Source organism: Pseudoalteromonas sp. SR45-4 (assembly GCF_014163535.1).
Lineage (GTDB): Bacteria > Pseudomonadota > Gammaproteobacteria > Enterobacterales > Alteromonadaceae > Pseudoalteromonas > Pseudoalteromonas nigrifaciens.
This window is the reverse complement of sequence record NZ_JACJDO010000025.1, coordinates 14,513-57,871: the sequence shown is the minus strand read 5'-3', so window position 1 is coordinate 57,871 and position 43,359 is coordinate 14,513. Positions and strand designations below refer to the sequence as shown.

31 protein-coding genes, 3 tRNA genes and 1 pseudogene are annotated in these 43,359 nt (G+C 40.9%); 21 read left to right on the top strand and 14 right to left on the bottom strand.

The features are described from left to right. Nucleotides 1–122: 122 nt before the first annotated feature. From H5058_RS11665 to H5058_RS11630, 8 genes and pseudogenes are all read left to right on the top strand, one after another. Nucleotides 123–362, top strand: a pseudogene (locus H5058_RS11665) (AhpC/TSA family protein); the annotation flags it as partial. Beyond that, on the top strand, nucleotides 362–1,123 hold the full coding sequence (locus H5058_RS11660) for a haloacid dehalogenase type II (RefSeq protein ID WP_041454475.1): 762 nt from the start codon (nucleotides 362–364) through the stop codon (nucleotides 1,121–1,123). The pseudogene H5058_RS11665 and the gene H5058_RS11660, both read left to right, overlap by 1 nt. Before the next feature lie 223 nt (nucleotides 1,124–1,346). Continuing rightward, on the top strand, nucleotides 1,347–1,955 hold the full coding sequence (locus H5058_RS11655) for a PilZ domain-containing protein (RefSeq protein WP_182678324.1): 609 nt from the start codon (nucleotides 1,347–1,349) through the stop codon (nucleotides 1,953–1,955). 57 nt (nucleotides 1,956–2,012) lie between these two features. Further along, on the top strand, nucleotides 2,013–3,068 hold the full coding sequence (locus H5058_RS11650; protein WP_182678322.1) for an agmatine/peptidylarginine deiminase: 1,056 nt from the start codon (nucleotides 2,013–2,015) through the stop codon (nucleotides 3,066–3,068). Further along, on the top strand, nucleotides 3,065–3,958 hold the full coding sequence (locus tag H5058_RS11645) for a carbon-nitrogen hydrolase (RefSeq protein WP_011328510.1): 894 nt from the start codon (nucleotides 3,065–3,067) through the stop codon (nucleotides 3,956–3,958). The genes H5058_RS11650 and H5058_RS11645 overlap by 4 nt, the downstream gene beginning before the upstream one ends. Nucleotides 3,959–4,019: 61 nt before the next feature. After that, nucleotides 4,020–7,493, top strand: a complete 3,474-nt coding sequence (gene mfd / locus H5058_RS11640) for a transcription-repair coupling factor (protein WP_011328511.1) — start codon at nucleotides 4,020–4,022, stop codon at nucleotides 7,491–7,493. Beyond that, nucleotides 7,493–8,329 (top strand): peptidoglycan binding protein CsiV, encoded by an 837-nt coding sequence (locus H5058_RS11635; RefSeq protein WP_182678321.1) that lies wholly within the window; start codon nucleotides 7,493–7,495, stop codon nucleotides 8,327–8,329. Before mfd ends, H5058_RS11635 begins: the two co-directional genes overlap by 1 nt. Before the next feature lie 31 nt (nucleotides 8,330–8,360). Continuing rightward, nucleotides 8,361–8,615: a DUF3862 domain-containing protein gene (locus H5058_RS11630; RefSeq protein ID WP_086994927.1), complete on the top strand. Its 255-nt coding sequence runs from the start codon at nucleotides 8,361–8,363 to the stop codon at nucleotides 8,613–8,615. A gap of 50 nt (nucleotides 8,616–8,665) precedes the next feature. Here H5058_RS11630 and H5058_RS11625 read toward each other — a convergent pair whose 3' ends face one another. From H5058_RS11625 to H5058_RS11615, 3 genes are all read right to left on the bottom strand, one after another. Continuing rightward, the gene (locus H5058_RS11625) at nucleotides 8,666–10,033 is read right to left on the bottom strand and encodes a hypothetical protein (protein ID WP_182678319.1); all 1,368 of its coding nucleotides are present in this window, start codon (nucleotides 10,031–10,033) and stop codon (nucleotides 8,666–8,668) included. A 117-nt stretch (nucleotides 10,034–10,150) separates the two neighbouring features. Beyond that, on the bottom strand, nucleotides 10,151–12,844 hold the full coding sequence (locus tag H5058_RS11620; protein WP_182678317.1) for a TonB-dependent receptor: 2,694 nt from the start codon (nucleotides 12,842–12,844) through the stop codon (nucleotides 10,151–10,153). An 822-nt stretch (nucleotides 12,845–13,666) separates the two neighbouring features. Then, nucleotides 13,667–14,089 (bottom strand): hypothetical protein, encoded by a 423-nt coding sequence (locus H5058_RS11615; RefSeq protein WP_179807971.1) that lies wholly within the window; start codon nucleotides 14,087–14,089, stop codon nucleotides 13,667–13,669. Nucleotides 14,090–14,433: 344 nt separating this feature from the next. Between H5058_RS11615 and ccoN the strand changes: the two genes are divergently transcribed. The 11 genes from ccoN (at nucleotide 14,434) to ttcA (ending at nucleotide 24,483) form a co-directional block, all read left to right on the top strand. Next, nucleotides 14,434–15,867, top strand: coding sequence for a cytochrome-c oxidase, cbb3-type subunit I (gene ccoN, locus H5058_RS11610; protein ID WP_179807968.1), 1,434 nt, complete (start codon nucleotides 14,434–14,436; stop codon nucleotides 15,865–15,867). A gap of 12 nt (nucleotides 15,868–15,879) precedes the next feature. After that, nucleotides 15,880–16,554: a cytochrome-c oxidase, cbb3-type subunit II gene (ccoO, locus tag H5058_RS11605; RefSeq protein ID WP_011328518.1), complete on the top strand. Its 675-nt coding sequence runs from the start codon at nucleotides 15,880–15,882 to the stop codon at nucleotides 16,552–16,554. A gap of 6 nt (nucleotides 16,555–16,560) precedes the next feature. After that, a complete protein-coding gene (locus H5058_RS11600) occupies nucleotides 16,561–16,746 on the top strand; it encodes a cbb3-type cytochrome c oxidase subunit 3 (RefSeq protein ID WP_089368456.1) in 186 nt (61 codons plus the stop codon). Then, complete coding sequence (locus H5058_RS11595) at nucleotides 16,743–17,777, top strand: c-type cytochrome (protein ID WP_179807967.1); 1,035 nt, start codon at nucleotides 16,743–16,745, stop codon at nucleotides 17,775–17,777. The genes H5058_RS11600 and H5058_RS11595 overlap by 4 nt, the downstream gene beginning before the upstream one ends. Nucleotides 17,778–17,919: 142 nt before the next feature. Beyond that, nucleotides 17,920–18,411: a FixH family protein gene (locus H5058_RS11590; protein ID WP_011328521.1), complete on the top strand. Its 492-nt coding sequence runs from the start codon at nucleotides 17,920–17,922 to the stop codon at nucleotides 18,409–18,411. 8 nt (nucleotides 18,412–18,419) lie between these two features. After that, nucleotides 18,420–20,795, top strand: a complete 2,376-nt coding sequence (locus tag H5058_RS11585) for a heavy metal translocating P-type ATPase (protein ID WP_182678315.1) — start codon at nucleotides 18,420–18,422, stop codon at nucleotides 20,793–20,795. Next, nucleotides 20,792–20,959, top strand: coding sequence for a cbb3-type cytochrome oxidase assembly protein CcoS (gene ccoS, locus H5058_RS11580; RefSeq protein WP_008109812.1), 168 nt, complete (start codon nucleotides 20,792–20,794; stop codon nucleotides 20,957–20,959). Before H5058_RS11585 ends, ccoS begins: the two co-directional genes overlap by 4 nt. Continuing rightward, nucleotides 20,952–21,623 carry a sulfite exporter TauE/SafE family protein gene (locus H5058_RS11575; RefSeq protein ID WP_041454477.1) on the top strand — a complete coding sequence of 224 codons (672 nt, stop codon included), beginning with the start codon at nucleotides 20,952–20,954 and terminating at the stop codon, nucleotides 21,621–21,623. The genes ccoS and H5058_RS11575 overlap by 8 nt, the downstream gene beginning before the upstream one ends. A 41-nt stretch (nucleotides 21,624–21,664) precedes the next feature. Continuing rightward, entirely contained in the window at nucleotides 21,665–22,402 is a 738-nt protein-coding gene (locus tag H5058_RS11570) for an FNR family transcription factor (protein ID WP_182678313.1), read from the top strand. A gap of 152 nt (nucleotides 22,403–22,554) precedes the next feature. Next, nucleotides 22,555–23,481, top strand: coding sequence for a universal stress protein UspE (uspE, locus tag H5058_RS11565; RefSeq protein WP_011328525.1), 927 nt, complete (start codon nucleotides 22,555–22,557; stop codon nucleotides 23,479–23,481). Nucleotides 23,482–23,568: 87 nt separating this feature from the next. Further along, complete coding sequence (ttcA, locus tag H5058_RS11560; RefSeq protein WP_182678311.1) at nucleotides 23,569–24,483, top strand: tRNA 2-thiocytidine(32) synthetase TtcA; 915 nt, start codon at nucleotides 23,569–23,571, stop codon at nucleotides 24,481–24,483. Nucleotides 24,484–24,552: 69 nt separating this feature from the next. On the opposite strand, the gene recD is transcribed toward ttcA, so the two are convergent. From recD to H5058_RS11525, 7 genes are all read right to left on the bottom strand, one after another. Beyond that, entirely contained in the window at nucleotides 24,553–26,571 is a 2,019-nt protein-coding gene (recD, locus tag H5058_RS11555; RefSeq protein WP_182678309.1) for an exodeoxyribonuclease V subunit alpha, read from the bottom strand. Then, entirely contained in the window at nucleotides 26,568–30,209 is a 3,642-nt protein-coding gene (recB, locus tag H5058_RS11550) for an exodeoxyribonuclease V subunit beta (RefSeq protein ID WP_179807961.1), read from the bottom strand. Before recB ends, recD begins: the two co-directional genes overlap by 4 nt. Continuing rightward, nucleotides 30,196–33,495, bottom strand: coding sequence for an exodeoxyribonuclease V subunit gamma (recC, locus tag H5058_RS11545; RefSeq protein WP_179807960.1), 3,300 nt, complete (start codon nucleotides 33,493–33,495; stop codon nucleotides 30,196–30,198). Before recC ends, recB begins: the two co-directional genes overlap by 14 nt. A 156-nt stretch (nucleotides 33,496–33,651) precedes the next feature. After that, nucleotides 33,652–34,695: an alkaline phosphatase D family protein gene (locus H5058_RS11540; RefSeq protein ID WP_179807959.1), complete on the bottom strand. Its 1,044-nt coding sequence runs from the start codon at nucleotides 34,693–34,695 to the stop codon at nucleotides 33,652–33,654. Continuing rightward, nucleotides 34,692–35,831 carry an alkaline phosphatase family protein gene (locus tag H5058_RS11535; protein WP_179807958.1) on the bottom strand — a complete coding sequence of 380 codons (1,140 nt, stop codon included), beginning with the start codon at nucleotides 35,829–35,831 and terminating at the stop codon, nucleotides 34,692–34,694. The genes H5058_RS11540 and H5058_RS11535 overlap by 4 nt, the downstream gene beginning before the upstream one ends. A gap of 69 nt (nucleotides 35,832–35,900) precedes the next feature. Continuing rightward, a complete protein-coding gene (locus H5058_RS11530; protein WP_179807957.1) occupies nucleotides 35,901–38,270 on the bottom strand; it encodes a TonB-dependent receptor domain-containing protein in 2,370 nt (789 codons plus the stop codon). A 214-nt stretch (nucleotides 38,271–38,484) separates the two neighbouring features. After that, on the bottom strand, nucleotides 38,485–39,528 hold the full coding sequence (locus tag H5058_RS11525) for an alkene reductase (RefSeq protein ID WP_011328537.1): 1,044 nt from the start codon (nucleotides 39,526–39,528) through the stop codon (nucleotides 38,485–38,487). 257 nt (nucleotides 39,529–39,785) lie between these two features. Here H5058_RS11525 and H5058_RS11520 point away from each other — a divergent pair, with 257 nt between their 5' ends. Further along, nucleotides 39,786–40,175 carry a DUF2750 domain-containing protein gene (locus H5058_RS11520; protein ID WP_011328538.1) on the top strand — a complete coding sequence of 130 codons (390 nt, stop codon included), beginning with the start codon at nucleotides 39,786–39,788 and terminating at the stop codon, nucleotides 40,173–40,175. Nucleotides 40,176–40,537: 362 nt separating this feature from the next. Then, on the top strand, nucleotides 40,538–41,512 hold the full coding sequence (locus tag H5058_RS11515) for a c-type cytochrome (RefSeq protein WP_218911015.1): 975 nt from the start codon (nucleotides 40,538–40,540) through the stop codon (nucleotides 41,510–41,512). A 129-nt stretch (nucleotides 41,513–41,641) separates the two neighbouring features. On the opposite strand, the gene H5058_RS11510 is transcribed toward H5058_RS11515, so the two are convergent. The 4 genes from H5058_RS11510 to H5058_RS11495 form a co-directional block, all read right to left on the bottom strand. Beyond that, nucleotides 41,642–41,731, bottom strand: a tRNA-Ser gene (locus tag H5058_RS11510). A 203-nt stretch (nucleotides 41,732–41,934) separates the two neighbouring features. Then, nucleotides 41,935–42,975, bottom strand: a complete 1,041-nt coding sequence (nadA, locus tag H5058_RS11505) for a quinolinate synthase NadA (protein WP_182678307.1) — start codon at nucleotides 42,973–42,975, stop codon at nucleotides 41,935–41,937. A gap of 145 nt (nucleotides 42,976–43,120) precedes the next feature. Beyond that, a tRNA-Lys gene (locus H5058_RS11500) sits at nucleotides 43,121–43,196 on the bottom strand. 84 nt (nucleotides 43,197–43,280) lie between these two features. Then, nucleotides 43,281–43,356 (bottom strand) — tRNA-Lys (locus H5058_RS11495). Nucleotides 43,357–43,359 lie beyond the last annotated feature (3 nt).

Below are 43,359 nucleotides of genomic sequence, written 5' to 3'. Positions count from 1 at the left end.
AGTTGGAAATGCTTCTGCTGATACAATTCGAAAATACATTCAAAAATCAGGGCTAGTTATTCCGATTCATCCCATCGACGCCGCTTCGCGTCGATCAATGGGTTTTCTCGGAAGGATTCGATAAAATAGCCAAGCAGTTCGGTTTATTGTTTACACTCGATGAGCGTATTCAAGCGTTATATACCGAATTTGGTATTGATTTTGAGCACTACTACGGCGATAAAAGCTTTCAACTACCACTACCGGCCACTTATGTTATTAATCAACAAGGTGTGATCACTTACGCATTTGTAACTGAAGACTACACCCTACGCGCTGAACCTTTTGATGTATTAAACGCTTTAAAATCTGAGAGTAAATAATGTCTGTATTAACATCCCTAAAAACCCTAACCCTTTCATTAATTTTAGGCGCAAGCCTATTATCTGGAGATACTATGGCCGAACAAACCTCAAATAAACCTAAAGTGTTAATTTTTGACGTTAACGAAACACTCCTTGATCTAGATTCAATGCGCGCTTCTATAGGCGAAGCACTTGGTGGGCGAGAGGATTTATTACCATTGTGGTTTTCTACTATGCTACACCACTCGTTGGTATCAACTGTAATTGGCGATTACCAAGACTTTGGCCAAATTGGCGTGGCGTCATTATTAATGGTGGCACAAAACAACAATATTAATATTACCAGCGAGCAAGCAAAAACCGCGATTGTTACACCATTATTAACACTGCCTCCACACGCAGACGTAAAAGCAGGTTTAGCTGCATTAAGAGCACAAGGTTATAAGCTGGTTAGCCTAACAAACTCTTCAAATAAAGGCGTACAAGCACAATTTGAAAGCGCTGGTTTAACCCATTATTTTGACGAGCGCTACAGCATTGAAGATATTAAAGTGTACAAGCCTGATTTACGTGCGTACCAATGGGTACTTAAAAAACTTAATGTAAAACCAAATGAAGCCATGATGGTTGCAGCACATGGTTGGGACGTAGCCGGCGCAAAAGCAGCCGGTTTACAAACCACTTTTATTGCACGCCCAGGTAAAGCACTTTACCCACTGGCTAAAAAACCAGATCATGTTGTAAAAAACTTACATGAGTTAACCGAGCTGCTTAAATAACCTGATGTAATGGTCTCCTCCCCATACGGCATCTATGTGCCATGATTAAAGTGGTAAAAATTAATCAATACCCCAGCGGCCAATGTTAGGATAACGTTGGCCGTTTTTTATATTTATAAAATGAATATAAATAAAGTATTCAAGCAGTTATTCAAAAAACATATATTCTAGTAATTTAGCACTAAGGGCGCTATTATTACTTAAATGTGTTGCGGAGAGTGCTATGAACAGTCAAAGATTAAGTGAGTTTGAACAATATTTTCAAATTGATGAAAGTAACCGTGTAAACCTATACATAGTTGATGATAACGCCGTTCCAAAAAACCTTACTCAGTTAGACGCAGACATTCCCCCTTTATTTAAACTCGCTAATGAAGTAAGTAGCTTAGAGCAAAGCGCGCTTGGACCACTGCGTAATTTAGGTGATGTTGCCCAAGAGCTAGCAGCTTTTTTACAAGCGCAATCACGTAAAATAGACTTAATAATGAGCCATGTTCTCGCCTCAGAGCAAAGCGAAGATAACGCTATTTATTGCGATAGTTATGGCGGCGGTGGCGTAAAATTTACAACAGAGGATGTTTATTCTTTAGGGCAAAAGTTTCGGACTAAACTTTTTTTACACCATGAAGCGTCAGCTGTTTATTGCTATACCGAAGTCGTTGCAATTAAAAAAATCGATACCGAGCATTACCAATACACTTTACTCTTTATAGCCATAAGAGACAGCGACCAAGAACTAGTCGTTAGAGCCAGTTTGCATGCGCAAACCCGACAACTAAAAAAACGCCAGCAATTAGAGCAATCACAAAACATGCAAGCAGATGATAAATAGCTGACATGTACACTCAAACTGCTAAACTAGCGCTACCTTAATTTGTATCAATTACTCATGAATTTTAGACTTTTACCAGAATGGGCCGAGCAAGACGCTGTTATGCTAACTTGGCCGCATAAAAACACCGATTGGGCTGAAAACTTAGCACGCGTTGAGCCTGTGTATGTAGCGCTTGCAAAACATATTACCGCAGTACAACAATTAGTTATTGTAGCGCACAGCGAGCCTGTAAAAGAGCATGTTATTGCGCTATTGCACGCCGCCAACGTCCCCTTAAACTGTGTTCACTTTGTAGTTACACCAACAAATGATACATGGGCACGCGATCACGGCCCCCTTACTTGCGCCGCTATAAATAACCCTAATCAGCTTAAAGTGTATGATTTTACCTTTAACGGTTGGGGCAATAAATTTGCAAGTAATTTAGATAATCAAATAAACCGTGTTTTAGTCAATGAGCTTAGCGATACAGATAATGACTACCAAGCAGTAGATATGGTGCTTGAAGGCGGTGGCATTGAAATAAACGAACACGGCGTATTACTTACTACCAGTGAATGTTTGCTCAATAAAAACCGCAACCCAAATTTAACCCCAAGTGACATTGCAACACTGTTAAAACAGCACTTAGGAGCAACTGACTTTTTATGGGTTGACCATGGTTATTTAGCGGGCGACGACACCGACAGTCACATAGACACGCTAGTTCGCTTTGCACCAAACAATACTCTTGTTTATGTACAGTGCGACGATAAAACCGATGAGCATTACAACGCGCTGCATGCGATGGAAAAACAGCTTCAAGGCTTTAAAACTACCGATAACACCCCATATAATTTAATTGCCTTACCTTGGCCCAAAGCAGTGTATGACGATGAGCAAACACGTTTGCCTGCCACCTATGCTAACTACTTAATTATTAATAATACGGTATTAGTACCAACGTACGATGATGTAAGCGATAAGCTCGCCTTAACGCAAATTCAACAAGCGTACCCAGAGCACACAATTGTGGGCATTAATTGCCTACCTATTATTGAACAATTTGGCAGTTTGCACTGTATAACAATGCAACTCCCACGTAGATTTTTAACTGGAGCAGCTCAATGACCAGCCCTGCAAAATTAACCGTTGCACTCGTACAACAAAGCAATAGCGATAATGCTGAGCAAAATATGGCAAAGTCGATTGCCGCAATTCGTGAAGCAGCCAACAAAGGCGCTAAATTAGTTGTGCTGCAAGAGCTACACCGTAGCCTGTACTTTTGCCAAACCGAAGATGTAGACGTGTTTGATTTAGCCGAAACCATTCCAGGCCCAAGCACGCATACTTTAGGTGAGCTGGCAAAAGAGTTAAGCATTGTAATTGTGGCGTCGTTATTTGAAAAACGTGCTACCGGCCTTTATCACAATACCGCTGTAGTACTTGAAAATGACGGCAGTATTGCCGGTAAATACCGTAAAATGCATATTCCCGATGACCCTGGTTTTTACGAAAAATTTTACTTTACTCCAGGCGATTTAGGCTTTGAGCCAATTCAAACCTCAGTAGGTAAATTGGGCGTATTAGTATGTTGGGATCAGTGGTTTCCTGAAGCTGCACGCTTAATGGCAATGGCCGGTGCTGAGCTACTTATTTATCCAACTGCAATAGGCTGGGATCCGCGTGATGATAGCGATGAACAAACCCGCCAAAAAGATGCGTGGGTTATTAGCCAGCGCGCCCATGCGATTGCCAATGGTGTACCGGTAATTAGTTGTAACCGCGTTGGAGTCGAGCAAGACCCAAGTGAGCAAAGCGAAGGGATTCAATTTTGGGGGAACTCTTTTATTGCAGGGCCACAAGGTGAATTACTTGCTGAGGCTAATAATACTGACGAGCAAATTTTAGTAATTGAGCTTGATCAACAGCGCAGCGAAAACGTAAGACGTATTTGGCCGTATTTACGCGACCGCAGAATTGATCACTACCAAGACTTAACAAAAATTTACCGCGATTAAATAAAATTACTTGGCCCTTATTACATAATAAATTAGGGCCAATTTATAAATGGAGTAATAAATGGCGTTTGAGCAATGGGCAGCCTTGCCTTGGGTGAAATCTCAAAAAGATAAAATTCAATGGGGGCAACTTAGCGGCAGCGGTTTAAGCATTGCTATTGCTGAGGGTGTAAAACAACAAGACAATTTAGTATTAATTGTAACCCCAGACACGCCAAGCGCCCTGCGCCTTGAAACCGAGCTAGAATATTTATTGCCCGACAACCCGGTAATGATATTTCCTGACTGGGAAACCCTACCTTACGACCATTTTTCTCCTCATCAAGATATTATTTCTGCCCGTTTAGCCACTTTAAATACGCTCAAAAACGAGCAACAAAGTGTTTTAATTGTCCCTGTTTCTACCTTAATGCTGCGCACCGCCCCGGCTTCGTTTATTTATGGGTCCACAATTAACTTTAAGGTGGGTGATAAGCTCGATACTCATAATTTCAGAAATAATTTAGAACAAGCGGGTTATTTAAACGTACAGCAAGTAATGGAGCACGGCGAGTACGCCATTCGCGGCTCTATTGTCGACTTATATCCTATGGGCAGCCCGCATCCTTTTAGACTCGACTTTTTTGACGACGAGCTCGACAGCATTCGTTTATTTGATGTTGAAACCCAGCGCTCAGATGAAAAAGTAGATAAAATTGAACTGCTCCCGGCACACGAATTTCCCACTAACGAAGCCGACATTGAACGCTTTAGAATAGCGTACCGTGAGAAGTTTGGTGCCAGCGCGCAGCAAGACTCTGTTTACATGCAAGTGAGTAAAGGTAATTGGCCTGCCGGTATAGAATATTATATGCCACTGTTTTTCGAGCAACTGGCCACTATTTTTGATTACCTACCTGAAACCACAACGGTAATGCAGCTCGGTGATTTAGAACATGCCGCCGATAATTTTTGGCATGACGTAAACGTGCGCTATGAAAACCGCCGCGTAGACCCACTGCGTCCATTATTAGAGCCAAGCGCGCTGTATCAACCCATTAATGAATTGTTTGCTAATTTAGGGAATTATGCGCGTATTCGCTTATCTCAAGCAAAACTAGGTACAAAAGCAGGCAATAAAAATTTAACTGTTAGTGAATTACCTGTTATTCGCATTGATCATAAACAAAGCGAACCTTACGGTGCGTTTATAAACTATGTAGCGGCGCAAAAAAAGCACAAAGGCCGTATTTTACTAAGCGTAGAGTCGGATGGCCGGCGCGAGTCATTACTGGGAGTATTAAAACCTAGCGGCTTAAAGTTTAAAGAATTTACTAGTTTTGAGCAGTTTACAAAAAGCCAAAGCGATGTTGGCCTAATTGTTAGCCCACTGGAGCAAAGTGTTGTATTAGGTACTAAACCTAGTTTATCTATTATCACCGAACAAGAACTGCTTGGCATAAAAGTATCGCAGCGCCGTCGCCGTAAGCATAAATACCAAGCCAGCCAAGATGCACTAATTCGTAACTTAGCCGAACTTAAAGAAGGCCAACCTATTGTACATCTTGATCACGGCGTTGGTCGCTATCAAGGTTTGCAAACCATAGATGCCGCAGGCATTATCACTGAATTTGTTACCATTACTTACGCCAGTGAAGCAAAATTGTATGTACCGGTTTCGGCGCTGCATATGCTAAGTCGTTATTCGGGCGGCGAAGAAGCCAGTGCACCACTGCATAAACTTGGCTCAGATGCATGGGACAAAGCTAAAAAACGTGCTGCTGAAAAAGTGCGCGATGTAGCCGCTGAGTTACTTGATATTTACGCTCAGCGCCAAGCAAAACCAGGGAATAAATTTACCCTCGATGCCCCAGCTTATCGCCAATTTAGCGACAGCTTCCCGTTTGAAGAAACCGACGATCAACGCAATGCCATTGAAGCCGTATTAGGCGATATGCAATCAAAACAAGCCATGGACCGTTTAGTGTGTGGCGATGTAGGCTTTGGTAAAACCGAAGTCGCCATGCGCGCCGCATTTGTAGCTGTTAACGATAACAAACAAGTAGCTATTTTGGTGCCTACAACATTACTTGCCCAACAACACTTTGAAAACTTTAAAGACCGTTTTGCCGACTTTCCTATTGAGGTAGGTGTATTGTCGCGTTTTAACTCACCTAAAGAGCAAAAAGACACGCTTGAAAAAATGGCCAACGGCAAGCTCGATATTGTCATTGGTACTCATAAGCTGATCCAGGCTGATATTATATTTAACGATTTAGGCTTATTAATTGTTGATGAAGAACATCGCTTTGGGGTGCGCCAAAAGGAGAAGATTAAAGCGCTACGCGCCGATGTCGACATACTCACTTTAACTGCAACGCCTATCCCGCGTACCTTAAATATGGCCATGAGCGGTATGCGCGACTTATCTATTATTGCCACTCCACCTGCAAAGCGTTTAGCAGTAAAAACCTTTGTGCGCCAACGCGATGTAGAATTAATACGTGAAGCAGTACTTCGAGAAATTAAACGCGGTGGCCAAGTTTACTTTTTACATAATAACGTAGAGACAATTGAGCGCGTAGCACAAGAAATAAGTGAATGGGTGCCCGAGGCAAGCGTAACCAGTGCACATGGGCAAATGCGCGAGCAAGAGCTTGAGCAAATAATGGCTGACTTTTACCACCAAAAATACAACGTATTAGTGTGTACCACTATAATAGAAACCGGTATTGACATACCAACTGCTAACACCATAATTATGGATAGAGCCGACAAACTAGGTTTAGCGCAGTTACACCAATTACGTGGACGTGTTGGTCGCAGCCATCATCAAGCTTATGCCTACTTATTAACAGGCGATCCTAAAGCTCTTTCTAAAGATGCAAGCAAACGCTTACAAGCAATAGAGTCATTAGAAGACTTAGGCGCAGGTTTTGCACTAGCAACCCACGATTTAGAAATTCGTGGTGCGGGTGAACTTTTAGGTGATGATCAATCAGGACAAATGCAAACCATTGGCTTTAGCTTATACATGGAAATGCTTGAACAAGCAGTAAAAGCATTGCGAGAAGGCAAAGAGCCCACCCTTGAAAACCTCTTGCAAAAACAAACTGAGGTAGACTTAAAGCTACCGGCTTTATTACCCGATGATTATATTTACGATGTGAACGCACGTTTAGGTATGTACAAGCGCGTTGCTAGTTGTGCTAATGTTGCCGATATGGACGAATTGCAGGTAGAATTAATCGACCGCTTTGGCTTATTACCCGACGCGGCTAAAAACCTCTTTAGCCTGCAGCAATTAAAAATGCGAGCAAGTGATTTAGGTATAACAAAAATTGAGGCAAACCCGAAAGGTGGTTACTTTGAATTTAGCCAAAACACTAAGGTTAATCCTAGCTTCATCATAGGCTTGATACAAAGTGCACCGCGCGTGTACAAAATGGATGGCGCAAATAAACTGCGCTTTGTTATTAGCGAGGCAAATGCCCGCGAACGCTTGAAAATGGTCACTGCAATGCTTGCAGATTTCGAAAAAAAGGTTAGCCATTAATGTTGCTAAAAAAATCGCTTATTATTTTATGCTGCTTATTTAGCAGCACCGCAATTGCTGAGCGCTGGTTTGAAGTAGAAGTGCTGGTATTTAAACAACGCCCTGCTCCGTACTTACAAGAAGACTTTAGCCTTAAAAAACCAGCTATTGAAGATAAAAACACACTTGATTTACTCACCCCACTTTACACTGAGCAAGCTATGCAAGCGTGTATTGATGGCGATACACGCTTTGAAAAACGCTCTTTTGCAGATTCTTTAGTTAACTCAAAACAGCAATCTGGGGTGTGTGATAACAGTATTGATTATTTAAAAAGTTATGAACACCTACCGGTAACACCGCTTGTAGCTGCACAAGATACAATGCAGCAAACATACCTTTTAGCACCAACACAACTGCAATTTAACAGCCAACGCCAAGCTCTAGAGCGCAAAGGGTTAACGCCACTATTACATACTGGCTGGCGTTTTGAAGGGGCAAGTAAGTCGCGTGCACCTAGCATGCATTTAATCGCTGGTGAGCATATTAAAAGTACAGAGCCTAGCGCCCCAAGTTATGCAAACCCAGACTTTGTTAGTTTGGTTAACTCGCAAGATTCCTTTTTTAATGCACCTAAAGAACCCACTATGAAGTGGGAACTCGACGGTTTATTTAAAATACATTTACGCCATTATTTATACATAACCGCTAATTTCGATATTAGCCAAAAGCACGATAGTGGTGAAATAGAAGCCGCTCGTTTTTCACAATTTAGACGAGTAATAAGTGAAGAAATACACTATTTTGATCACCCTAGAATGGGGATGATCGTCCAAATTAGAAAATTCAAACATTAGTATGATGTTATTTAACACATAGGAAATAACAATGAAAAAACTCCTGATTATTGCAGCAACGCTAAGCCTAGCAGCGTGTTCTAAAGTAAATGTTGAGAACTACGAAAAAATAAAAATTGGTATGGATAAATCAGAAGTCGAAGTTTTTTTAGGAAGCGCTGATAACTGCGTAGAAAAAACACTGCATACCAACTGCGTTTGGGGTGACGATGCGAAAAATATCGAAATTATACTCGTATCAAACAAGGTAACTTTATTTACCAAAAAAGGGTTAGCAAACAACTAACGCTAACCCTTTAGAGGAATAACATGGGATGTAACCGGTTACAGCCTTTGTTATTCCTGCTTAGTACCGTCATCAGAGTAAATAAGTTCAATATTAACTATTTTACTGCGGTTCATGGTTATTTTATAACGCTGATACAGCTTTTTATCTCGCTCGGTTAGCACTAATACCATATTTAATTGATAACGCCGCTCTACAGCCTGCTTAGAAACCTTATTACTCTCAAGATGATATAACTTACCCTCACCTTTTTTAAGATAGCGAGAAAACGGCGCAAGGCTAAACTGCAGTGTTTGATGCAAACTATCGTAACCTGGTAAAAACTCTCGGGCATTTACACGTGTTTCGCTTGCAAAGTGTAACCACTGCGCAGCGAGCTTATTTTGTTGCCGGCGTTTGGAGAAAATAGCACGGACTTCTTTTGGAATATTTTTAAAGCGCGTATATTCCAACCAAATAAGCTGGCTCGCAACTTTGTCTTTGGTCACGCTATTTTTAAAAACAAACCGCCACTTAGGCCGCCCCCGTACAATAGCGCGCCAAATAATTCGGGTTATATCTTCTTTAAATATTTCGCGAAGGCCATAAATAAGCCCCAATATTAAGATTAATGTTGCTGTAACTTCTGTAAAAGTTGCGCGTGCGTTGAGTATAACTATCATCACTAACGCCATAATTACAGCGGTTACCGAGCCCTTAACTAAACGTTTTAAATAACTATTAAGGTAGCGAGTTTGGCGGTTTAAAATTACACCATGTTCAATTAAACGCTGCAATAACCGCATTTTATTAGTAATGCGGTTTGCATCTTTAAGGGTTGATTCTGAATTATATTGTTGCTCTTCGCGATAACTGTTTTCTGACTTACAAAAATTAACTAAGTCGTTGCGCTCTTTTGCATAGTCACTACTGCGTGGCCCTTCATCTAGCAGTTTTAAAAACGACTGCTCTATTTGCCAGCTAAGGTAGTTATCGGCATTGGTGTAAAACGAAATAAGCTTTTCATCTTCAGGGGTATAACGCCTTAGTTTTCTTAATAAGCTTTGGCTTTGCTCGCACAGCTCATTCGCCCGTTGATAAAATTCATCAGGGTCTTCTATTTTGAGTGTTTCTTTAATATCTGCATCAATAGCCAAGCGCACCTGATAACAATACAAATTGAGGTTTTGTCGGTAATCTCGCTGCTCACCTTTGTTTTTACTTACAAAACGGCTTCGCACTAGCGGTAGGTGAATATTATTGGCGTTATAAGCTAAATAAGATTTAAATTGATTATTAAAATAGGATTCTTCATTAAGGGTTTGTGCATTCACGCCCATTTCGTTGGGGATCGAAAAGTATAAATCAAGGCGTTGCTCTGAGCGTTGGCCCAGCTGCGGTTCAATAATAAAAGATAAATTCTCATCTTGCTTTAACAATTAAATCTCCTTGTAATATAGCTCCTTAGTGTACTTGCCTGAAGTATTTTGTTCAATAAAAAAGGCCTAGTAAAAACTAGGCCTTAATTGAAATACTACGACTTAGTTAATTGCAAATTAGAACTTAATGTTCATACCTGCAAATAAGCGACGGCCTAATGTATCAAATGTATACGGGTCAGTGTTTGAATCGTTGTTACCTGTGTAATAAGGAGGCTCTTTATCAAATAAGTTATTTACACCAGCTGAGAGTGTAATCGTGTCATTTACTAAATAATAGCCACTAATATCATGGTAAACAATTGACGGTGTTTCTGGCGCGAAACATACTTCGCTATCTATACAAGCAAAACTATCCATACCTGCAATGTAACGAGCTTCGTAGGTTGCACCCCAGTTGTCGCCTTTAGCCGTTAAATTAAAATTCGATTTAATATCGGCATAACTACCTGCACTGCCAGTAACAAAACCTGAGTAATCAACAACAGCACCGGTATCTACAACATACTCATCTAAATAAGTTGTATCTAAACCTGCTTTCCAGCTTAAGCCTAGGGCATCAAACGTATACCTTAAGTTTAAATCAACGCCCGATGTTTTCTCAGAGCCAATATTTCTTAATTGGTTATTAAAAACAATACGAGTCCCATCTAAATAGGCGTTTGTCTCGTTAGCATTACATAAAGTTGTATTGCCGCTATTAGCATTTCCGATACACTGATCAACTACAAACTGGTTATTGTAGGTAGAAATTGCGTTTTCAATTTCAATATCGTAGTAATCTACAGTCATTGAGAAACCTTCGAACCACTGTGGCTCGTACACAATACCAAAGGTAAGTGTGTCAGCTTCTTCCGGTGTTAAGTTTTTATTACCACCTACCGTTACTTCTGCTTGACTATCCGCACCTGGGAATTTCACTTGCTCGTATGATGGTGCATTACCAGAGTAAAGCTCATCTACTGTCGGTGCACGAAATGCAGTTGAACGTACACCACGGAACATTAGTTCATCATTAGCTTTCCAAGTAAAGCCAAGCTTCCAAGTTTCATCTGAACCAAAAGTACTGTAATCAAAAGCACGAATTGCTGCGCTTATTTCAACATATTCAGCAAATGGTGCATCTGCCAAAACCGGAATAGCGAACTCAACAAAGGCTTCATTTACATCAAAACCACCGCTAGTAGGATCAACTCGCGGATCATTACCTAAGCCTTGAGCTGAAATTGAATCTGGATTTGACCATGCTTTTTCTTGACGACGCTCAATACCTGCAGCAAATGCAGTATAGCCCGCTGGTAACTCAAACATCTCACCTGAAAGTGACGCTGCTAAAATAAATAACTGGCTACCACCACTATCTTGTTCTGTGTAGATATGTTTTTGTATTTGCGATACACCCCAAGCAGACTCATTTAATGGATTTAAACTTCCAGCTGCAACTTCAGCTTTAATTGCAGAAACATTATGAAGGTTACTCATTTTGCTTACTGAATCATTACGCCCAAAGTTTGCTGAAACATCCCATGAGTAATCATTTATAACACCTTCTGCGCCAACAACTACACGAACTGTATCAACTGTTTGTGACAAATCACGCGTACCGCTTTCACTCATACGACGACGATAATTAATCTCATCACCGTAGGCATAATTAGTTTTAGCTGTAACATAATTATCATTAGCATCTTTTACAAATGTATCATTTGCAACTTGGCGTTTATCATAGGTTTGACTTAATAAGCTATCGCCCATACTTTTTTCATAAGTAAAGCCAAAATCAATTGGTTGTGGGGCTAGTTGTTGCTGTGACCAACGTTTAGTATAAGTAAACTCACTAAAAAAGCTTGTATCGTCACTCAACTCGTATGTACCTAGACCAGTAATATTTAATCGTTCCATAGGAGTATATAAATAACTTGTCTTTGCATAGTTATAAGCATCAGCTGCATCTGTAAAAGGGTGTAACTTCCCACCTAAACCACTTAGCCCATTATCGTTTGCAAAATTTTGCGGCTCAAGTTTGCCTTTATCATTAAGAATATCAACTTTATTCACATTATAAATGTGGCCACCTTCACTAAATGAAGATCCACCACAAAAAGGAACACCTTGTTTAGTTTCTAGTATTGGACAGTCAGAAAAGCCACGGTCACCTTGGCTTGCTTCACCGCGATCAGTATACTGAACACCGAAGACAATATTACCTTTATCAAAAGAAGTACCTAACGTGAAGTCAATAGAGTTCTCTGTTGCATCATGTTTAGATGTCATCGCAGAGTTAATATTGATATCCAGACCCTCAAAGTCATTTTTCAGGATGATGTTTACTACACCAGCAACCGCATCTGTACCATAAACAGCTGATGCACCATCTTTTAGTACCTCAATTTGTTTTATCATAGATACAGGAATGGTGTTTAAATCAACCGTAGAGGCAGCACCTGTACCTGAATTGATCATTCTACGACCGTTTACAAGCACCAAAGTACGTGGCGAACCTAAACCGCGTAAATCGATAGAAGCGCCACCACCAGAACCGTTATTAACGCCAGGGTTGGTCATTGCGCCGCCAGTAGCCGTCATTTGCTGAAGAACACTATCAACTGACGTAGCGCCAGATGCTCTGATTTCATCTGCACCTATAAGTGTTACTGGGCTAGCGGTTTCCATGTCAGATCGCTTAATACGAGAACCTGTTACTTGAATTTTTTCAATTGACTTTGCCGCTTCGTCAGCCGCTAAAACTTGCACACTTGAGAACATTGGAATAGCAGCGATAACCGCTAAGCCAAGAGTTGATTTTTTCATGGATGAACCCTACTTGTTGAAAATTTACCTAAATGGTAATGCTCACTTTTATAAGAATTGTGAGTCAGAAAACAGCAACTTAGGCGTGATTAACTGAACAAAAACTTAACGAATGGCTAATTAAAAACCAACCGAAAAACGCAACACCCAAAAAAGGTACAAACGTTACACTATGTTTCCTTGTTAATTAATAAATACACTTCAAAATCAATACACTAAATGCATTGCGCTACATTAAAAGCACAGGTGAAATCAAACTAATGGACTTTGTAATTAAATGTAATTAACTCAACAATGTACCTTTAACCGGTAATTTAACAAGTTAATCACAGTAGGTTATTAAAACCGTAAAACTAGATGTTAATTGATAACTATATTTATGCGCTTTGAGTAATTAATTAGTCTGATTTAACGCATATATAGCTTTTAAAGGAGAGATTTTTTATTCAGCCAAGATTAAACAAGTAAACTATTCACCAATTTAATGAAGCAATGATTGCCTCAAACCTAGTAGTACACTTAATTAACCAAATACCATTGATGCATTTTTCGAAATTAAAAAGAGAAAGTAAAAATTACAAAAGGCAGGAGTGCTAAGTGCTAGCTAAAATGATGTGAGTGTACGAAGTACTCTTATTGTAGGCTTAATCTTCTTGCGCTAAAGCTAACCCTCTGTGGATTTAGCTTTTCTGCGCCAAGAAATAAAAAGTAACGCTTAACTTAAAGAGAGTAAGCACAACTAAACTGATCTCAACCAGAATGCTTATCTCCCTGCTGCAAATTAAGCGAGCTACTTAATAAGCAATATAAGCAATGGCATGTTTAGTAAGTAACGTAAAAATAATAATATACCGAGTTGCTTTGCTGCGATGCTTCATCTGTTACGTTAAGGATTAATTTCCACAGCATATTTTTTTCAGCGCAAATACCTACCATAGTTTCACTTTGCCAAGTGTTGCCATGGCGCTTAAATTGCTGAGGAATATACCCCATATACATAGTTACGCCTTCAAGTTTTGCATTCGTAATAACATGCCCTTTAGGTAACTCGGCAAATATAGAGAATGGTGTTTCGGGGGATAAATCACCATCGCTCAGCCATACTTTAACGCCGTTAGGAAAAGTACAGGGTAAACCGGCTTCGCAAGCAAGGTTTTTTAATTGTTGCGTATCGCTGCTCTTTGAATAATCACACGCAACTAAAAAAATTAGTAAAAAAAACAAATATACTCTATATATATACATATGGCGGGTACTCAAAATCCAAAAAATAATGGCTGGCACTAATTTAATAGTCACAAGGTCAAATCACACTTTTATTACAAATAACGTACAATTCACCTCAAAAAGTAAACAGCAAGCTAGTAAAGTTTGATTGATGTCATAATATTATGCAATTGACCTATCTTTTTTAAGCCAAAAATTTTATCATTTCAACCGCAAAAAAATAAGGGTTTCTCGAGTCTGTTTTCTAAAATAATCTCATTTTTAATGTTTTAGATGGCAAGCTTGTGAAGTAATAGTAGGCCCCACTTTTTTTAGGTGGGTAATTCATTTCTAAACGCATTTATTGCAGCGGAAGCCAGAAAATGAGCCAGACAGTAGCATCACACACTGAGTACAACTATAAAGTTGTACGCCAATTCGCTATTATGACAGTGATTTGGGGCATCGTTGGCATGAGTATCGGGGTTCTGATTGCTGCCCAACTAGCTTGGCCAGCACTTAACTTTGATACACCATGGTTAACATACTCTCGACTTCGTCCGTTACACACGAACGCAGTTATTTTCGCATTTGGTACAAGTGCACTTTTTGCGACGTCTTATTACGTCGTTCAACGTACCTGTCAAACGCGCCTTCTTTCAGATAAATTAGCAGCCTTTACATTTTGGGGTTGGCAGCTTGTTATTGTGCTTGCTGTTATTACACTACCTTTGGGTATTACAAGTTCTAAAGAATATGCAGAACTTGAGTGGCCAATTGATATTTTAATAGCCGTTGTATGGGTAACTTATGCCGTAGTATTTATGGGCACAATCGCAAAGCGTAAAGTGTCTCATATTTATGTAGCTAACTGGTTCTATGCTGGCTTTATCATTACGGTTGCTGTACTTCATATTGTAAACAGTATGGCTGTACCTGTGTCGTTAACTAAATCGTATTCCATTTATGCTGGTGCAGTTGATGCAATGGTACAGTGGTGGTACGGACACAATGCTGTTGGCTTTTTATTAACAGCTGGCTTTTTAGGTATGATGTATTACTTTGTACCAAAACAAGCAGGCCGTCCGGTTTACTCTTACCGCTTATCAGTGGTTCACTTTTGGGCGCTTATTTCGCTTTATATTTGGGCAGGCCCTCACCACCTTCACTACACTGCGCTTCCTGATTGGACGCAAAGTTTAGGTATGGTTATGTCTATTATCTTATTCGTTCCATCTTGGGGTGGCATGATTAACGGTATTATGACGTTGTCTGGTGCATGGCATAAGCTTCGTACTGACCCTATTTTACGTTTCTTAGTTGTTTCATTATCTTTTTACGGTATGTCTACGTTTGAAGGCCCAATGATGGCAATTAAATCAGTAAACGCGCTTTCTCATTACACCGACTGGACTGTAGGACACGTTCACTCAGGTGCATTAGGTTGGGTTGCAATGATATCTATCGGCGCTATTTACCACCTAATCCCTGCGTTATTCTCGCAAGGTCGTATGTACAGCATTAAATTAATTAACACACATTTTTGGTTACACACTGTTGGTGTTGTTTTATACATAGTAGCAATGTGGATCTCAGGTGTAATGCAAGGTCTAATGTGGCGCGCAGTTAACTCTGATGGCACATTAATGTATAGCTTTGTACAGTCTTTAGAGGCGTCTCATCCTTTCTATGTTATACGCTTTTTAGGTGGTGTGTTCATCGTAGTAGGTATGCTAGTTATGGCTTATAACGTTTATCGTACAGTAGCAGCGAAGAACGATTCGCTGCAATTAGACGAACAAGCACAATTAGCATAACGGAGTGAGATAATGAGCAATAAAAATTCACAAAACAAACACGAAATAGTCGAAAAAAACATTGGCCTTATGGCTATCTTGACCGTTTTCGCAATTAGCTTTGGTGCATTAGTTGAAATTACTCCGCTAATGTTTCAAGACGATACAACTAAGCCAGTTGACGGACTACGTCCGTTAACGGCACTTGAAATGGAAGGCAGAGATCTATATGTACGTGAGGGTTGTTCAAACTGTCACTCACAAATGATCCGCCCTTTTCGTGACGAAGTTGAGCGTTATGGCCACTATTCGGTTGCCGGTGAATCTGTTTGGGATCACCCTTTCCTTTGGGGATCTAAGCGTACTGGCCCTGACCTAGCGCGTGTAGGCAAGCGTTATTCTGATGACTGGCATTATGCTCACTTAGTTGACCCACGTGCTGTGGTTCCTGAGTCGAACATGCCAGGCTTTCCTTGGTTAGCAGAGAATACGCTTGATACAAGCCTGACTCTGAATAAACTTAAAATTTTCCGTGATACATTTGGAATCGATAGCCGTACTGACCGTTACGATGGTTTAGGTTACGGTAGTGATGAAGAATTAATCGCCGATGTTGCTAAAGTTGATGCAATGAATGACGGTAAAGGTGCAACAGAAATGCAAGCCCTTATCGCTTATTTGCAACAACTTGGCACCCACTTGAAGTAACTAATTATGGATTATGGGACATACAGAGGCATTTTAACTCTGGTAATTTTAGTACTATTTATTGTGATTGTTGCTTGGGCATATAGCAAGCGTAGTAAAACACGTTTTAAAGACGCTGCTAATGTTATTTTCGAAGATGAAATAAAACACAACAATACGCTCTCTAACGAGGAAAAGGGGTCTGAGAAATGACTAGCTTTTGGAGTATTTGGGTTATTGTATTAACCCTATCATGTTTGTTCATTTTATTTGGTTTACTCGTGTGGAATTTAAAAAACTACACTGGTGTACCTGAAGGTGAAAGCTGCGGACATGAATATGATGGAATTGAAGAGCTAAATAACCCACTACCAAAGTGGTGGACTTACATGTTCTTTGCAACATTTATTTGGTCTGTTTATTACTTAGCAGCTTACCCAGGTTTAGGTAACTGGGAAGGATTAGGTAAGTGGACTAGTTCTAACCAAGGTATTACTTCTTTGGCTGAGTCTAAAGAAGCAGTAAAACTTGCTAAAGAAGAAGGTCGCTTTGTAAAACTTGATAAAGAGTACGAAGTTGCAGATGCACGTTTTGGCCCTATTTTTAATGAGTTGGCACAAATACCTGTAATAAAATTGGTTGAGTCTAAGTTTGAAGGTGACGCAGCACAGCAAGTTGCACTTGAAAATGGTGAAAAACATGCCGAAACACAAGGTCAGCTAGCAATTGAGATTGGCCAACGTCTTTTTGCACAAAACTGTTCTCAGTGTCATGGTTCTGATGCGCGTGGTGGTACTGGCTTTCCTAACCTAACTGATAATGATTGGTTATATGGCGGCACACCCGATAAAATTAAAGAAACATTACTTTACGGACGTATAGCTGCAATGCCACCTTGGGGTGCTGCATTAGGTGAGCAAGGCGTTAAAGAAATGACCGCTCATGTACTTAGCCTTTCAGGTCGTACTGTAAACCAAAAAGACGCTGCTGCCGGCGAAGCTAAGTGGGCTATGTGTGCTGCATGTCATGGTGCTGACGGTAAAGGCTCTGTTGCACACAACTTACCCTTTGGTGCACCTAACCTAACCGACAACGTTTGGTTATATGGTGGTTCTCAACGTGCTGTTGAAGAAACACTTAACCATGGTCGTGCCGGTGTAATGCCAGCGTGGAAAGATATTTTAGGTGAAGATAAAATACACCTACTAACGGCTTACGTTTACAGCTTATCTCAAGCTAAATAGTTACACCGTTAACGAATATTTAATCTTTTAAATTCAATAGATTAATCCAGATCAAAAAAGCCTCCACTCGGAGGCTTTTTTTTAGTCTTTTACAAATATTTATTATAGTATAGCCGCATCTTCATTTTATTTTAGAGTAACTATGCAACCTACTCCGTGGTATAAAAATTTTTGGCCTTGGTTTTTAATCTTTTTTCCCTCTGCTGCAATTATTGGCTGCATTAGCTTATTCTTTACCGCCATAGGCAATGGCCCTGATATGGTGGTAGATGACTACTATAAAAAAGGCAAAGCAATTAACTTAGAGCTTACTAAGTTTGATAAGGCAAAAGCTTTATACTTACATGGCGAGCTGAATGTTACCAGTGAGCGCGTTGGTTTTAAATTTACCAAAGGCGATACGAGCAACATACATGCATTAAAACTGTCGTTTTATCATCGTACAATTAAAGCGCATGACTTTGAAGCCACGCTAACGCCTAATGCTAATCAAGAATTTACCGCATTACTTGACGGGTTTACCGACGGTGCTTATTCGGTATTTATTGAGCCTATTGATGGTAGCTGGAAGCTAAAAGAAAACATTACCTTACCAACCACCCTTGCTGTTTTAGTTACGCCTAATTATAAGTAGTATTTAGTATGTCTATAAATTGCTTTCATTGCCTTGAAAGTGTACCTAACGGGTTTAGCGCACACGTAGTAATTGATAATAAATCTCAGCCAATGTGTTGCATTGGCTGCCAAGCCGTTGCGCAAAACATTATTGATCAAGGTATGACCGACTATTATAAATATCGTACCGTTCAAGCTGGTAAAGTAGAGCAGTTAGTACCAGAGCAACTCGCCTTTATTAAAAGCTACGACAATGAAGATATTCAAGACGAATTTATAACGACCAATGACAACTTCTCAGAAGTATTGCTCAGCGTAGAAGGTATAACCTGCGCAGCTTGTGCATGGCTTATAGAAAAGCAATTACTCAGTTTAAAAACAGTAAAGCGTGTTGATGTTAATACCTCAACTAACCGCGCTATGGTGCAATGGGATAAAACCGCCACCCCATTGAGCGAAATTATTACTAGCCTTGCTAAAATTGGCTATAAAGCCTATCCGTTTCAGTCCGACTTAGAAGCACAGCAAAAACAGCAAACCGCAAAAGCCTATATTCGCCGCTTAGGTGTAGCCGGTTTAATGACCATGCAAGTGATGATGTTTGCCTTTGCTATGTACTTTGGCATGTTCTCCGGTATGGACAGTAATTTTGAGGAATACTTTAGGTGGATCAGCCTCGTTTTAGCTTCTCCGGTTATTTTATATAGCGCACTGCCCTTTTTAAGTAATGCCATTAATGGTTTAAAAGCAAAACAGCTTAATATGGACTTACCCGTCTCGCTGGCTATTTTTGGTGCTTACGGCGCAAGTTCTTACGCCACAATTATGAATGTTGGCGAGGTGTACTTTGAATCGGTATGTATGTTCACCTTTTTATTATTATTAGGTAAATATCTAGAATTTAGAGCACGATTAAAAGCCAGTGAATTTACAGCTAACTTACAAAAGTTATTGCCACTAACCGCCCGTACTCTCGATGCAAATGGGCAAGAACATATTATTGCCGCTAAAAAGCTTAAATTAAACGATATTATTCTAATTAAAGCCGGCGAAACCATTCCTGCCGATGGAATTTTAATTAAAGGTAAAACCAGCGTTGATGAATCAATGATGACCGGAGAGCACCTGCCGGTTAATAAGTTTATTAATCACAGTGTTTACGCCGGCACAGTCAATCATGACGGTATTATTGAAATAAAAATCAATAAAATAGGTCAAAGCACGCTGCTAAATCAAATAATTCGCCTACAACACAATGCACTTAGCAAACGCCCTAAACTAGTAGAAATTACAGATAAAGTTGCCCAATGGTTTGTAGCCGTGTTACTTATATTTGCATCGATAACGGCATTTGGCTGGTATCAAATTGCCCCTGAGCAAGCATTTTGGATCACTATTTCTGTACTCGTGGCTACTTGTCCTTGCGCGCTAAGTTTAGCTATTCCAACCGCATTAACCTGTTCGGTAGCCAACCTTACTCGTAAAGGTATTTTAATAAAACAAGCGCATGTGCTCGAAACTTTATCTAAAATCACTTTATTCGCATTTGATAAAACCGGCACGCTAACCCAAGGACGCTTTAGCTTAGATGCGGTCGATATACTCAGTGAAGAGTACACTAAAAACCAAGTGCTTGAGATTGCAGCCCAACTAGAGAGCTATTCAGAGCACCCAATTGCCCGTGCGTTTAGCCAATATAAAGTACCAGGGCATAAACTTAACGACATTCAATTACATCCGGGCAAAGGGATCAGTGCACAGCATAACGACACCCATTATGCTATTGGTAAAAGTGGCTGGTTTAATAGTAAAAAAACTAACGCGCAAGCAACTTTGTATATTAATCAGCAACCTATTGCGCGCTTTTACTTTGTCGATAAAATAAAAAATGATGCGAGTACGTTAATTAACGCCCTACACACGCATAAGTTAACGTGTCATATGCTTACTGGCGATGCGTCTGATGCGGGGCAACGTATAGCTAAAAAACTTAAATTACACAGCGTGCAATCGGGCTGTAGCCCTAAAGACAAACAAACAGCGGTTGAGCAATGGTCAACACAAGGTGAAGTGGTTGCCATGGTAGGTGATGGGGTAAACGACAGCCCAGTATTTGCCAGCGCGCACTTATCAATCGCCATGGAAACTGGGGCCGATATTTCAAAAAATAGCGCCGATGTGGTTTTGCTCAATAGCGATTTAGCCTCAATCGAGCACCTATTAATAGTTGCCAAAAAAACTAGGCGTATTATTAAACAAAACTTAACTTTGTCTTTATTGTATAATGGCTCAATATTACCGTTAGCTGCAATGGGGCTGGTAGCGCCTTGGATGGCTGTTATTGGTATGTCGACCAGCTCAATTATTGTGATATGCAACTCATTAAGGCTGTTAAAGTTATGAGCATAATTTACATTTTAGTTCCTATCGCTATTTTATTTGTACTAATAGCTATAGGAGTATTTTTTTGGGCAGTAAAAGGCGAGCAATTTTCTGATTTAAATAAACAAGGCCATAGTATCTTGTTTGAAGATGACAAAGAGCAGCATAACAAAAGTAATGATTGACCCTATTTTTGTCAGTGCTTTTTTTATGGGCCTAATTGGCAGCGGCCATTGCATTGCAATGTGTGGTGGCATAGCCAGCTCATTGCAATTAGCCAGTAATAAACGCCAAACCCTCATTTACTCTTTTGCTTATAATATAGGCCGAGCGCTAAGTTACATGCTTGCAGGCGCATTAGTGGCAGGCATTAGCAGTAAATTTGCCACGCAAAACTCTGTTTTTGCATTATCACTGTCTTTTATAGCAGGCATTTTTATGTTGTTGGTAGGGGTATATATAATGCGCTTAGCAGCTACCTTACAATGGCTCGAAAAAGTAGGTAAAACTTTAGTTTGGCAACACCTAGTTAAATTTAATAAATATTTAATGCCGATTAACTCGCCATTTAAAGCACTTGGATACGGCGCTTTATGGGGCTGGTTACCCTGTGGTTTAGTTTATTCAGCACTTACTTGGGCCATGACCAGCGCAAATGCGCTTGATGGTGCATTAGTAATGCTGTGTTTTGCACTAGGTACATTTCCCGCGATGATCACAATAGGCGTTAGTGCAAAAAAACTGAGCACCCTATTTAATCACCCTTGGACGCGAATAATATTAGGCAGCGTAATAATTTGGTATGGTATTTATTTACTGATCATTGCAACAGATAAGCTTGTGCATTAACATTGATCATATTGTGGCTTGAATTTTAACGGATTGAATTTATGGATTTTTCTCAAGGTCGTGCTAAAAGTAATTGTGCTATTAGCTGTAATAACTGCAGTATCAGCCAGTTATGTTTACCCTTCTCTCTTAATGGTCAAGAAATGGATAAGCTTGACGAAATAATCGAGCGCAAAAAACCATTACACAAAGGCGACTTTTTGTTTGAGTCGGGCGCGCCATTAAACGCTATTTATGCTGTGCGTTCGGGTTCGTTTAAATCTTATACTTTATCTGAGCAAGGCGATGAGCAAATTACAGGGTTTCATTTAGCCGGTGACTTAGTTGGTTTTGATGCAATAAGTAAAATGATGCACCAAAGTTTTTCACAAGCGTTAGAAACATCTATGGTATGCGAAATTCCGTTTGATACCCTTGACGAGTTAGCAGGCAGACTCCCGAAGTTACGCCAACAAATAATGCGCTTAATGAGTAGCGAAATTACCTATGATCAAGAAATGCTGTTACTGCTTAACAAAAAATCTGCCGAGCAGCGCTTAGCCAGCTTTATTTTTAACTTATCGGAACGCTTTGGTGAACGTGGTTTTTCTCGTAAAGAATTTCGCTTTACCATGACCCGCGGCGAAATAGGCAATTACCTGGGTTTAACCGTTGAAACGATTAGTCGTTTATTGAGTCGCTTTCAAAAAGCCGATTTAATAAAAGTTGAAGGTAAATTTATTACTATTTTAAATAACGATGCACTAGCCAAAGCAGCGGCAATAGTAAAACCTCGCTAATTAGCGTACTTACATTGTAATATTTAAACTATTTAAACTAATTCCTTAGATTAAATAGTTTGATTTAGAACAATAATATTTGTGCTATCCCTTTCACTGTGCTCTATTTACGTTACACTCAAAGTACACCCGTAAAGTGAATGGAGTTGCACATGAACACGATTAAACGCATTCTTGCGGTTATTGACCCCACCAAAGACGACCAGCACGGTTTAGCTCGTTCGATTGATTTAGCTAAAAAATCTGGTGCGAGTATTACCGCCTTTATGACGGTTTACGACTTTTCTTATGAAATGACTACAATGCTCTCTGGCGAAGAGCGCGAAGCTATGCGTAAAGCCGTGTTAAACGACCGCGAGCTTTGGTTAAAAGATTTAGTATCGCCTTATCAAAATGTTAATATTGATACACAAGTTGTTTGGCACAATCGCCCTTACGAAGCCATTATTAATACCGTTATTGAGCAAAAATTTGACCTTGTTATTAAAGGCACTCATCAGCACAGTACACTTAAAGCCGTTATTTTCACCCCAACCGACTGGCATTTAGTACGAAAATGTCCATCTCCGGTTTTATTTGTAAAACAAATGGCATGGCCTGCAAATGGCAACATTTTAGCGGCTGTTAATGCAGTGAGCGAAAACGAGCAACACTTAGCCCTTAATAAACGTATTATTAAAGACGCACAATTTTTAGCTGAACTGGCCAACGCCCAACTAAACTTGGTGAACGCCTACCCTGCGACACCAATTAATATTGCCATAGAAATACCTGAATTTAACCCTGGCATTTATAACGAGTCGGTTAAAAAACATCATCATCAATCTACTAATGCACTGGCTGATGAGTTTAATTTACCCCCAGAGCAGTGCTTTATTGAAGAGGGTTTGCCTGAGGACGTTATTCCCGATGTAGCAAAACGTTTAAACAGCGAGTTGGTGGTTATTGGCACTGTAGGGCGTACTGGTTTAAGCGCGGCCTTAGTAGGCAATACTGCAGAGCATGTAATTGATAGCCTAGATTGCGATGTATTGGCACTCAAACCCGATGGTTATATAAGCCCACTCGCAAAAGATTAAATTTTGTTACCGGGCATTTTAAGTATATAATGCGCCCCTTTATTTTTAGCAAATAACTTTGCCGTATTGTTTAATAAGGGGGCGTAATTGTCTCATTCAGATCAAGCTAAAGCTCAATTTAACTTAACCAAGCTTCAAAAGCGTTTACGCCGCCAAACAGGTCAAGCCGTCATGGACTTTAACATGATTGAAGAAGGCGACCGCATTATGGTGTGCTTATCTGGTGGCAAAGATAGCTACACTATGCTCGACATGCTGCAACACTTAAAACGTGTAGCACCGATTAAGTTTGAGCTATTTGTTGTTAACTTAGATCAAAAGCAACCTGGCTTTCCTGAGCACGTTTTACCCCAGTATCTAGATAAACTAAATGTTGAATACAAAATTGTAGAAGAAGACACCTACAGCATAGTGACCGATATTATTCCTGAAGGTAAAACGACTTGTTCACTTTGTTCGCGCCTGCGCCGGGGTATTTTATACCATACTGCTAAAGAGTTAGGTGCAACTAAAATTGCGCTTGGCCATCATCGCGATGACATGATCGAAACCCTATTTTTAAATATGTTTTACGGCGGCAAACTTAAAAGTATGCCAGCTAAGCTAATGAGCGATAACGGTGAACATATGGTTATTCGCCCACTTGCATACTGTAAAGAAAGCGATATTAGCCAATATGCGTTTGTACAGGGCTACCCTATTATTCCGTGTAACTTATGTGGCTCGCAAGAAAACCTACAGCGTAAACACACAAAAGCTATGTTAGCTAAGTGGGACGCAGAGCACCCAGGGCGTATAGAAAGTATTTTTACCGCCATGCAAAACGTTGTACCTTCACACTTAGCAGATAACCAGTTATTTGATTTTACTAATTTGCAAACTGGCGAAGTAATTGATGGTGGCGATATTGCCCTAGATAAACCAGACATTCCTAAAGTGCCAATTAATAGTTTACAAGATGAAGATGCCAGCGCAGAAGTTGTTACTATTAATCTGAGCTAACTTAAAGGTTATATATAAAAAGGGTTTGCCATGGCAAACCCTTTTTATTGCACCCACCTAAAAGCTTAATCATTCAAGCTTTAAACGCTCATATAAACCAGATGCCCTAGACACACTTTTATTCATTGCCAGTAACAATACTTTTTTATCTGCCACCAGCTCAAAGGTATTTTTAGCACGCGTTATGCCGGTATACACTAACTGCCTATTTATCCCCATGCGGGCTTGTTTTAGCGGCGGCAATACCATGGCGGTGTAGCTAAACTCTGATCCTTGTGATTTATGTATAGTCATTACATATACTTTGTCGTGCGCAGGTAAGCGTGCTGCCGAAAACGCCCGTTGATTCCCCTGCTCGTCTATAAATAGTGCTTTAAGCTGGCCGCTTTCATCGGGCATTAAAATACCAATGTCGCCATTAAACAACTTAAGCTGATAATCGTTTTGGCTTACCATTATTGGCATACCGGTATAATGGCGCTGATTCGGGCTTAGGGTAATAAGTCCTTGTTGTTGTAAAACGCGCTCAATACGCTGATTTAAACTATTAACTCCGTAATCACCTTCACGCACCGCGGCCAGTAACTGATAACTTGCAAAGGCTTTATGCACCTCTGCAACGCTTGCACCTTGAGCAATTAAACTAAGGTAATGTGTGTATTTACTTGCAGCGCTTTTAACCAATTTTTCGATAGGTTTAGCTATAAAGTCGTAATCTAAAATCACATCCTTAAAACGCCCCTCAACACTTTCTTGCTCAACGTAATTTAAAACACCTGTGTTATTGGTATTTACCGCTAACGCAAGTTGACCAATACCACTTTGTGCATCAAAGCGGTAACTGTGTTGTAAAAATGCAATGCAATCGGCAAGTTTAAACGCGCTATTACTTTGCGCTATTAATTTAGCTTCGCCGTTAAAGCATAAGTTATTTAGCTCATCACATCGTGCAGGTGAATAACCAGGTGTTTGCCCCAGTACTAACCCTTGGCATAAGTCGCTCATTACGCTGCCGGTGTCTACCGAGGCCAGCTGATCTTTATCACCTAAGAGTATTAACCGTGCATGTGCAGGTAATGCCTCAATTAGTTTTGCCATCAGCGATAAGTCGACCATTGAGGCTTCATCTATAATCAACACATCTAAATGCAGTGGATTCGCTTTATTGTGCCTAAATTTATTGGTAAAGGGTTTTACCCCTAATAATCGGTGAATAGTTTGTGCACTTTCGGGGATTAACGTTTTAATATCAGCGGGTATATTAGTGAGCTTATCTTTAGCGCCTAAAATTGATTCGCTTAAACGCGCTGCAGCTTTACCTGTAGGTGCCACCAGCTTAATACTCAGCGGTGCGGTTTTGTAAAGCGACTGTAAAATGGCGAGTAATTTAGTCACAGTGGTCGTTTTACCAGTACCTGGGCCGCCAGTAATAACGCTAAAACCTTTGGTGGCTGCAATAGCACAGGCTACTTTTTGCCAATCGGTGGTAATGTTTACATCGGGTGTAAAATACTCATTAAGTAGCGCAGCTAATAACTCATTATTTATATTAAGTTTACGCTCGCTCATTGTTAGTAAACGGCTCGCTAATGTTTGCTCGTATCCGGCAAGGCGCGCAAAATAAAGGCGTTGATTAAACAGTTGCAGTGGTTTGTTGTCTCCAACGCTTGTATGGTTTTGTAAATAGCTAAGCACCTGCTCATAATTAAACCCTTCACTAAACGGGCTTAGCTTATCTGGCACGCTCCCCTGTGTTTTACTAAAATCGCTGCGGCGTAAATTAAAGGGGTTACTCCAATCAACCTCGCTTAAGGTTAAACAACTATGCTGGCTTTGCTGCGATAAACACAGTAATAGCACCAGATAAAACATCTCATTGTGCGTATTTTCGCTATCGCTGTTACTTTTACTGAGCATTTCAGCTAACTTTACATCCACAATGCGAATGCGGTTTTCGCTAAGTAAATAGGTAAGTAAAGGCACTGCTGTACTTAAAGTAGGGTTTTGCTCATTTAGCTCAAGTTCCTGATCTAACTCTTGATCAAACTCTTGATCAAAAAGGCCCGGTTGATTATTTAGTTCACTCATAACATGGCTCCTTGGCTAAACAAACCATCTAAAATAGTCACTTGCTCAGTGGTGAGCTTTTTAAAGTACACACCTTGCCCAGCTGGCATGCCGCGTAAAAAGGTGTAATACACGCCGCCTAAATGAGTTTCAACTGAGTAATCAGCTATACGCTGTTTTAGCAAACGATGCAGCGCTACGGTGTAAATTAAATACTGTAAATGGTACTGGTGGCTACTCATGGCTTGCTCAAGCATATCGTGCTCGTAATCAGCAGCGTTACTACCTAAGTAATTAGATTTATAATCTAAAATATAATATTTACCTTGGTGGCAAAATATTAAATCGATAAAACCTTTTAACAGCCCTTTTACATGGCTAAATTCGAGCTTACTGTGCTCAAAACCAAAATGTTTTATAAGAATTTCATTAAGCTGCGGCGCACTTAAACTTTTAAGCGGTAAGTTAAACTCCATTTCTACTAGGCAATCACTTGGCGCTAGTTGGCTTAAACTCAGGCCATTACTGTTAACTAAAGAGCTATTAGCTGAGGTATCATTACCTGAGGTATTAATATTTGCATTACTATCGTCATTCAGTGGGCAAGCAAGAACGTCTAATACCCACTGCTCAGTAATATCTTGCCAGTGTTCACTAATATGGTACTTTTCTAGGCTGCGTTTAATAACGTCTGCTAAGTTGTGCTCTTTATTAACTGGGTGCTCTATTGGGCTAGTAAAATCTATTTGCTCAAAAATTTCGTGTAAACAACTCCCCGGTTTTGCCCCCTTAGGAAAGCTATATACAGAAGGTGCTTCGTCTTCTTGTACGGCAAATTCATCTTTTTCATGATCTTCATCACTGCGACCAGGCGCTAGGTGGTCGATATGCTTTTTAAAGCTCAGCGCACTAAAGCTGGTTGCTCGCCAATTACGCTCAATATTGGCTGTTACATTATTTATACTCAATGTTTGCTGAGCATCAGCGCTATTATTAAAGCTTAAAGTACCTTGGGCTAATAAATCCTCTGAGGTGAATTGCTGATAATCCATACCTGTATGCTCGCTGCAAAAATCGGCTAAATGGTTACGCCAAATTTGACTACTTGTAATTTCAAGCCCTGCAAATAACACATGCCCCAGCGCACTGCTTTGTATTGCCAAACGGCTACTTTGCCCTTGGCCAATGTTATACATACCAATAGCACAAAAGTGTACCGCGCGAGTGAGTGCTACATACAGTAAGCGTAAATCTTCGGCAAGGCGCTCTTGCTCTGCTTTTTGCAGTGCGTCATCCCCTTTACTTAAATCGTAAATTAGTGCGCCATTATTATGATACAGCGCTTCTTTCGTTTCGCGGTAGCCACTAGCAAAGGGCATAAATACCAGCGGATACTCAAGCCCTTTTGAGGCGTGCATAGTCACTATTTTAACTAAATTAGCGTCGCTCTCTAGGCGTACTTGCACTGTTTCGCCATCTTGCTGGCTTACCTTTTGTGCAAACCAGCGCAGTAAACGCAGTGTGCCCTCAAGCTCAATTTGTTTTTGCTGTAGTATTTCGCCAAGGTGCCTAAAGTCGGTAAGCCAACGCTCAACGTTGTAGCCTAGGCCTTGCCATTTAGCACTAAGTTGATTGTGGCTCATTAAGCGCTCAAGCATTGCCATAGCGCCTTGCTTGTTCCAAATATGGCTAAGCTGCGCAAAAAAGTTTAAATGCTCTTGCCATTGTGCCTCGTCATCTGCCAGTGCATATATTTCGTTATAGCTTAAACAAAATAACGGCCCTGCTAACACCCCACGTAATAGCGACTCATCATACTGGCCATGTAACGCAGTTAAAAAATTAAGTAAGTGATGGCTAAGCTCTTGGCTAAACACACTCTCGCGCGATAAATACACGCTGGCAATTTTAGCGGTGCTTAAGGCCTTTTTCATTATTTGCGCCTCAACACGGTCACGCACTAATATACAAATATCTGCAGCGCTTACTGGCTTTTCTCCAATACAGGCACGCCCTTGCTCGGCCTGCGTTAGTAAGGTGACTATTTTATTGGCAAAAAAGGTGGCTAAATGCTGCTGCCCAATGGCTTTGCCAGTCGGCTTGTTTTTTTCATCTGCGGCGGTGTCGCTAAATACACAAAATTCAAACGCAGTGGCTGGTTGTCCGTCAATCAAAAACGATTCGTCTGCTTTTTTACCTTTAGCGGCTACTGCATTAAACGGTATGGCATCGTTATAAATAAAGCTGTTAGCGTGCTTACCAAATAAGCTGTTTACGCTGCTTACTACATCGCTGCTAGAGCGAAAGTTAGTACCTAGCGTAAATTGCTGCTGTTTTTGCACCGCTTCTTTGGCACCAATATAGGTAAAAATGTCTGCGCCCCTAAAACCATAAATAGCCTGTTTAGGATCGCCAATCATCGCCAGTGTAGTGTGCTCTTGCTGGTAAATTTTACTAAAAATACCGTACTGAATCGGATCGGTATCTTGAAACTCATCTATCATAGCCACCGGAAACAACTGGGCAATTTTTTGCGCCAGTACATTGCCTTGCTCGTTATTTAATGCACTGTGTAAATTGCTAAGTAAATCATCTGGGGTGATCACGCTTTGCTCTTGCTTGCGCTTTATTACGGCTGCTTTTACCCACTTTGCCGCATGCTGCACTACAGCAATTGCTAGCCCTTGGTTTATGGTGTTATTAAGTGCTGCCAGTTGGTCAAATTCAGTTAATAGCGGATGTGTAAATAGCGGCTGATTTTTTTTATAGTTACTTATATCGCTTAAGTTTTCACTACTCCATACCTCAAACGAATACTTGCTAGTACCAAATTCAAAAAACAAATCGCCGCCTAAACAAAAGGCTTCAAGTGCTGCAAGGCTGCCTTTGCGCCCTGGCGTTTTAGAACCACTTAAGCCCGAGCCTTTAATCGCAGCTATAAACTCTTGCTCTAATACCGCTTTTTTAAATGCAGGTACACGGATTATGTACTCGTCACGCGCTTGCCATACATCATCTAAGTTTACTTGCGGGGTTATTTGCGCATTCGCTTTATTTAAAATACTCGACACTTTGCCAAACAAAGCGTCTGGCGCGGCAAACACGCCTAAAATAGCATCGGTTTTTTCTTTATTGAGTGGATATACAAAGGCGCGCCAAAAATCTTTAATGGTTTCGAGCAATATGTCGCGCTCATCCAAAATAAACTCTAAGTTAAACGCCACACCCGACTCAAACGCGTGTTGTTTTAGCATGCGCTGACAAAAGCCATGAATGGTAAAAATAGCAGCTTCGTCCATCGATTTAGCCGCTGCATCGAGTAAATCAAAGGCGCGGTGTTTATCATCAACGGCAGCTATAACTCCTGCTATAAGCTCATCTTTTGGGTCTTGCCCAAGAAGTGCATCGCGCGCGGTGATGATACGATTACGCACGCGGTCTTTAATTTCTTGCGTGGCAGCATCGGTAAAAGTTACCACCAGTATTTGCTCAACGCTTAGCGGCTTATTTAATAGCGAGTTTACATCATCGGCTATTTGCATTCCCAATAAGTAACGTAAATATAGGCCAGTAATTGTATACGTTTTACCCGTACCGGCACTGGCTTCAATTAAGCTTTGCCCTGTTAGTGGCATAGTAAGTGGATTAAGCGCTTGCATGGTCACTCTCCTTAGCGTGTGCAAATAACGGGGCGAGTAATTTATCGCTCCACTGTATAAACTCGTCTTGGCAATCGTTAAGCGATTGTACCGTTAAGCGAATATAGGGGTTTTCGCCCTCGCCTCGCCCTATGTATTGCGGGCTAAATTTACTCATGGCTTTTGCTATATCGCCGCCGCTTTTTACGTACTCGTAGCCACTTACCGGAAAAAACGCCACGGGCTCGTTGCGCAGTGCTTTGTATAACTCAAACCAATCAACTAACAATGCATCGGCATCGGTTTTACTTATTGGCGCAAAGGTAACTTGTTTATCAAGCCCAAGTATTAGCGTTTCTACTTGTTGCTCCATACTTTGCGCTACTAGGTGATAAATAAAGCCTTTAATTAAATCTTTCGCTTTTATACTAGCGCTGCGATAAAACACTTGTTTTTGCAAATAAATATGGTTTAACCAGCCTTCTATTTTAGTGTTTTCTAGTTCGAGGGCTACCTCTATAGGGTCGCTTTTGCCCCCTTTAATTTGCTCTTTCACTTGCCCTGCCAATGCGTCTACTCGGTGCTGCATACTCTCAAATATTAAGCTACCTACGTTGGCTTGTGGTAGTTCGCCGCGTTGCAATATTTGTTCTGTACTAAGTGGCAGCTCATTAATGTTGGCTTCGAGTATTTCATCAAGGTAAAAATAGCGGCGCAATGCATCTAGGCTAAAGGGCTCTTCGTCTTTTACTACTTCGTTAAATTGCGGTAATCGCAATCCTAAACTTTGTTGATAAAAACTCTCTTGGGCGTTGCAAACACTGCGAATAAACACATCGAGCTCTAACTGCTCAGGCGGTGTTGCATTAAGCGCGCTCACGACTTGTGGGGTTATTGACTCACTTGGCAGCCAAATTGGATTATAGCTGTGGTTGCTCAGCACAGTGTTTGCTTGCTCATTGGCTAAATAATAATGGCTATTAAAGGGCTGTAAATGCTGTTGGCTAATTAAACACTCTGGCAGTGATTTTTCGCTGTCGTCGCTTAATGCAAAGCTACGCCCAATATATTCTAGCAGCTCGCTCACAAGGGTTGATGGCATGCGCGGCTGGTTGTCAAAACACGAGCGACCAATGTAACTCATGTATAAGTTATCGCGGGCACTGAGTAGCGCCTCTAAAAATAAGTAACGATCATCTAATTTACGTGATCGGTCACCTTTTTGTTTTTTAGAATAAGGCACTAAGTCAAAACCAATCGGCTGTACGTTACGCGGGTAGTCGGCATCATTCAAACCCAGCATACACACCACTTTAAATGGCACGGCGCGCATTGGCATTAGGGTACAAAAGTTAACTTGCCCCACTAAAAACCGCTGCCCTACGCCTTTTTCTTGAATGCCTTGTTTAATTAAGTAACTAACAATACGCTGCGATACCGCTTTGCTGTAGTCGCCATTATTATGATGCTTTTGTAACTCTTCGAGCACGTTTTGCAGCACCAATAAATCCCAGCTGTCGTCGCTTTCGCTCTCGTAAATTGCACTAAGCAACTCGCTTAAAACATGCGCTTTGTTGGTAAGCGTATCGTCGGGCGTTAATTGCTCTTTAAAGCTTTGTAGCACATCAATAAAATGCACTAGCTTATTAAGCGTATCAAGCGCCATGCCTTCTACTTCATCGGCGCTATAAATGCCGTTAAACGGGCATTGCTCGTCGCGCATCGCAATACCTAGTAATAAACGGTTAAGCCCATGTTGCCAGGTATTTAAATCGATAGCGGGTAAATCAAAGCTGCTTTTATGATCGGCATTTATACCCCATTTAACGCCAACACGTTCCAGCCAATATTGAATTTGCTCGTACTCGTGTGCCTCCAGGCCAAATTTTTCGGCTATTTGTGTCACTTGTAATAAATCGAGAATATCCGACACACCAAAGCGCGAAAACGGTAAATTAGCTAAACTCGCAAATGAGCTAAGTACGGGTTTTTCTTGCTCTATGGCTAAATCGGCAAGTGCGTAAGGAATAAAGCGGCTGCCTTGTGCGCCACCAAAAACGGCTTCAATGTACGGGCTGTAAGTGCCTACATCGGGCATCATTACTATTATGTCTTTGGGGGTAAGCGCAGGGTTTTGATTAAATAAATTAAGTAAGTAGTCGTGCAGGCGCTCAACTTCTCGAAGCGGTGTATGGCAATCGCTTAGCGTAATACTGGTGTCGGTTGCACTTATAGGCAATTTACCTTCGTTGTTTATAAACCACTCTTTGTTATCGGTCAGTGACTCACCTTTAAACGCTAGCTGATAAATTTCACTTTGTATTTGCCCAAGTAAGGTGTCGTCAAACACATCAATAAAACCATCAATCCAACGGGCGTCTAGCTGTACTAGCTGCTCAAAGTAATCGCGACCTAATTTACCCCACGAGGATAACAGTGGGTTGCCTATAAAGTAGTATTCTTCATCGGGATTAGTTTGCTTTTTTTGCTGCGCTTCCACCAGCGGCATTTTGGCGTATTTTGCACTTATTTTAGCGGCGGTTTTTTCATCAATAATATCGCCCCAATAATGCTCACTGGGATTAAAAAAGAATAAAAATACCTCGGTTTTTTCACTCAGCGCTGTAAATACTTCAAGCTGCGAGCTGGCAATGGCCGATATACCAAATAAACTAATGCGTTGTGGTAATAAGCTGTTGTCCATTGTCTCAAGCGCTGCCAGCAGTTGTCCTTGCATATTCGCGCGATGAAACTGACTTTGCCCAAGCTCTAGGCTTAACTGTACAATGCGTCGCCATAAATCAGGTTGCCACGGGGCAATGGTTACATCAACATCATCAAGTTCATCTATACCGCTATCCCATGTGGCAATCCAATGCGGGCGGTACATTAAATATTGGTCGTACACGTCGGCTATTTTTTCACACAAGGCAAAGGTTTTTTGGCCGTCAATATCGCCCTCTAAATAGGTTTTTAGCGGTAAATACAGTGGCTCATCAATACAGCTTGGTAAAATAGCAAACAGTTTCCATGCAAGGTTGGGTTTATTAAACGCCGACTCTTTAGGTACATTTGGTAAAAGTTGCTGATACAACTGCCAAATAAAGCTCGAAGGCAGCGGAAAATCCACCTGCGCCGCTACACCTAAGTTTTCGCTCAAACCAATTTTTAGCCACTGCGACATACCCGGTGACTGCACCAGTACCACTTCTTTGTCGAATGGGCTTGCTAATGGGTTGGTTTTTAATAACTGATGAAACTGCGCTTGCAGTGCTTCCATACGGTTTGATTGAATAATATTGAGCATACTTACCTGTCCTTGCTTGAGATAAAACGAGTGTAAGATATTTTCAATTACAGGGGTAGCGATTAGCGCAAATTGGCTTTAATAAATCAGCGGGTTAGTTAAATTTTATACGCACAGTAGTGATGCTATTTACTGTGCGTTTTATAAGGGCGATAATTAATAAGGGCTAATGCTTGAGAGTTTAAACTGACTTTGCATTATTGCTTTACCATCAATATCTTTGAGCTGTAATGAAATTGACGGGTCGGCTTGTTGCCAGTCTATGCTTAAATCGCCGTAATTAACCTGGTGGGTAAAGTCCCCTATTCGGTGTGTGTTAGGGCTTACATTTTTCCATTTTTCGGTTAGGCCAGAACTGGTCATTTCTATTAGTGGGTAGTCAAGGTTGTGCTTATACTGTGAAATTTCGCCCCAGTGGGTATCGCCGCTAATAATAACTACGCCGTTTACTTTATGCTTTTTGATCAGTGTAAATAAACGCTTTCGATCGTCGGGGAAATTAGCCCACGACTCCCACCCTGTAAATTCGGGAAGTAGCTGTAAGCTTGAGGCAATTAGCTTTATAGCCGCGGGCTTTTTAAGCTCTTGTTCAAGCCATTGCCACTGCGCCTCACCAAGCATTGATGCGCCTTTAACATGACTTGGGCTATACGGGCCTTGATTATTTAGTTTGCGCTTAGTGTCGTACTCCAACTTACTTACTGCGTTTAACGCATCTCGGTTCCAGCGCAAATCTGGCATAATCACCTGCACAGTTTGCTCACCTTCACCATACGTATACGAGGTATAAATACCATCGGGGCGAGTGCGTCGTGGTGAGTTTGCAGGTTCTTGCCAAAAATCGAGCATAATTTGCCGCGACTCTTCTTTATGCGGATACTCTTTACCTGCATCGTTTTGGCCATAATCGTGGTCATCCCACATGGCTATAATAGGCGTTTGTGCTTTTAGTGTTTTAAAACCGGGCTTTGCCCCTAAACGCTGATATTTATTAGCAAGTACGCTCATATTATTAGTGTCGCCATAAATATTGTCACCTAAAAATATAAATAAATCGCTCTGCTCTTTGTTTATAGCATCGAATATAGGAATGTTTTTATCTTGATGCCCGCACGAGCCAAATAATATTTTAGAGGGAGCACTCAAAGCACTAAAGCTTACAAGTAAGTTGGTTAATACTACCGCGGTTATTATTTTCATTTTACAATCTCATTAATCGCCGGTGCCATATTCGAATTTATCTGCTTTGGATTTTGCCCAAGTGCCTTTAACACTGTTGCGGCAATTTGCGTTTGTTTTAGCTCAGTAGTTGTTTTAACTAAGCCTTGGCCTTTTATTGCAGGGCCAATCGCGGCAAGCCAAATATGTTCGGAGCCTATAATGCCCTCGGGAAACTTATTTTCGCCTATATGCAGTGCTGCTAAGGCGCGTTTTGAACTGTGATGCTGCCAGTCGCTTGCGTTACTACCACGGCCATGATCTGTGGTAATAATGAGGGTAGTGTTATTTTTATAACCCGGTGTTGTTTGAATGGTATTCCATAAATCAGCTATAAAAGCATCGCTTTGTTTTGCCGATTTTAAATACGCGTGGTAATCACCATCGTGAGCAAAGTCGTCGGTCTCTCCTAAACTTATTACTAATAATTTTGGTTTTTTAGCTAACATATACGCCTTAGCAAACCGATAAGTAAAACTGTCTAATCGTACATTACTCCAAGGGCTCGGAATTTCATTTTGCATGGCATTTAAAAGTGGCGCATTTTCAAATAAATCCTCCTCAATTGGCATAAATCCGGCGTTAACATATACCTTACTGCGCTCAGTATTAAGTATTGAAGGAAATACATCCCAGCTACCAAATAAGGCGGTGTTATTTTTAAACGCGGGTTGGTGCTCCAAACGCTCTAATATAGTGTGATTTGGGTTAGGGATTTTATCATTACTATTAATACCTTCATCTACCTCACCGCTAAGTATTTCGTTATAACCGGGATACGAAAAATACCACGGGTTACTTACCGACATATTAGAGCCTTGCTCTCTATTACCAATTATTACCCCTTGCTTAGCTACAATTTGGGTAATAAACGGCATCAGCAGTTGCTGGCGTTTTGCAGAGCTGTTATGCCAAAACTCTGTATTTAGCTGCTCTGGCTTTTTAACAAAATCGGAATTATTAATAAGGTTTTTATCAGCGCCACTAAACACCTCTTGCCAGCGCACACCGTCAAGCGTTACCAACACTACATTTTGATCAGCTGTTTGTACTGCCGCTGCAAAGTCGCTTCCTAGGGCAATTAAACTAAATACACTTACTTTTAAAATCGTTTTCATATTGTTACCGGCCTATTTTTATAATAAAAAGCCCATTAATAATGGGCTTAAAATAATTTATATTACGACTTAAAAATCTGCAGTAAACGTAACCGCAGCAGTACGAGGCGCACCAATAAAGTAAGTAGTCCCATTACCTGTGCCACCTGCTAAGTAGCTTTTATCGGTTATGTTATAAACAACAAACGAGAGATCAATGGCTTTAAATGGCCCTGCGTCTACATCGGTTGAGTAACCGGCATTAAAGTCGAGTACCGTGTAGCCGTCTACTTTATTGCGTGCTCGCGTGCCTTCGTCTTGCCATGCACCTAAACGCTCACCTGTGTATTTAGCCGACAAACCAACACGAAAGCCGTCACTAAAGTAATCGGTAGATACAACCAATAAATCTTCCGATGTATCTATTAAGCTATCGCCTTTTTTAAAGCTTGGCGCTGCAGTATTGCCATCTTTATCTTGTAGTAATACGCCTTGTGAGTCATATGCATTTGGATCATCAGACGAATATTCAGAGCTGCTATTGGTATACGACGAATAAACACTCCAGCTTGGTGTGAGCATATAGCTTGCAGAGAGCTCTAACCCCTTAGAATCGATGCCCCCTACATTTATGTATGAACCATTAGTGCCAATAGTGTAGTCAATTCCGCCTGAATCACTGCCTGGTGCAATAAAGGTAATGCGGTTATCAAACTTAACGCTGTAGGCCGTTGCGCTTAGCGTTAATCTATCGGCTTGGTAGCGTACACCAAAATCAATGTTTTTTGCTGTTTCTGGTTCTATTTCTGTCAGTGTTGAACTGTCGCGCTCCAGTACCCCGTCTTTAATTGCAGCAAAGTTTTCGCTGTAACTTGCAAATAGTTCGGTATCGTTATTTAACTGGTACAGCGCACCACCACTAAATAAAACATCAGAGTCGCTGTCTACTTTATCTGAGCTTTCGTTAGCAAAGTGGTCGTACTTTTGTAACTCAACTAAATACTGTTTAGCGCCAATATTTAAGGTTAAATCACCTAAGTTAATAGAGTCTTGGATGTACCATTTGAACGTATCTGTATCAAAGGTATTTTTGTACTGAGTCCAGTAAGGGGTGTTTTCAAAATGATGAAAAATACGTGCATCAATTACTTTGTGCCAATCACGCGACTCTTCTCGCTCGCTTTGCTCATACCAAAAACCAGCCTCAATATCGTGATCACCAAACGTCGCTTGATAGTTAGCGGTTACGCCTAAACGATCTTTTTTGTAATGGGTATGGCGATAAGACATAACGGGCGTTGCTGTATCGTCGTAACATGCCGGATTTAAATCAGGCCCCGACTCCCACGGCCAACTTAAACTTGCTGTACAGCCTGAGTTAGGTGCAAGTGGGTTACCCTCGCTATCAGCAAAACCATAAGAGCCAGCATTAGTACCGCCTTGTGTTGTTGGCTCGCCGTTTTCATCAACTGGGGTTGTTAAATATGGTGGGATCCAGTCACCACGCCCCGAGTTTTTATGATAATAAGGGCTGATCGTTAATAGTGATGTGGGCGAAATTGCATATTCAAACTTTAAATAACCTAAGGTATTTTCACGTAGCGTCCCCCAACCTTCGGCAAACATTTGATCAAAATGCGGAACCCCTGTCCAGTTCCACGTTAATTGATCCCAATTTGGTGTTTGCTCAAATTGTTCAATACTCACGCTGTTGTAGTTAGTTTCGCTTACATCGTCGTAAGATAAGCGTCCGGTTAGGGTTAAATCGTTAAAATTAGATACAAACTTAAGCTCAGCATGTTGGTTGTCTTTACCGCCATTACTTCCCGAGCCAATCCAACGGCTGGTGTCGGTTTGCGAGTAGCTTACGTATGCTTGGGTATTATCAAAAACAGTGCCTGTTTCGTGCTTAATATAATAACGCGAGGCGTCGTGGCTGCCCGATGTATAGGCAAACGTAGTGCCTTTTTCGTGACTGGGATCTTTACTTACAAAATTAAATGTACCGCCTAGCGCTTCCAGCGATGCCGATTTAATATCAGACGTACCTTGGCCTACTTCAACTGTAGCCAGGTTTTCGCTGTCTAGGTAACGGTTAGCTTTAGCGCCGCCACCGTAATTAGAGCCACCATTGGGTATGCCATCTACTGTCATCCCTAATTGCTGTTGGTTACCGTCAATACTAAAACCACGCATTGTAATTGTGGTAGACCAGTCGTCACCACCAAATGCATCACCTTCGTTTATGCTAATACCCGGTAAATTATCAATCACCGACAATATACTTGCTACCGAACTTTGTTGCTCAAGCATTGCAGGCTCAATAACGTTGTTAGCGTAGCTGGTAGGCTTAGCGACTACGGTTATTTCTTCTATAGTTTTGTCGTTTGCATAAACAGATGTTGATACAGCCATGGCTATAGCCATGCTCAAAAGCGATTTGTTTTTTAAAGCGTACATTGTTGTCCCGTTTAGTTTTAATTATTAAAAATTAATTATTATGAAAACGGGAGCAGTATGAGTTTTAAATATGACAACGGGGATGAACTTTATTTACATAAAAATTAAACAAATATGGGAAATTTATGGCAGGAATATGTACAAAAAAAGACAACCCAAAAGTAAGCTTATGGGTTGTCTTAAAAATCGTTTTAAATAATTATAAAACTAATAGTTACACCAGCTCGCTAAGCATATCGGCATTGTATTCTACCAGCGGTTGATTATTACTAATTTTGCTTATGTAGTCTGGGTTTGCAATAAGTGGGCGACCAATGGCAATTAAGTCAAACTTAGCGTCGTTAATCGCCTCTTTTGCTGTCTCAAAACTATAGCTACCCACACCTACTAACGTACCTTTGTAGCCTGCGCGTAAAAACTCAGAAGTGTTTTTGCCTTCAAGCGAGTCAAAACGCATGCTGTCGTCAAAAATTCCACCATGTAAGTAAGCAAGATCTTTTGTGTCTAATTCAGCTAACAAATAATCAAATACGGCTTTGTCGCGGCTATCCTCGGTCATATTAAAATAAGCACCCGGCGTTACACGAATAGCGGTACGTTCGTTTCCAACGACAGCAATAACTGCGTCGGTTACTTCAAGCGCAAAACGCGCCATGTTCTCAGGCGTTTGGCCGTATTCATCATTGCGCTCATTTGCTGCATAATGTAAAAACTGATCAATTAAATAACCGTTAGCACCGTGAATTTCTATGCCATCGAAGCCTGCTTCTATTGCGTTTTCGGCTGCTTTTGCGTAATCGGCTACTAAGCTTTTAATATCATCTGTGGTTGCCGCTTTTGGCGTAATGTAAGTAAGCTCACGCATGCGCGGAACTGTCCCTTCTACACCAATTGCTGATGGCGCAAGTACATCGCCATCAAAAAAGTGTGGATGAGCAACACGGCCAACATGCCAAAGCTGGGCAAATATTTTGCCCCCATTGGTATGTACTGCGTCGGTTACTTTTTTCCAGCCCTGAATTTGCTCACTAGTAAATAAACCCGGCGTATTAGGATAGCCTTGCGCGTCTGGGCGAATAATTGTCGCTTCGCTAATAATTAACCCTGTATCTGCACGGCGCGCGTAGTAGTCAACCATAGCTTGGGTTGGCACTAGGTTATCATCAGCCATACTGCGCGTTAACGGCGCCATTAATACGCGGTTTTTAAGCTCAATTGTGCTGTTTAATTTATACGGGGCAAGTAAATCAATCGACATTGTGGATCCTTTGTGTGGGAATGGCTAAGCACTAAATGCTCAACCTAAATAGCAAGTATGGTGTGTAAATGCGGCCATTTGGTAAACATTCAAGGGTATTTTTGAATGAACGCTCAAATTAATAATAAAACTTATACTTACAGAGCCGTAAATTAGATCTATATAGGGTAAATTAAATAATAACTTTTCACCACACTGTCATATAACTCGATATACTTACACTTAATACCAAGCCATAAACTTAGAGTAAGCAAATTATGACAACAGCAAATAACACAGAACAACACGACGTAATTTTAGGCCTTGGTGCCAAAAAACGACTCGCTTTTATGTTTGAAACCACACAGCAATTTAAACAAGTATGGATTTTAAACGATGACGATGGCTGCGTTATGCTCACCAACGAAGATGACGACTGCGTACCCGTATGGCCAACTCGCGAGTTTGCACAAGCATGGGCCACTGGCGAATGGGAAGGTTGTACGCCTAAAGCTATTCCCACACAAGATTGGATAAACCGCTGGACACCCGGCTTAGAAGACGACGACTTACTTATTGCCGTTTTTCCAACCGAAGACGACGACGGCACTATACTGTTTCCGGATGAGTTTGATACACAATTAAAAATGCCAAAGAAAAAATATTAAGCACTTTCCCTCAAAACAGTAAAGCCATGCTCACAATAATGGTTTTACTGTTTTATACAGCCCCTTTGCAATTGCGGCCCTTATTAAATACTCGCTTTATATTACTAAGCTATAAATTTCCATCCAATTAAATCGCCCGCTAAATAGCATAATATTGTAACTATTAATGACCAACACGCCCTAAAAATTAAAATAAAATATACATTTTAAATAATTATTAACTATATTTTTAAATACAATAAATTATGGTTTTTTTAATCGCTAACTTTTAGCCAAATAACGTCGGCAAACCGATTTAAAGCAATAGGAAAATGGTTTTTCAGGCGTATAATCCACACACTTTTATACCCTAGGGTCAAATTATGTTTCAACTCCGTCTCATTACTATTTTAAGCGCTATCTTAGCGCTATTTGCTTGCTCTGAGCCAGTACCTGAACCAGCTAAACAAACAACCGCTAAAACCACTGCTGTTGAAAAAGCAACCAGCCAAAATGCAACTAGCATTACTACAAAAGCAACGGCCGAACCACAATCAGATATACAAAAAGCGCTAAGCAATGCGCCAGTAATTACTAACCTATCAGCAAGCCACCCAAACACCTTATCAACGCCAAATATTAACGATTTAGATAATAGCCCTGAATCTGATTTAATTCGTTACGGGCGTTTATTAGTTATCGATACCTACCGCCAATTACCCGAAAACGTTAATAACAAACTAAACTGTAGTTCTTGCCACCTAAACGAAGGCCGCGTAGCTAACGCAGCCCCTTATGTAGGTATGAACGTGGTTTATCCTAAGTTTCGTAGCCGTAATGCTAAAATAAACACTATTGAAGATCGTATTAATGGCTGTTTTCAACGCTCAATGAACGGCCAACCATTAATAACCGACTCTACACAAATGCAAGCTATGGTCAGCTACATGAACTTTTTATCGCAAGACATAAAAACAAAAGATGACTTAAAAAGTAATAATGGTTTTATAGCAATTAACAAAGACCTAGAGCCAAACGCAGAAAATGGCAAAACATTGTATACACAGCACTGTGCAAGCTGCCATCAAATGGACGCCAAAGGTTTATACCCTAGTGGCACTTATATGTTCCCAGCAGTAGCAGGCGACAACTCATTTAATGACGGCGCAGGTATGGCACGTACTTATACCGCAGCTGCATTTATAAAAGGCAACATGCCACTTGGCCAAGAAGGTATTTTAACTGACCAAGAAGCCGTTGATATTGCATTTTACTTTAGCCACCTAGCACGTCCAGCATTTGCCGCTAAAGCAAACGACTGGCCTGAAGGCGGCGCACCAAAAGACGTACGCCGTTAATAGTATTAACCACGGTTAAATAATAAAACCAAAAAGCCAGTTGGATTAACCCACTGGCTTTTTAATAACATATATAATTTTATTACAGGCACAAAAAAGGACGTCATGAGACGTCCTGATATTGAATAATGGTGGGGGGAGAGGGATTCGAACCCTCGTTAGGGATTAACCTAAACACACTTTCCAGGCGTGCGCCTTCAGCCACTCAGCCATCCCTCCACGGCGTTGCTACATACTAGGTAGTGCAACAAGCGCGCTATAGTATGAAATAGCCGCCATAGGTGCAAGGCATTTTTAGTTTTGAGCTTTTAACTGCTCACTTATCATTCATATTTTTTATGCTGTGCACAAAAAACGGCTATGCGGGTGGCATAACCGTTTTTTAGGCGTTAACTTAACGTGCGTTTTTATATTCGTTAATTTTACTTTGCCATTGTGGCGGTAAAATCAAGCATGCGGTTAAGTGATTTAAGTGCGCCTTCGCGTAAGTCCATGTCAACAAACACTTCTTTACCTTTGGGGTCTATCAGAGCTTCTTCAATCGCTTTTAAGCCGTTCATTGCCATCCAAGGGCAATGCGCACATGTTTTACATGAAGCGCCTTCACCGGCAGTTGGAGCGGCAAAGAATTCTTTGTCTGGGCATAGTTGCTGCATTTTATAAAAAATACCGCGATCAGTGGCAACAATAAACTTTTGATTGCTCATAGTTTGTGCCGCTTTGATCAATTGACTGGTTGAACCTACTGCATCAGCAAGGGCAACAATTTCCTCTGGCGACTCTGGGTGTACGAGTACGCCCGCATCTGGGTGCAGCGCTTTCATGTCTTTTAGAGCTTTAGTTTTAAACTCGTCATGAACGATACATGCACCATTCCACATGATCATATCTGCGCCGGTATTCTTTTGAATATAGCTACCTAGGTGCTTGTCTGGGCCCCAAATTATTTTTTCACCTAGTTCGTCTAAGTGCTCAACAATTTCCAGTGCACACGATGAGGTTACAATCCAATCTGCACGCGCTTTTACTGCGGTAGAGGTATTTGCATACACTACTACTGTGCGGTCGGGGTGCTGATCGCAAAACGCTGAGAATTCATCTACCGGGCAACCTATGTCTAACGAACAAGTCGCTTCGAGCGTTGGCATAACCACGGTTTTGTTAGGCGTTAATATTTTTGCGGTTTCACCCATAAAACGCACACCCGCTACAATGATCATGTCGGCATCGTGGCGTGTACCAAAACGCGCCATTTCTAGCGAGTCGGCAACGCAGCCGCCGGTTTCTTCGGCTAGTGCTTGTATTTCAGGATCGGTATAGTAATGGGCAACTAATACGGCATTTTTTTCTTGCAGTAGTTGCTTTATACGTGCTTTGTATTCGCCTTGTTCGTTTTGTGTTAACGGTGCTGGCTTAGGAGGGAAAATATAGCCTTCAGGCATAATAGTTTGAGCTAGACTCATGTTCTCGACCACTTCATCTATATTGCATTAATTACGATGAATTATACGAGAATATAAAGCTAAATAACAGCTATCTGCTCAAGGTGTTTATAAATAAAAAGTTGAAGTTTTAAAAAGACGCTATTAAGAAGGGATTGTCTAAAAATGGTGGGGCATGATGGATTTGAACCATCGACCAATTGATTAAAAGTCAACTGCTCTACCAACTGAGCTAATGCCCCCCTTTGATAACTAATTAGCAAGGCTGCTAGTTAGTTGATTGCGTAAATCCGCCGACTAATACTTTACTTTCACTGCTCATAGAATGGTGGGGCATGATGGATTTGAACCATCGACCAATTGATTAAAAGTCAACTGCTCTACCAACTGAGCTAATGCCCCGCT

Coding starts and splice junctions, on each gene's coding strand:
- H5058_RS11630 (WP_086994927.1), top strand. CDS start 8,361: ATGAAAAAACTCCTGATTATTGCAGCAACGCTAAGCCTAGCAGCGTGT.
- mfd (WP_011328511.1), top strand. CDS start 4,020: ATGGCGTTTGAGCAATGGGCAGCCTTGCCTTGGGTGAAATCTCAAAAA.
- H5058_RS11600 (WP_089368456.1), top strand. CDS start 16,561: ATGGATTATGGGACATACAGAGGCATTTTAACTCTGGTAATTTTAGTA.
- H5058_RS11585 (WP_182678315.1), top strand. CDS start 18,420: ATGTCTATAAATTGCTTTCATTGCCTTGAAAGTGTACCTAACGGGTTT.
- H5058_RS11620 (WP_182678317.1), bottom strand. CDS start 12,844: ATGAAAAAATCAACTCTTGGCTTAGCGGTTATCGCTGCTATTCCAATG.
- H5058_RS11520 (WP_011328538.1), top strand. CDS start 39,786: ATGACAACAGCAAATAACACAGAACAACACGACGTAATTTTAGGCCTT.
- H5058_RS11645 (WP_011328510.1), top strand. CDS start 3,065: ATGACCAGCCCTGCAAAATTAACCGTTGCACTCGTACAACAAAGCAAT.
- nadA (WP_182678307.1), bottom strand. CDS start 42,975: ATGAGTCTAGCTCAAACTATTATGCCTGAAGGCTATATTTTCCCTCCT.
- H5058_RS11575 (WP_041454477.1), top strand. CDS start 20,952: ATGATTGACCCTATTTTTGTCAGTGCTTTTTTTATGGGCCTAATTGGC.
- recC (WP_179807960.1), bottom strand. CDS start 33,495: ATGCTCAATATTATTCAATCAAACCGTATGGAAGCACTGCAAGCGCAG.
- H5058_RS11530 (WP_179807957.1), bottom strand. CDS start 38,270: ATGTACGCTTTAAAAAACAAATCGCTTTTGAGCATGGCTATAGCCATG.
- H5058_RS11635 (WP_182678321.1), top strand. CDS start 7,493: ATGTTGCTAAAAAAATCGCTTATTATTTTATGCTGCTTATTTAGCAGC.
- H5058_RS11615 (WP_179807971.1), bottom strand. CDS start 14,089: ATGTATATATATAGAGTATATTTGTTTTTTTTACTAATTTTTTTAGTT.
- H5058_RS11590 (WP_011328521.1), top strand. CDS start 17,920: ATGCAACCTACTCCGTGGTATAAAAATTTTTGGCCTTGGTTTTTAATC.
- H5058_RS11535 (WP_179807958.1), bottom strand. CDS start 35,831: ATGAAAACGATTTTAAAAGTAAGTGTATTTAGTTTAATTGCCCTAGGA.
- ccoN (WP_179807968.1), top strand. CDS start 14,434: ATGAGCCAGACAGTAGCATCACACACTGAGTACAACTATAAAGTTGTA.
- H5058_RS11570 (WP_182678313.1), top strand. CDS start 21,665: ATGGATTTTTCTCAAGGTCGTGCTAAAAGTAATTGTGCTATTAGCTGT.
- H5058_RS11655 (WP_182678324.1), top strand. CDS start 1,347: ATGAACAGTCAAAGATTAAGTGAGTTTGAACAATATTTTCAAATTGAT.
- ccoO (WP_011328518.1), top strand. CDS start 15,880: ATGAGCAATAAAAATTCACAAAACAAACACGAAATAGTCGAAAAAAAC.
- H5058_RS11525 (WP_011328537.1), bottom strand. CDS start 39,528: ATGTCGATTGATTTACTTGCCCCGTATAAATTAAACAGCACAATTGAG.
- H5058_RS11595 (WP_179807967.1), top strand. CDS start 16,743: ATGACTAGCTTTTGGAGTATTTGGGTTATTGTATTAACCCTATCATGT.
- H5058_RS11540 (WP_179807959.1), bottom strand. CDS start 34,695: ATGAAAATAATAACCGCGGTAGTATTAACCAACTTACTTGTAAGCTTT.
- H5058_RS11650 (WP_182678322.1), top strand. CDS start 2,013: ATGAATTTTAGACTTTTACCAGAATGGGCCGAGCAAGACGCTGTTATG.
- recB (WP_179807961.1), bottom strand. CDS start 30,209: ATGCAAGCGCTTAATCCACTTACTATGCCACTAACAGGGCAAAGCTTA.
- H5058_RS11660 (WP_041454475.1), top strand. CDS start 362: ATGTCTGTATTAACATCCCTAAAAACCCTAACCCTTTCATTAATTTTA.
- uspE (WP_011328525.1), top strand. CDS start 22,555: ATGAACACGATTAAACGCATTCTTGCGGTTATTGACCCCACCAAAGAC.
- ccoS (WP_008109812.1), top strand. CDS start 20,792: ATGAGCATAATTTACATTTTAGTTCCTATCGCTATTTTATTTGTACTA.
- recD (WP_182678309.1), bottom strand. CDS start 26,571: ATGAGTGAACTAAATAATCAACCGGGCCTTTTTGATCAAGAGTTTGAT.
- H5058_RS11515 (WP_218911015.1), top strand. CDS start 40,538: ATGTTTCAACTCCGTCTCATTACTATTTTAAGCGCTATCTTAGCGCTA.